Origin of the sequence: Arthrobacter sp. B2a2-09, from assembly GCF_027587375.1 — a bacterium.
In the GTDB taxonomy this organism is placed as follows: domain Bacteria; phylum Actinomycetota; class Actinomycetes; order Actinomycetales; family Micrococcaceae; genus Arthrobacter.
The window spans coordinates 1-57671 of sequence record NZ_JAMXIC010000011.1; the positions used below are offsets into that span (position 1 = coordinate 1).

The 57671-nt window shown below is 63.7% G+C and carries 51 protein-coding genes and 3 tRNA genes (1 of these 54 running past the window's edge); 30 read left to right on the forward strand and 24 right to left on the reverse strand.

Features of this window, described 5'->3' with window-relative positions:
• Positions 1-232 precede the first annotated feature (232 nt).
• Complete coding sequence (locus NFJ07_RS13130; protein ID WP_269994945.1) at positions 233-721, forward strand: hypothetical protein; 489 nt, start codon at positions 233-235, stop codon at positions 719-721.
• Positions 722-735: 14 nt separating this feature from the next.
• Here NFJ07_RS13130 and NFJ07_RS13135 read toward each other — a convergent pair whose 3' ends face one another.
• The 3 genes from NFJ07_RS13135 to NFJ07_RS13145 all read right to left on the reverse strand — a co-directional run bounded on the left by NFJ07_RS13135 (position 736) and on the right by NFJ07_RS13145 (position 2418).
• Positions 736-1053, reverse strand: a complete 318-nt coding sequence (locus NFJ07_RS13135) for a hypothetical protein (protein WP_269994947.1) — start codon at positions 1051-1053, stop codon at positions 736-738.
• Positions 1054-1147: 94 nt separating this feature from the next.
• Complete coding sequence (locus NFJ07_RS13140; protein WP_269994948.1) at positions 1148-1702, reverse strand: hypothetical protein; 555 nt, start codon at positions 1700-1702, stop codon at positions 1148-1150.
• A 32-nt stretch (positions 1703-1734) separates the two neighbouring features.
• Positions 1735-2418 (reverse strand): hypothetical protein, encoded by a 684-nt coding sequence (locus NFJ07_RS13145; protein WP_269994949.1) that lies wholly within the window; start codon positions 2416-2418, stop codon positions 1735-1737.
• A 158-nt stretch (positions 2419-2576) separates the two neighbouring features.
• Between NFJ07_RS13145 and NFJ07_RS13150 the strand changes: the two genes are divergently transcribed.
• Positions 2577-3122 carry a hypothetical protein gene (locus tag NFJ07_RS13150; RefSeq protein WP_269994951.1) on the forward strand — a complete coding sequence of 182 codons (546 nt, stop codon included), beginning with the start codon at positions 2577-2579 and terminating at the stop codon, positions 3120-3122.
• Positions 3123-3355: 233 nt separating this feature from the next.
• On the opposite strand, the gene NFJ07_RS13155 is transcribed toward NFJ07_RS13150, so the two are convergent.
• Both NFJ07_RS13155 and NFJ07_RS13160 read right to left on the reverse strand, forming a co-directional pair.
• Entirely contained in the window at positions 3356-3505 is a 150-nt protein-coding gene (locus NFJ07_RS13155) for a hypothetical protein (protein ID WP_269994953.1), read from the reverse strand.
• A gap of 13 nt (positions 3506-3518) precedes the next feature.
• Positions 3519-3788: a hypothetical protein gene (locus NFJ07_RS13160; protein ID WP_269994955.1), complete on the reverse strand. Its 270-nt coding sequence runs from the start codon at positions 3786-3788 to the stop codon at positions 3519-3521.
• 38 nt (positions 3789-3826) lie between these two features.
• On the opposite strand from NFJ07_RS13160, the gene NFJ07_RS13165 reads away from it, so the two are divergent.
• Positions 3827-4135 carry a hypothetical protein gene (locus NFJ07_RS13165; protein ID WP_269994956.1) on the forward strand — a complete coding sequence of 103 codons (309 nt, stop codon included), beginning with the start codon at positions 3827-3829 and terminating at the stop codon, positions 4133-4135.
• Entirely contained in the window at positions 4132-4536 is a 405-nt protein-coding gene (locus NFJ07_RS13170; protein ID WP_269994957.1) for a hypothetical protein, read from the forward strand. The genes NFJ07_RS13165 and NFJ07_RS13170 overlap by 4 nt, the downstream gene beginning before the upstream one ends.
• On the opposite strand, the gene NFJ07_RS13175 is transcribed toward NFJ07_RS13170, so the two are convergent.
• The gene (locus NFJ07_RS13175) at positions 4509-5132 is read right to left on the reverse strand and encodes a hypothetical protein (protein WP_269994958.1); all 624 of its coding nucleotides are present in this window, start codon (positions 5130-5132) and stop codon (positions 4509-4511) included. The two genes, NFJ07_RS13170 and NFJ07_RS13175, sit on opposite strands and share 28 nt — an antisense overlap.
• Before the next feature lie 498 nt (positions 5133-5630).
• Here NFJ07_RS13175 and NFJ07_RS13180 point away from each other — a divergent pair, with 498 nt between their 5' ends.
• From NFJ07_RS13180 to NFJ07_RS13205, 5 genes are all read left to right on the forward strand, one after another.
• Entirely contained in the window at positions 5631-6293 is a 663-nt protein-coding gene (locus NFJ07_RS13180) for a LysE family translocator (RefSeq protein WP_269994959.1), read from the forward strand.
• A gap of 259 nt (positions 6294-6552) precedes the next feature.
• A complete protein-coding gene (locus NFJ07_RS13190) occupies positions 6553-7326 on the forward strand; it encodes a HipA domain-containing protein (protein ID WP_442865352.1) in 774 nt (257 codons plus the stop codon).
• A gap of 189 nt (positions 7327-7515) precedes the next feature.
• On the forward strand, positions 7516-8181 hold the full coding sequence (locus NFJ07_RS13195; protein ID WP_269994960.1) for a hypothetical protein: 666 nt from the start codon (positions 7516-7518) through the stop codon (positions 8179-8181).
• A gap of 220 nt (positions 8182-8401) precedes the next feature.
• A complete protein-coding gene (srmL, locus tag NFJ07_RS13200; protein ID WP_269994961.1) occupies positions 8402-9520 on the forward strand; it encodes a PheS-related mystery ligase SrmL in 1119 nt (372 codons plus the stop codon).
• Between the two features lie 78 nt (positions 9521-9598).
• Positions 9599-10633: a hypothetical protein gene (locus NFJ07_RS13205; protein WP_269994962.1), complete on the forward strand. Its 1035-nt coding sequence runs from the start codon at positions 9599-9601 to the stop codon at positions 10631-10633.
• A gap of 66 nt (positions 10634-10699) precedes the next feature.
• Here NFJ07_RS13205 and NFJ07_RS13210 read toward each other — a convergent pair whose 3' ends face one another.
• On the reverse strand, positions 10700-10840 hold the full coding sequence (locus NFJ07_RS13210) for a hypothetical protein (RefSeq protein WP_269994963.1): 141 nt from the start codon (positions 10838-10840) through the stop codon (positions 10700-10702).
• Positions 10837-11277, reverse strand: a complete 441-nt coding sequence (locus NFJ07_RS13215; RefSeq protein WP_269994964.1) for a hypothetical protein — start codon at positions 11275-11277, stop codon at positions 10837-10839. Before NFJ07_RS13215 ends, NFJ07_RS13210 begins: the two co-directional genes overlap by 4 nt.
• 427 nt (positions 11278-11704) lie before the next feature.
• Here NFJ07_RS13215 and NFJ07_RS13220 point away from each other — a divergent pair, with 427 nt between their 5' ends.
• Positions 11705-12211 carry a DUF7793 family protein gene (locus NFJ07_RS13220; protein ID WP_269994966.1) on the forward strand — a complete coding sequence of 169 codons (507 nt, stop codon included), beginning with the start codon at positions 11705-11707 and terminating at the stop codon, positions 12209-12211.
• 185 nt (positions 12212-12396) lie between these two features.
• Here NFJ07_RS13220 and NFJ07_RS13225 read toward each other — a convergent pair whose 3' ends face one another.
• The 6 genes from NFJ07_RS13225 to NFJ07_RS13250 form a co-directional block, all read right to left on the reverse strand.
• On the reverse strand, positions 12397-13236 hold the full coding sequence (locus tag NFJ07_RS13225; RefSeq protein WP_269994967.1) for an aldo/keto reductase: 840 nt from the start codon (positions 13234-13236) through the stop codon (positions 12397-12399).
• A 131-nt stretch (positions 13237-13367) separates the two neighbouring features.
• Positions 13368-13808: a hypothetical protein gene (locus tag NFJ07_RS13230; RefSeq protein ID WP_269994969.1), complete on the reverse strand. Its 441-nt coding sequence runs from the start codon at positions 13806-13808 to the stop codon at positions 13368-13370.
• Positions 13809-13816: 8 nt separating this feature from the next.
• Positions 13817-14470, reverse strand: a complete 654-nt coding sequence (locus NFJ07_RS13235; protein ID WP_269994970.1) for a bacterial proteasome activator family protein — start codon at positions 14468-14470, stop codon at positions 13817-13819.
• 26 nt (positions 14471-14496) lie between these two features.
• The gene (locus NFJ07_RS13240) at positions 14497-14952 is read right to left on the reverse strand and encodes a GNAT family N-acetyltransferase (protein WP_269994972.1); all 456 of its coding nucleotides are present in this window, start codon (positions 14950-14952) and stop codon (positions 14497-14499) included.
• Between the two features lie 37 nt (positions 14953-14989).
• Complete coding sequence (locus tag NFJ07_RS13245) at positions 14990-15571, reverse strand: PadR family transcriptional regulator (protein WP_269994974.1); 582 nt, start codon at positions 15569-15571, stop codon at positions 14990-14992.
• 35 nt (positions 15572-15606) lie between these two features.
• Entirely contained in the window at positions 15607-16590 is a 984-nt protein-coding gene (locus tag NFJ07_RS13250) for an NAD(P)H-quinone oxidoreductase (protein WP_269994976.1), read from the reverse strand.
• A 115-nt stretch (positions 16591-16705) separates the two neighbouring features.
• Between NFJ07_RS13250 and NFJ07_RS13255 the strand changes: the two genes are divergently transcribed.
• Positions 16706-16793, forward strand: a tRNA-Ser gene (locus NFJ07_RS13255).
• Between the two features lie 88 nt (positions 16794-16881).
• On the opposite strand, the gene NFJ07_RS13260 is transcribed toward NFJ07_RS13255, so the two are convergent.
• Positions 16882-18144 (reverse strand): plasmid pRiA4b ORF-3 family protein, encoded by a 1263-nt coding sequence (locus NFJ07_RS13260; protein ID WP_269994978.1) that lies wholly within the window; start codon positions 18142-18144, stop codon positions 16882-16884.
• A gap of 52 nt (positions 18145-18196) precedes the next feature.
• A complete protein-coding gene (gene nirD, locus NFJ07_RS13265) occupies positions 18197-18565 on the reverse strand; it encodes a nitrite reductase small subunit NirD (RefSeq protein ID WP_269994979.1) in 369 nt (122 codons plus the stop codon).
• A gap of 279 nt (positions 18566-18844) precedes the next feature.
• Here nirD and nirB point away from each other — a divergent pair, with 279 nt between their 5' ends.
• Positions 18845-21466: a nitrite reductase large subunit NirB gene (gene nirB, locus NFJ07_RS13270; RefSeq protein WP_269994980.1), complete on the forward strand. Its 2622-nt coding sequence runs from the start codon at positions 18845-18847 to the stop codon at positions 21464-21466.
• A 19-nt stretch (positions 21467-21485) separates the two neighbouring features.
• Here nirB and NFJ07_RS13275 read toward each other — a convergent pair whose 3' ends face one another.
• A complete protein-coding gene (locus NFJ07_RS13275; protein ID WP_269994982.1) occupies positions 21486-22259 on the reverse strand; it encodes a potassium channel family protein in 774 nt (257 codons plus the stop codon).
• Positions 22260-22364: 105 nt separating this feature from the next.
• On the opposite strand from NFJ07_RS13275, the gene NFJ07_RS13280 reads away from it, so the two are divergent.
• From NFJ07_RS13280 to NFJ07_RS13290, 3 genes are all read left to right on the forward strand, one after another.
• On the forward strand, positions 22365-23243 hold the full coding sequence (locus NFJ07_RS13280) for an undecaprenyl-diphosphate phosphatase (protein ID WP_269994983.1): 879 nt from the start codon (positions 22365-22367) through the stop codon (positions 23241-23243).
• Positions 23244-23369: 126 nt separating this feature from the next.
• On the forward strand, positions 23370-24149 hold the full coding sequence (locus tag NFJ07_RS13285) for a VOC family protein (RefSeq protein ID WP_269994984.1): 780 nt from the start codon (positions 23370-23372) through the stop codon (positions 24147-24149).
• A 279-nt stretch (positions 24150-24428) separates the two neighbouring features.
• A complete protein-coding gene (locus NFJ07_RS13290) occupies positions 24429-28928 on the forward strand; it encodes an ExeM/NucH family extracellular endonuclease (protein WP_269994985.1) in 4500 nt (1499 codons plus the stop codon).
• A 120-nt stretch (positions 28929-29048) separates the two neighbouring features.
• Here the strand turns inward: NFJ07_RS13290 and NFJ07_RS13295 are convergent, their stop codons facing one another.
• Positions 29049-31040 carry an FAD/NAD(P)-binding protein gene (locus NFJ07_RS13295; protein ID WP_269994986.1) on the reverse strand — a complete coding sequence of 664 codons (1992 nt, stop codon included), beginning with the start codon at positions 31038-31040 and terminating at the stop codon, positions 29049-29051.
• A 59-nt stretch (positions 31041-31099) separates the two neighbouring features.
• Between NFJ07_RS13295 and NFJ07_RS13300 the strand changes: the two genes are divergently transcribed.
• The gene (locus NFJ07_RS13300; RefSeq protein ID WP_269994988.1) at positions 31100-33361 is read left to right on the forward strand and encodes a prolyl oligopeptidase family serine peptidase; all 2262 of its coding nucleotides are present in this window, start codon (positions 31100-31102) and stop codon (positions 33359-33361) included.
• Positions 33362-33481: 120 nt separating this feature from the next.
• Positions 33482-33569 (forward strand) — tRNA-Ser (locus tag NFJ07_RS13305).
• Positions 33570-33756: 187 nt separating this feature from the next.
• Here NFJ07_RS13305 and NFJ07_RS13310 read toward each other — a convergent pair.
• Together NFJ07_RS13310 and NFJ07_RS13315 are read right to left on the reverse strand one after the other, a co-directional pair.
• Positions 33757-35193 carry an MFS transporter gene (locus tag NFJ07_RS13310; RefSeq protein ID WP_269994990.1) on the reverse strand — a complete coding sequence of 479 codons (1437 nt, stop codon included), beginning with the start codon at positions 35191-35193 and terminating at the stop codon, positions 33757-33759.
• Positions 35190-37361, reverse strand: coding sequence for a RecQ family ATP-dependent DNA helicase (locus NFJ07_RS13315; protein WP_269994993.1), 2172 nt, complete (start codon positions 37359-37361; stop codon positions 35190-35192). The genes NFJ07_RS13310 and NFJ07_RS13315 overlap by 4 nt, the downstream gene beginning before the upstream one ends.
• Positions 37362-37484: 123 nt before the next feature.
• Between NFJ07_RS13315 and NFJ07_RS13320 the strand changes: the two genes are divergently transcribed.
• The 4 genes from NFJ07_RS13320 to NFJ07_RS13335 all read left to right on the forward strand — a co-directional run bounded on the left by NFJ07_RS13320 (position 37485) and on the right by NFJ07_RS13335 (position 41146).
• A complete protein-coding gene (locus tag NFJ07_RS13320) occupies positions 37485-38903 on the forward strand; it encodes a phosphomannomutase/phosphoglucomutase (RefSeq protein ID WP_269994995.1) in 1419 nt (472 codons plus the stop codon).
• A 27-nt stretch (positions 38904-38930) separates the two neighbouring features.
• Entirely contained in the window at positions 38931-39383 is a 453-nt protein-coding gene (locus NFJ07_RS13325; protein WP_269994997.1) for a hypothetical protein, read from the forward strand.
• Positions 39384-39407: 24 nt separating this feature from the next.
• Entirely contained in the window at positions 39408-39857 is a 450-nt protein-coding gene (locus NFJ07_RS13330) for an RrF2 family transcriptional regulator (RefSeq protein ID WP_269994999.1), read from the forward strand.
• Positions 39858-39985: 128 nt separating this feature from the next.
• Positions 39986-41146, forward strand: coding sequence for a globin domain-containing protein (locus tag NFJ07_RS13335; protein ID WP_269995000.1), 1161 nt, complete (start codon positions 39986-39988; stop codon positions 41144-41146).
• Between the two features lie 72 nt (positions 41147-41218).
• On the opposite strand, the gene NFJ07_RS13340 is transcribed toward NFJ07_RS13335, so the two are convergent.
• The 3 genes from NFJ07_RS13340 to NFJ07_RS13350 form a co-directional block, all read right to left on the reverse strand.
• Positions 41219-41860: a TetR/AcrR family transcriptional regulator gene (locus NFJ07_RS13340; RefSeq protein ID WP_269995001.1), complete on the reverse strand. Its 642-nt coding sequence runs from the start codon at positions 41858-41860 to the stop codon at positions 41219-41221.
• Between the two features lies 1 nt (position 41861).
• Entirely contained in the window at positions 41862-44420 is a 2559-nt protein-coding gene (locus NFJ07_RS13345) for a PEP/pyruvate-binding domain-containing protein (protein WP_269995002.1), read from the reverse strand.
• 240 nt (positions 44421-44660) lie between these two features.
• Positions 44661-46487, reverse strand: coding sequence for a phosphoenolpyruvate carboxykinase (GTP) (locus NFJ07_RS13350; RefSeq protein ID WP_269995003.1), 1827 nt, complete (start codon positions 46485-46487; stop codon positions 44661-44663).
• Positions 46488-46770: 283 nt separating this feature from the next.
• Here NFJ07_RS13350 and NFJ07_RS13355 point away from each other — a divergent pair.
• Positions 46771-46844 (forward strand) — tRNA-Arg (locus tag NFJ07_RS13355).
• A 219-nt stretch (positions 46845-47063) separates the two neighbouring features.
• On the opposite strand, the gene NFJ07_RS13360 is transcribed toward NFJ07_RS13355, so the two are convergent.
• Complete coding sequence (locus NFJ07_RS13360) at positions 47064-47792, reverse strand: FadR/GntR family transcriptional regulator (RefSeq protein ID WP_269995004.1); 729 nt, start codon at positions 47790-47792, stop codon at positions 47064-47066.
• Positions 47793-48189: 397 nt separating this feature from the next.
• On the opposite strand from NFJ07_RS13360, the gene NFJ07_RS13365 reads away from it, so the two are divergent.
• The 8 genes from NFJ07_RS13365 to NFJ07_RS13400 all read left to right on the forward strand — a co-directional run.
• On the forward strand, positions 48190-49830 hold the full coding sequence (locus tag NFJ07_RS13365) for an ABC transporter substrate-binding protein (RefSeq protein WP_269995005.1): 1641 nt from the start codon (positions 48190-48192) through the stop codon (positions 49828-49830).
• A gap of 161 nt (positions 49831-49991) precedes the next feature.
• Positions 49992-50948 carry an ABC transporter permease gene (locus tag NFJ07_RS13370; protein WP_269995006.1) on the forward strand — a complete coding sequence of 319 codons (957 nt, stop codon included), beginning with the start codon at positions 49992-49994 and terminating at the stop codon, positions 50946-50948.
• Between the two features lie 2 nt (positions 50949-50950).
• Entirely contained in the window at positions 50951-53125 is a 2175-nt protein-coding gene (locus NFJ07_RS13375; RefSeq protein WP_269995008.1) for a dipeptide/oligopeptide/nickel ABC transporter permease/ATP-binding protein, read from the forward strand.
• Positions 53122-53928, forward strand: coding sequence for an ATP-binding cassette domain-containing protein (locus NFJ07_RS13380; protein ID WP_269995009.1), 807 nt, complete (start codon positions 53122-53124; stop codon positions 53926-53928). Before NFJ07_RS13375 ends, NFJ07_RS13380 begins: the two co-directional genes overlap by 4 nt.
• 49 nt (positions 53929-53977) lie before the next feature.
• Positions 53978-54895: a dihydrodipicolinate synthase family protein gene (locus NFJ07_RS13385; protein ID WP_269995011.1), complete on the forward strand. Its 918-nt coding sequence runs from the start codon at positions 53978-53980 to the stop codon at positions 54893-54895.
• A gap of 665 nt (positions 54896-55560) precedes the next feature.
• On the forward strand, positions 55561-56538 hold the full coding sequence (locus NFJ07_RS13390) for an ROK family protein (RefSeq protein WP_269995013.1): 978 nt from the start codon (positions 55561-55563) through the stop codon (positions 56536-56538).
• Between the two features lie 38 nt (positions 56539-56576).
• Positions 56577-57263, forward strand: a complete 687-nt coding sequence (locus NFJ07_RS13395; RefSeq protein ID WP_269995014.1) for an N-acetylmannosamine-6-phosphate 2-epimerase — start codon at positions 56577-56579, stop codon at positions 57261-57263.
• Positions 57264-57429: 166 nt separating this feature from the next.
• On the forward strand, positions 57430-57671 hold the beginning of the coding sequence (locus NFJ07_RS13400; protein WP_269995016.1) for a dihydrolipoyl dehydrogenase family protein. Its footprint extends 1219 nt past the window's final position; only the first 242 of its 1461 coding nucleotides appear in the window; its start codon is at positions 57430-57432; its stop codon lies off the right edge, out of view.

The following is a 57671-nucleotide window of genomic DNA, read 5'->3' on the forward strand; positions in this document are numbered from 1 at the left end:
AACTCCAGCTTCTGCGCCGGCGTGAAAGACCGGCGGGACCGCGGACCACCCGCCCGGGGTCCAGAACTACTACTACTACTACTACTCACAGCACTATCTTCGCGTACTGCACTCAAAACCGGACTGGACATGATGACTGGATTCCTGGTTCTCGCCCCACGCGATTAAACGGACTTGCTATGAGCCCTTGGTACCGTTCCAGCCTGACACGTAGGGCTATCAGGGGGACAGCATGGCAAACGTGACAGTCGATCCGGGCATCTTTGACAGTCAGGGCGAACGGTGTGAGGAAATTTTCGATGGCTGGGAAGGACCTTCACCATTCTTCTTGGTCGTCTCGGACGAAACAGACAAAGCAGCCGAGGCACTCCACGTTGCGATAGGACGGTGCATGCGTGTTGACGGCAATGGCAACGAGCTGACCGCCGCCCAGATGGCAACCACTGGAGAGTACACCGCAAACTACTGCTCCCCTGTCTATCTCACAGATAAGGGCCCGATGGCTTACCTGGACACGAAAGGTGATCTGCCAAGGGCCATGGCTGAGACAATGCTTCGCATCCTCGTGGAGGAAGTCGAGGCACGCGGCATCACGGCCTATCTGACCACTCCGCCGCGGGGATCCGAGTCAACGGCCGGGTTCCCGGAGTGGGAGGAATCTGAGGCGGGAATGGCAAGACTTGCATTCGAAATGGCCAACCTCGACCCGGACTGGCCATAAGGCCTATGTGGCGGCTACGTCATCCGGACTGGATAGCCGAGACGGTCCAGGCACTCCAAGACGTCAAACGGGTGTTCGGTATAGAACGTCCACGGCATATTTCCTTCCGCGAGGATGTTGGCGCTCAGAGGGTTCAAGGCCGTGCGCCGACTCATGTAGACCTCGCGGACACCGGCACGCTCCAGCCTCCATGGCCCGAAGAATCGCTCCATCCAGTTGAACCTCATCCGAAAGTCAAGATGCGATGCGCTCGGAGTCAGGACGATCCAAGGCCCGAGGACCCCCATCATCTTTCCGGGTCTTGCCAGTCCGCCGTTGAAAGTCTCTGTCATTGGAATCCTCTGAAGGATCGAAGGGAGAGTTTGACCTGGTGCGCCTGGCGGATCCTGTGCCAAATCCGACCGAGGACCAGGGGCAGCTCCGGTTTCAGCCCTTGACGATGGACATCGGCAAGAGGCCCCCCGGGGCGGAAGGGGCGATGCTGTCCAGCTGCCATCCGTCCGCGGATGCCCGGAACGTAGCGGTCTCCTCCACCGAGTAGCCCGACGGGACGTTGCTTGGCCCGTTCGCCGCCGAGGACTGGTGTTCTTCGGTCAGTTCCTTGAAATGGACGCTTGCCGCCGACCCGGTCACCTCCACGGATTCCACCGTTATCTTCGTCGAAAAGTCCGTGTACCAGAAGCCCTTTGACCTGAACCCGGCCTTTGACCGGGCCACCACCGGAAGGTCCCGCGCGCGCTTGGCACGGTACGCCGCCGTCGTCTGCCCTTCGGCCAGGCGGGGCGCCGGCGGAACATCGAGGACGGTGCCGTTCCGGTCCTCGACAGCAGTCTGGATGATGGCCGTGAGCTCCGCGGACGACGGGCTGGGCACCGATGAGGTCGATCCCTGGGTGAGCTCCGGCCCGGCTGTCGACTGGCACCCGGAGAGGGCCGACGCGAGCAGCAGAACGGCTGCGGCCACAGTGCGTGGATGCTTCATCCTGATCCCCTTGCTGTGGATGTCTCCACAGCCTACGGGCGTTTCGCGAATTCAATGCGTATGTAGTCGAGCTCATCGCGTGGGAGGACGGCCGTCACAACACCGCCTTGTCCAAGGGACGCGCCAACCCCGTACACGATGGGGTCAGTGTCGATCTCCAAACCCTGCACTTGGACGCCGTCAATCCAAACGGATACCTCACGGTTGGCTGGGCGACCTCCGGTGTCCCCGGCGTACCGGTCCCAGGTAATGCCTCCCATCCATTCGCGCCGGTAGCGATTGATGAGGATGTGGTTCATGTGGTCGGCCAGCACCCGGGCCGGGGACGAACGTTCGGAAGCCTCGCGGTGCCACGTGGTCCGCACGGCCTCCCAGAGCTGGGGGTATCGCATGCGTTGAACCCCTTCAACCAGCCAGGCCGGCCGCGGCCAAGGGGGAATGTCTTCGATCGACCTTCGCATCTGCTCGTCGAGCTCGGCCAGATTTATCGGATCGGATCGATCGGCGGGGTTGCGCCACAGCGTGTAGGTGATGCTCGCCGACATCTCGTTGTATCCGCGGGAATCCTGTCCGTACTGGATGCCGACCATATCCGGATCTTCCAGCGATGGCTGGGGCACCAGCCCCATGATGCCGATCGGCATCAGCTCCAGACGCCTGGCCTGCTCGAGGCGCGGGTCGGGTGCGTCCTCGGGGATCACTCCTTCGAATCTCACTTGCCGATTGTGCGACGGCCCCGGGTGGTTGGCAATACCGCCTTGGCATGGATCCCAGGCTCATGACCGCGCACGTCGCTCGTTCCTTGCCGCTGGAGTTCAAAAGGTTTCGAGGCGGGTGTGCTTGCCTTTCGGCAATCGGACCGTAGACTCGGCCAATGTCAGGTCGTAGGGGAACGAGACCAGTCCGTAATGCTGCTGCGGTGGCGGTGCTGTGCCTGCTGCTGTCCGGTGGCCTGGCAGCGTGCACCTATCAGGGTGCCGGCGATCCGGCACGGACAGCCGCCACCGAGCAAAGCAGTCGCCCCGCGCCTTCTGTCCCGACGAAGGGCCCGGAGATACTGGATGCCGAAAAGCGCAATTACGCCGAATTGCAGAAGCGCCTTGCAACGGCCCGAGGGCCCGCACTCATAGACGACTCCGGCCCTGCCGACGGGCCCGGTGTCGGTTTCAGCAAAACCGCAAAAGTAACGACCGCTGGCCGGTACACCGTCACAGCCGCTTGCGCGGGCATCCCGAACGCACAGATGGTCATCTTCGCCCCAGGGTCGAAGCAGCTGTTGTCGCTCGATCTTGATTGCTCTGGCGTCTCGTCGCAGGTTGTCGAGCTTGAGGATGGATACGTCGGAGCAGCGCTGATGCGGCACGACCCGAACGGTCCTTGGACAGGGGCCGTCGCCGGAGTCAGAATTACCGCCGAATGAAACGATTTTCGCAGCAAAACAGCGGAGAAGCCGAGCTCAAGCGCCGGTGACGATCTTGGTCCCTCCGCCGATCCAGGCCGGGCTCAGTTGCTTTTGGTGATGCGGTTGTCCCCGGCACTTGAACCAGGTGAAACGGCACCGGTGACTACCTCGCGATAGGACTCAATGAGCCATGTTGTTGGCGGCCCGCAGGTCGTGGGTTTGATCCCGTTTCGCCGATCCTGGGTTGGTGTTCAGCGGCGTTCATTGACTTCCCCGGCAACGACCCGATCTGTCCATCCGGTGTGCGGCAGAAGATCACCAGCAGTGTCCTGGTCGCTGCGGTCATCCGTGGGGACCCGCTGCACCCAGTCCGGGGTCAGGAGCTCAAGCTCCAGTGCCACGGCGTTGCCGCGGTCAAGGTGTTCCTGCAGGTCGCTGCCCTGGATGCGTCCGCGCCGAGGCTGTCTCATCACCGGCGGTCAGCAGAACAGCAGTGATCCTGGGTTCATCTCCCATGGCGGCTGCCAGCTCCTCCGTGAACCTGACGCTGACCGTGTTCGTGTAGATCATCCGCCGATAGCCAAGAGCCCGGTAGTTTGACCAGACGGCGGCCAGATTCCTCTCGGCCAGATGGCGCTCCCACGGGTGCGGGAAGGCCAGCTCGAGGGTGTCTCCGTCAATCACGCAGTGTTTGATACAAGACACCCCTCGCATTCCGGACCGTGAAGAAGAACATCGACCGGTGGGCCGTGGGCAGCCCACCGGTCAAAGAAATCGTTGACCGGATCGCCGGGTGGGCAGCTACCAACGCTTCCGGCCCGATCCTCTCCGGCCTCCACTTCACGATGACCCAATGCGAACCGCACCAGATCGCCGGCCTACTGGCCCGCTGTTGCGAAGACATCGGATCGGCAGATCTGCTGTTCCCCACATCCAATGGGGACTGGTACGTCAGGTTCACCGACGAGGGTTGGATCCTCGCCGGCACCGAGATCAAAAAGACGAGGACGACTCCGGGGAGGCCCTCATGAGGCTCCTCGCGGACATGGCACCGCTCTACGACTACGCCCAGATGTCCCGGGTCACCTTCGGATCGGTCACGCCCATGAGTGTGATGATCCAGAGGGCGGCCCCGCGACAGATGGTGCCGGATACGTGGATCCATCGCCCCTACGTTGTTCTGGCCCCCGGACCCGGAGACATCGAACTGAGCGCCGACCACGGATTCGTGAAGAACTCCATCCCCGGCATCTTTGCCGTTCAGGTCCTCGGCCCAGGCCCCACCGAAATAACAAGAAAGATCAGGACCGTAACCACGGCTAGCCTCCGGCGGCGCTTCCTCGTATCAGCCATAGCTGGACACCGCCGATCCTCCTGTCACAAGATGGGCTGCGGGAAAGGCTCTCACCGGTCTGAGCCGCCGTGCTGTTGATTCTCGAGCCTCTTTGCTTTGTTCAGCTTCCGGAGGGACCCGCCACTGTACTGATAGTCGCCATTCATCTCGTAGCCGGGGGGAACACGCTCGACGGTGAGTGTGGAAAGATCGCTCGGGACCTCAATGACCCATCCCTCTTTGCTTCTGATTTGTTCTATCCTGTCCCTGGTCTGATACCCCAGCCGGGACCGGAGGTTCAGATTGTTGACGCGTCCGTCGAGCCTCATCGACCACGGTTTGGTGAACCGCTTCTGCAACATGTCGCGAACGTAGTGCGGAAGGAACAAACGCTCGGCAGCGAGATCGGCCATACGCTTCGCCTTGCCCCTCATCAGGAGCCGGGACGAGATGAGCAACACGAACGCTGGGGCCATGAACTCCGCCACCGTAAGCCTGAAATAGCCACTCGATCCAGAGCTGAGCCGTCCAGCCGCAATGAGTTGGTTTTCTGTGGTGGAGGCGTAGACAGAACCCCAGATCAAGCCGACCAGGGCTAACGCGGCGAACAGCCAGGTGAAGACCGATGGGACAAAAAGGAATGACCGGCGCAGTTCAGGCGGCACTTCCACAGTGCCAAAGTTCTGAGTTTCCACAACTTGTCCCCCACCTTCAGAAAGCCGGAATGACTGTTTGAGCTGCAGGAAGTCTAACGCTAGGATTCCCCTTGAAGCCGGGCATTGCGGGAAAGGGGGAATCCTGGGTGCGGACGCTCGTCCAGGCTTCGTGAACGGGTTATCTGCTGTCTGGCCCCGGTGCGGGGCTTCTCTCCGGCCAGGTGGTGTAGCCATGTTTCCGCTCGGCGTAGTACGGGCGGATCGCGGGCACCGCAAGCACCATTCCCACGACGCACAGGGCGGCGGCCAGCCAGAGGGACACCAAAGGTATCCATATCGGGAAGGCATAGCGGAACCGGGGCTCTTTCGTTGGATGGCTAAAAATTCCCAAAATCGGGTTTGGTGTACCCATGGGTGTACTCACCCTTCTCCCCCGGCATGTTTCGGCACAGGGGCGCATATAGCGTTACCTCGCTCGCCATAGAATGTTCGGGTGGAAGTTACCTGCACCTTCGAATCGCCAGACGGAGTTCTGCGGTGAGCCTGCTCAGCACGGGGGTTTCGTTTGCGGCTGCAGGAGGAATGGCGCTCACTGAGTTTGGAATGGCACTAACCCCTGGCCCGAATATGATCTACCTGGTTTCACGCAGCATCGGTCAGGGTCGCGCCGCCGGAATGATCTCACTCGCAGGCACCGGGCTCGGCTTCGTTGTTTACATGGTCATGGCGAACCTCGGTCTCGCCGTGGTGTTTGTCGTGGTGCCGTGGCTGTACCTTGGCTTCAAGGCCGCAGGCGTGGCATACCTGGCTTGGATGGCTTGGCAAGCACTGCGTCCTGGTGGGCGTGGTGCCTTCGAGAGCGAGGAGCTGAGGCACGATTCTCGGTCTCATCTGTTCCGGATGGGGCTGTTCACGAATCTGCTTAACCCGAAGACCGCGATCATATACCTCGCACTTATCCCTCAATTCATCGACCCCGGCGCAGGAAATACCACCGTGCAAGGATTCACCCTCGGTGCGATTCAAATCCTCGTCGGCCTATTGGTCAATGGAGCGATCATCATCGGCGCTGGTTCGATCGCTGAATTCCTCGCTACCCGTCCTTCCTGGGTAGTTTGGCAGCGCCGCATCACGGGGACCATGCTCGGCTTGGTCGCCATCCTCCTCGCCAGAGAGGTATCGGAACGCGCGAGAATCTGACCTAGGTCCGTGCCGAACCCGCGGAACTATGCTCTCACCGCACGGCTCGATTACCTTCTCGTAATCACCCAGCTGCGATTACGAAAAGGTACTCACTCATTTCCCACTACGAATAGCTCATCAAGGTGGTCGAATGCACGGCATCATGAAGTCCGTTTCGGACCTGGGCCTGGTGGTCTACGGCATCCGGTAGCGCACTGGGCTCTCCCAGCGCGCTCTGGCCGCACGGCTCGGGGTCAGCCAGCGGTACCTCTCCGAATTGGAGACCGGAAAGCCCAAAGTCCTCAATGACCAGTTCTTCGCTGTCATGGAGAAGCTCGGGATCGAACTGACCTTCCGGGAACGCGCCTTGGTCTTCTACGCCGGGCGGGACGTCGCCGGCGCGATCCGGATCGGCGGGGACCCCGGTGAACCGGCAGAATTCTACGAACCCCTGACCGACGAGCAGATCGCCGAACGGCTGACACTGATCAACGACTACGCCCTGGGTCTGCCCTGGGACACGGACAGCAAGTTCGAAGGCGTCAATCCCGTCGCGAACCTGCGGAGCCTGGCCGGCCTGCTGCCACGCCGCCGCGACATCTTCGACGCCGGGCCCGATGACCGCGAAATGCTGCTTGCGCACACTGCATTCAATACCGCGGTCGGCAACACCGACGCGCACGCCAAAAACTTCGCCACCCTCCGGACCGACGACGGGGCCGTCACCATCGCGCCGCTCTACGACGTTTCCACCCATGCACTGGCGCCCAACGGCCAGCTGAACATGTCACTCCGAGTCAACGACCGCGCCTTCCAGCCGTCCCTGACGGTCGAGGACCTTGTCGCCGAAGGAGTGTCCTGGGGTCTTGAGGAGCGGTACGCACGCCAGTCAGTCACCGGCACGCTCGAAAAACTGGCTTACGCAATCGGCCAGGCGGACGGGTCCGCCGTCGGGGAAAACGTGGTCCGATTCATTGCCCACGGGACGAAGAACCTTCTGGACGGCAAAGCTGCCGGAATCGGCGGCGCGCATCATTCCCGGCGCCCTTGACCCCGTGCCCCCGCGACATTGACGGACCGCGGAGACGACCGTCCGGCACCTCTCGACGCGGCCTGCCCGGCGCGCCGGGCGCTGCGAAGACCAGGCAACAGGATAGAAAAGACGGGCGGGAGCTACCGGCTTCCGCCCGTCATCCCCCTTTCCGGGGACAGACTTCCGATCTGCCGAACACAGAGGGTCATGAACTTCCGCAAACATCTCGCCCTGCCCGCCGCATTCTTCTTTGCCGCATTGGCCCTCACCGGATGCCAGCAAGGGACCCACGCCGCCGAAGCGACGGCCAAGGCCGCGTCACCGGCAGTTTCTCCGGCAGTTGCGGCCGTTCCCGCGGGTGCGTCGGCGGCAGCCGTGAAGTCCATCCACTCCCCCGGAATCGTCGCTACCGACGAGCAGCTTGCCGTCGGACAGTGCTCGGCAAAGGTTGTCGACGCCGCCACCGGCGAGTACTTGCCGGACCCGGCCTGCACTCCTGGGGCCGCAGATCCAGCCGTTACCCCGGAGAACATCGACTCAACCATCTGCACGAGCGGCTACACGGCCACGGTCCGCCCGCCCGCTTCGGACACCGACAAAGTGAAGGCCGAGAGCCTGCGCGAATACGGACAGACCGCAATGAAGACCACGGAATATGATCACCTGATCAGCCTGGAGCTCGGCGGCACCAACTCGGTATCGAACCTGTGGCCTGAGCCAAACAAGGCAGGCGCCACGGGCACCACGAACCCGAAAGACGCGGTGGAGAACACTTTGCACAAGGCCGTCTGCACTCACAAGGTCACCCTGTCAGCTGCCCAGCAGGCGATCGCCCACAACTGGGTCACGGCGATCAGAGACCTCGGTTTGTAGCTGCGCGCAGCGGAGGGGCCGGTCACATCAACCTAGCCTGACGATCGGGGTCTGGCAGCAATGCATTGGGGTATAGTCGCCCCATGCTCTCTACGCCTCGATTTACTTGCCCCCGACCGGTTTCCGGTCGCGAGGGCTCACAGGCGCGCGCCTAGGTCCTGGCGCCGGATGTGAGTCGGGGGAGGAACCCGCCACTCAGATCCGAACATAAGGACGAACAATGCCCGCTTATCTCAGTCCCTCCGAACTCAACGATGCTTTGACCATCCGGGATCTCTCAAATCCGGACGCCCAGCCTCATGCAATGCAGGCACTCTTACAGGACGTCATTGACGCGCTCGGCAGCAAATGGGGCGTGGCGAAACGGATCGTTCGCCACAGCCCGCTGGTGAGCGTGGCCGACAACTACGACCGGCTGGGGTTCAACGAGTCGGACGTGACCCGGGATCAAAGATACTCCCGCTATGTCAGCCCCACAGTGATGCTCCGCAGCCACACCTCGGCTTCCATCCCGTCTCTGCTGCGGGCACTGAATCAAGACGAATCCATAGACGAACTCTGGGCCATCCCCGGTCTTGTCTACCGGCGCGATTCCATCGACCGCACCCACGTGGGAACTCCCCACCAGGTCGACTTGTGGCGGGTTAGTTCGCGGGAACACCTTGATTCCGGCGAGCTGCGGGAAATGATTGCTTCCCTCGTGCAAGCGGTCCTTCCCGGGGCGCAATGGCGCGCAGTTCAGGCAGTTCACCCCTACACGAGGGAGGGCTTGCAGGTCGATGTCCTCATGGAAGGGGAATGGCTCGAACTAGCGGAATGCGGGCTCATGGCCCCGCATCTGTTCTCCGCAGCCGGCCTGGACCCCGCAAAGTGGTCGGGATTGGCTCTGGGGATGGGTTTGGACCGGGCCCTGATGCTCCGCAAAGGCATCCCGGACATCAGGTTGCTCAGGTCCACGGATGAGAGAATCGAACAACAGATGCTGGACCTGTCCCGATGGAAACCCGTCTCCCAGATGCCCTCTATCCGCAGGGACATTTCCATCGTCGTTCCCGCGGGTTTGGACGCCGAAGTGCTCGGAGACCGGGTGCGGACAGCCTTAGGCGAGCAAGCCGAAGACCTGGAAAGCGTCGAACTCCTGGCCCTGACTCCGAACGGAGAGCTTCCGGTAGCAGCGCGGGAGCGCCTCTACATCCGCGACGGACAGGCCAACGCCCTGATCCGTCTAGTGCTGCGTCCACTCGGCCGGACCATGACAGATCCACAGGCCAACCAGATCCGGGATGATGTCTACCTAGCCCTGCACGAAGGGCCAGTCAAGGAGCTCATCGCGGGATAGAGCTGCCATTGAAATGCGGGCCAGTAGTTTGCGGAGTAGCTTTTGAACGAATAGTCCTCGACGCGAAGGGACCAGCCATTGCCTCACAACGTTCCGCAGATTTTGCCTGTAGGCGACCCCGCACGGCGTGCCGTTGCCGGGGTGCTTCGACTGGCCGTTGGCAATGCCGCCCTGTTCATGGTGTTTGCCGTGCTGACTACCCAGGTGCATTCGATCCGTGCGGCCAGCCCCTGGCAGGACGACCCGTACGACACAGCGATCTCCTTCACCAAGTTCTTCGTCCCCCTCGTGACCCTTACCGCAGGCCTCCGCCTCCTGGTGTGGCGCCAGGCCTCCCCACAGCCCGCGTACCGCGCCCGCCAGCTACTGCGAGCCGCCTCGGTTGTCACGATCCTAATCGCCCTGACCCTGGTGACCGACTGGCTCGCTCTCACACTCCGCGCCGACCACGAGCTATGGAACCAGGAGACACCGTGGCTGGCAGCCTCGTTGATCCCTCTAACCTGCCTGGCCGTGGCCTCGGCCGGCCAACAACGCCGGGCAGCACGCCTCTTGCCGCTCTACAACCGACGCGATCCGGGCGGCGATTGGCTTGACGACCTCGCCCCCATCGTGGCCGTTGCAGCGGCGCATGCGCCTCACCGGGCGGGGCAGTGGGTGAACCCGGCCGCCGCGGAGCATCTCGTAACTGCCATCCGCCGCCACTTCGTCAGTATCGCAGCCGCCACCAGCGCCGCAGTCGCCCTTATAGTCATCACCGGCGTCGACATCGGCGAGGGAGGCCTGTCCCCCACCCTGTTCATGGTCGAATTATGGATTTTTCTCAGCGGCACCTTCGGATTCGTGCTTGTTGCAAGCGCGGCACTGCACGTCGTCGCCCTCCCCCAACGAGGCCGCGTGCGCTCGGCGGGGCGGGCAGCCGCCGCTGCGGGAGCGCTCTGCGTGCCGGTAAGCATGGCCTTGCGCGATCTGATCTGGACTGGCGTGGGCATGGAGGGCAACCTGAGTACACCGGAGCAGCTGTTCGTCCTTACACTTGTCTGCGCTTCAATAGCCGCGGTGCTCACGTTGGCGGTCTCGCTCCTCACTCCGCGCCCACGGTTCGAATCATAAGTTCAGCACGATGTGGACGGACCCGAGTGAATCCGATGGTGTGCGGCAGAAGCTTGGCGTAGCGATCTAGGCGAGAAGGAAGTAAGCCAGCAGCGGACGCAGTGAGAATCGTTGGACGACGGCAGCCTGCCGGGTGGCAGCGAGCACCACGTTCATCTCTTCAGGATGAACGGGCTCCCGGCCTTTGATCTTTTCGCGCTCCGTCATCGATGCCCTGACCGTTGCCCTTGGGGTCCCGCCCCGGCCCCGGAGATTCCGGATCTTTCCTCTTTTGCACTGGCCAATATCTTCTGGATGCGCTGGTAGGACACCCCGAACACTTCGGCGATTTCCGGAGGGGTCATGCCTTCACCCATCAGTCCAAGGATCGCTTTCACCCGCCGTCGCCCGGCTTCATTCAACAGCTCGTCCGCCCGGACCTTCAAGGACTCGGCCTGCACCCAGGTGAGAATGCCCGGGCGGTCTGCCTCATAGACGACGTCGAAAAGTATCCGGTCTCCGGCAATCCGCAGGACTTTGGCGAGCCGCTCCGCCAAGGACCGCTGCGCCGCCATAAGGCGAGGGCCGGTGACGCTCACAGACCTTTCAACATCGGTCACCGTCCATTGCGCACCGTCCCAGGTGGCCCTGATCTGAAAAGTCACCGGGGATTCCTCTGGTATTTCCCGGCTCCTGAGCCAGTTGCGGAGCCGAACCGGATCGTACCGGGCCGCGCCGCGGTTCCCGGATAGGCGCAGATCAGCCGCCGTATCGTTTAGTGCATCTGCCAAGGCCCTGAACGACAGAACGTCTTGCCCTGCCCGCATAGCTGCCTGCCGCAAAGTCAACGGAGCCTCCCGTGACGGCGCTCCAGCGTCCATCCCATGTCCTCCCCAAAGGCACCAAGGTTCCCAGATAGAGCCAACAGCCCAGGGGCGGGTCTATGCACGAGTGCCAGCTACTTGATTTCCGGAGGGTTACTCAGACACGACACTCAGCATACTTACTATTCATGGACGTTGGGCATCCTCGAAGGTAGTGTGATCTGCACCCGGCTCTAGCTGATCCGGGAGCTGCGTCGATGGGGTCGCAGTGGAATCACTTCTGGGGGAATTGATGACGGCGCTGGTCCAATCCGAGGACGAATTTCACCTTCCCGCAGAGGTCAACATGCTTTCCGATGCTGTCGATGCAGACGGCGGTGGAGCGTGCTTCAGTTCAGAACACGAAAATGTCAAGGTTGAGGACGCGGGTGAAGGGATCCTCCGGATCACTTTGCGCCCGGGAGGGCGGATCACCGAAGAGGACGGAACTCTTGTCCGGGAGCGGTATCTGGCTCTGACAGGCGGAACGGGCGCTGCGGTACTTCTGCAGGTCACCGGCGTTGAGTCTGTCAGCCGCGACGCCGTCCGATTCTTCAGTGAAGCGGTCACCATCACCGCCTTTGCGATCCTGGGCAGCACGCCGGTGGATCGTGTCATTGCCCACGGCAGGCACGGGCTCCCCGCACCGCAGTGCCCGACCCGGTATTTCTCCGACGAACAAGAAGCCCTGGGGTGGCTGCGCGCCCCCAGTGCTGAGCGAGTCCCAAAGGGTTGAGAGTCCCGCATCATCTGGCTACGGCAATCCGCGCATCCACCGGCCCGCCCCTCCGGCCCGCGAGGTGACCCCCCGCTCTCCTCTGAGCAACGCGGGGTCACTTACGGCCCATTTGGTGCTGCTGGATGGGCCGTAAGTGACCCCGCGTTGCGAGATCCCGTCGAGAAACGACGCGCGTTGAGAGACTACGCGAAGTCTGAGACTGCCGGGTCCGGTCCGATGCGGCCTTCGGCGCCTCGGTCCAGTCCGTTGATGGCCTCAACGTCGGCCTCATCCAAGGTGACGCCAAGTGCTGCGAAGTTTTCCTGGATCCGGGACTCGGTCACGGACTTGGGGATCACGACGTTGCCGATCGCCAGGTGCCAGGCGATGACCACCTGCGCCGGGGTGGCGCCGTGCTTGGCGGCGATCTTGGCGATGGTGGCGTTCTCAAGGAGCTCGCCGCCCTGGCCCAAAGGCGACCAGGCCTGCGTCAAAATACCCCGGGCCGCGGCGAACTCACGGAGTTCCGACTGGTTGAAGAACGGGTGCAGCTCGATCTGGTGGATCGCCGGAACAACGCCGGTCTCCTCGATCAGGCGCTGGAGGCCTTCCTTGTTGAAGTTGGAGACGCCGATCGACTTGATGCGGCCGCGCTTCTGGAGCTCAATGAGCGCCTTCCAGGTGTCCACGAACTTGTCCTGCTTGGGCTGCATCCAGTGAATCAGGTACAGGTCAAGGGTTTCCAGGCCGAGGCGGTTCATGGATTCTTCGAAAGCCGCGAGCGTGGACTCGTAGCCCTGGTCCGCGTTCCACAGCTTGGTGGTGATGAAGATTTCCTCGGGCTTGAGGCCGGAGGACGCGATGGCGCGTCCCACGCCTGCCTCGTTGCCGTAGATCTTGGCGGTATCGATGTGGCGGTAGCCGGCGTCGAAGGCCTGACGTACCACCTTTTCGGCTACATCGTCCTCAACCTGCCACACCCCGTAGCCGAGCTGGGGAATGGAGTTGCCGTCGTTAAAAGTAAGGTTCGGTGACGAAGTCATGGCCTCCATCCTGCCAGCCGCGCACACCGGGTGGCTACGGATTCAGGCCCCTCTAAGCTAGGCGCTTAATAGTTGTCATGTGGGAATAGACGCGTCTGCACCTAATACCCACCCAACTCCTACGAGCCGGCTTAGGCCCTCAGCAGCCGTTCGGCTTCCTCCACATGCTCGTAAACGGCTTCGGCGCGTCGTCGCACCGAAACCGCTCCCACAGGAACGGGCCCGACGGCGAGACGCAGCATCGCGGCCGCCTCGGCCGTCGTAGCAAGAGAGTTCCCCGCTTTGGACAGCGCACGATGGACGCCTGCGAGCGATCCGGGAATGTCCAACCCATCACTAGGCACACGGAGCTGCGCCTCCACGCAGATGGCACGTACCCTGGACGACAACTCCGCCAGTTCGTTGGCAATGACTACGAGTTCGCCGTAGAGCTGCTCGTCTTCTACGCCCTCCAGCACCTGGTGGTACCGATCAAGGCCGCGGTGGAAGCGGTCGTGGGCACGCCGCCACAATCCTTTGCCAAGTTCAGCGTCATCCTTCCGCCCCTGCCGGACGGCCCCAAAGAATCCCAATCCAGCGCTCAGAGGTACTGGCCCGGGTGGCGGTCCGGGTCTTCAACGCGAGCCGGCTTGCCGGGTTCCGTTTCCGTGCCGGGAAGGTGGGCACGCTGAGGCTCACCGTTCTCGCCAATAACGACGCCGGGCGCGATCATGGTCCCGGGCGGCAGCTGGCGAAGCTGCAACTGGGCAACAGCGTGCTCCCGGGCCGCCTGCTGGGCGGCAATGGCGGTCTGGATTCCATGGAACAAACCCTCGAGCCAACCGACCAGCTGGGCCTGCGCGATCCGGAGCTCAGCGTCAGAGGGCGTGGCGTTTTCGGGGAACGGGAGGCTGATGCGTTCCAGCTCTGCCACAAGTTCCGGAGCGAGGCCCTCTTCCAGCTCTTTGATGGAGCGTTCGTGGATTTCGGCAAGGCGTCCGCGCGCTGCCTCGTCCAAGGGGGCGCTCTTCACTTCTTCGAGGAGCTGGCGGATCATGGTGCCGATCCGCATGACCTTGGCGGGTTCGTCGACGAGGTCCTGCAGGGTGGTGCCCTTCTTGACGCCCGGCTTCCCGTCGGCCTTGGGACCCGCTTCGGATGTACTCTGTGCCGTGCCAGCGTCCAAGGTTGTGCCCTCCACCGGGATGTCGTCAAAACTCTCGCCACTGGGTTGAGTGTCGTCCTGATCGCTCATGCGTTCATACTCTCACGGGCCGCAACTCAGCCCAGCGCCTTGACGAGTATTTCGCCTTCGTCCTTAGCGAAACCACATTTTTCGTAAAAGCCCGTGGCATAGAGGTTGGCCGGGACCCAGACCTCTTCCATCCCGTGTTCCCGCATCCGCTCCTCCATGACGGCCAAGAGGGACCGGCCGATACCGCGGCGGCGCCACTCCGTATGGGTCCCCATTTCCATGAGAAGCAGTTCGGCCCAAGGTCCGGCATTGCGCCGGCGCTGAATGCAGCAGTGGAGGAATCCCACTATCCCGCCACCGAGCTCAGCCAGCCAAAACAGCACGGTGGGGTCGCCCAAAAAGGAGCGGGCGGCGTCGTACGTCAATGCGCCTGACGGCGCGACTGAAGGATCCTCGTCGAACAAGTTATCCGTCTCGGCGAGGCGGATCAGCGCGTCGGCGTCGTCGGGGCCGAGCAGCCGGATCCGAACGTCAGCATTCATAAAAGTTTCGATGTCAGCACCTCCCCTGCGAAGCAGTCTATGCGGCGGGTGTCCCCGCACCGCGGACGGTTCCCACCATGCCGTTGCTGGCGCCATTGGCTTGCTGGACCAGCCTGGCTTCACAGAGATCCAGCCAGCGAGCCTCCGCCTCGGCATGGAAGATCAGGGAGTCCAGGACGAGCAGCCTGGCCGTATCCGTCACCCGTTGGTTGGCGGCCAGGTCCTTGCGGTCCTGGGTGTACCCCTGCAGTTCGCGCAGGGAAATCTCACGTTGGGCCTGGATGAGCGCCGGGACGTCGGTGCCCGCCGTCGTCACGGCCAGCGCCAGCTTGATGGCCAATTCGTTCCTCGGCGGAGCTCCACGATCCACCGCGGTTGTGAACCATCGGCGGATCTCATCAGTCCCGGCGTCGGTGATGCTGAAAAGCACGTGGCCGCGGCCGTCGTCGCCCTCTTTGCGGACCAAAGCGTCGCGCTCCAGCCGGTTCAGGGTGGTGTACACCTGTCCGATGTTCAGCGGCCAGACGGCTCCCGTGCGTTCCTCGAACGCCGCTCGCAATTGGTAGCCGTAGCGTGGCTGCTCCTGAAGCAATGCCAGGATGCTATACCGGATGGACATACCCCTCCTTCGTGCTGCCGGTTCGGCGGGCGCCGCTAGAGCAGCAGCAGGACTTTGCCCATGTGCTCGCCGGAATCGAAGTACTCGTGGGCTTCGCGGACTTGCTCCAAGGGGAACGACTTGGCCACGAGCGGCTTGATCCGGCCGTCGGCCAGCATTGGCCAAACCGACTCGCGGACGGCGTTCATGATGACACCCTTTTCCGCAATCGGCCGCGGGCGCAGCGCTGTGCCTATGATCGCCGCGCGTTTGCTGACCAACTGGCCGAGGTTGAGTTCGCCTTTGACGCCACCTTGCAGCCCGATCACCACCAGCCGGCCGTAGTCCGCGAGCGCTTCCACGTTTTGCTGGAGGTATTTGGCACCGACGACGTCGAGAATCACGTCCGCGCCTTTGCCGCCGTTTTGTGCCTTGAGGCTTTCGGCGAAATCTTCTTCCGCGTAATTGATGGCAATGTCGGCCCCGAGGAAGGCTTTCGCGGTTCCGACCTTTTCTGCCGTTCCGGCCGTCGCCGCGACCGTGGCACCGTACGCTTTGGCGAGCTGGATGGCCATGGTGCCGATCCCGCCAGTAGCGCCATGGATCAGTACCGTCTCACCCGCTTGCAGCTGTGCAGTCATGATGAGGTTCGAGTACACAGTTGCTGCCACCTCAGGCAAGGATGCCGCGGTGACCAGGTCCACGCCGTCGGGCAATCGCAAAACCTGCTCTGCCGGGACAGCAACCTGCTGCGCGTAGCCGCCACCCGAAAGCAGGGCCACTACCTTGTCGCCCACGGAAAACGGCTTGCTCACGTCGGGCCCGAACGCGGCAATCCTGCCGGAGACCTCAAGACCGGGAATTTCGGATGCTCCCGGTGGTGGCGGGTAGAAACCGCGGCGCTGCTGGACATCTGCCCTGTTGAGACCGGCGGCGACGACGTCGATGAGAACCTCGCCGGGGCCAGGAACCGGAGCAGGGACGTCGCGGATTTCCAGAACCTCGGGCCCGCCCGGTTCGGAGATGTAGACGGCTTTCATAGAGTGCTCCCGATCCCTTTGCTCAGCGCAGTTGGCCTTTCAGACACCTTAACCGCGTTAATCGCGGCGGCAGGTTTTTGGCGCAGCCAACTCCCTATGAAACACTACTAGGCAGGGAAGGTTGTCCGAGCGGCCTAAGGAGCTGGTCTTGAAAACCAGTGTGCGGTGACCCCGCACCAAGGGTTCAAATCCCTTACCTTCCGCGTAGCGCGTCTTGAGGCGCGAACTGGCAGCAGATGCCCACAGAATCGCTTCTTGTGGGCATCTGCTGCTTTTTCGACGGTAGCCTGTTCAGTAACTGCGGTCCCCGAATCGGCGCTGCACGTCGAGCAGGAACTTGAGGCCGCCGTCAGAGAGTTCCGAGTTTCGGAAAGCCCAGCTGGCCGACTCCCGCAACGCCAGGCACCGGAGGGCCCGGCTGTTATCCAGGTCCAGGTGCCATGCGTCATCCAAGGGAATCTCGGTGCCGCCAGGCATCCTGTAACCCTTTGCGTGGAGCGCCGACTGGATTACTTCCCGGCGCAGATTGTACGGGGGCGCCTCACCGCTAACAGCCCAATGGACCAGCAGGCGCATGACCTCTTTGTCGACGCCGTGCTGCGGAAAGGCGAGCCGCTCGGCCAGATAGTCCCACAGCGCTGCAGGATCCTGCACAACGTGACGGCCAGCGGGGGTGAGGACCAGCTTGCCTTTGAACTTGCGTAACAGTTTCCAATCCTGCAGCTGTTCACGAAGGTCCAGGATCGGAATAACGTTTATCTCATTTCGCCCCGGCATCGGCCACTCATCATCCCAGCCGAGCTGGGCCATGGCCCGTTTGACTATTGCGGGTTTGAGGTAGCCGGCGGAAGTCAGTTCCAGCCCGTCCGGGCGTGCTGCATTTAGAAACCAAAAGACCGGGCCAAGGACGGTCTCCCTGTCCTCCGGCGTGGCGTCACCCGGCCAGATCCGTCGTGCCAGTTGGCGCAGCTGCTCATTCACCCCGACGACATCGAAGTCGGTGGGGTCGAAGTCGGCTGCCCGCTGATGGGTTACCAATTCGAACCACTTCACGGACTGGCCATGCTCGGGGTGGCCGGGGTTGCCAAGCACGGCCACCACATTCGCGTAGCCAGCTGCCCCGCCTGAGTCTTCCAGGGGTCCCCGCATCGCGCCATCGAGGCAGGCAACGGTGTTTTCAGGGAGAGTGGCTGGGCCCACGATCTCGATCTCGTGAATCCACGAATCACCAAAATCGTATTCGTACTCCAGCGGAGCTTTACCCGGCCGGGCCGGGTCAATGAGCTCAAGCAGCCCGACGTCGGCAGCAAGCTCGGCGCCGGGTTGCACGCCGTCGTCGTCGGTTCCGAAGATGATCCGGCGGACGCCCTTACGATCGACACCGCTAACGCCGTAAAGGTGGCAATCCTTCCAGCCGAAGGCCGTCTGGATGGTTCCGTGCAGCTCAGCGACCGTGGCCGACTCGGGGAGGACCACCCGCCTCCAAATGGGCGGTTCAGTACCGAGAATTTCTATACGGAGTTCGACGGCGGGAAACTGCTTGGGTGCGTCCATATCGGCAATTCTGCCAGTGTCGGGCTGCTTGCCGGAGCGCCCCGGCTACGACTTACGCGGCTACTTCGACATATCCGTCCACCAGGCGGGTGTTGTACGTTGCGAGCCGCAGTTCGGGGTTGGTGAAGCATTCGCCGGTTTCAAGGTCGTAGACCTCCTTGTGCAGCGGCGAGGCGATGGTGGGACGGCTGCCCCGGGACCCGACGATTCCCCGCGCCATGACGTTGGACAGCGTTGCCGGGTCCTGCTGGGATACCGCCAAGACCTCATCCGGCGTGGTGCGGAAAAGTGCTACTTGCTTGCCTCCGACCAGGGCAGCTTCGCCCCAAGCCGGTTCCAGCTCGTCGATTGCGCAGACGCGGTGCCAGCCGGACGCCGTCGTAGCTTCCGCGAGGTTCTCGCGGTCCAGAATTGCGGTCATTTCAGCCCCTATCGCTTAGCCTGCCAGTCCGGCGGATCCAATTCCGCCATTCGGCACGGGCCGTTTGCGGCCACAACTTCACGGTAGGCCCGCCATGTTTCGCCGGAATGCAATCAATGTGTCCTGCTCGTAAAGGAGACCTCACATCGCCTCAATCCTCACCGTGATGCCGAAGTTAAGCCCCCGAAACAAAAGGGAAACTGACGCGAAACTGCGTGTCTTTAGTCTGAAGTGACAAGTCGCGGATGACGGTTCTGCGGCACATGCGAAAGGCCGCCCGTGACCGGACATACTTCCCCTTCAGAGAACCCGCGCCGCATTGTTGTCGCGGGCGGAGGCCCTGCGGCCCACCGTTTTGCCGATGCGATGCACACCCGCGGTCTCAAGGGCTGGCACGTCACGGTCCTGACCGAGGAAGCGCATCTTCCCTATGACCGGGTCACGCTGAGCAAGGCGCTCATCGAGGTGGACTACGACCTCACCCTCGGGCACGCGTCGATGTGGGACCACGACGCCCTGGACCTGCGCACTGGCGAGCGGGTCGTCAAGATCAACCCCGACGCCAAGTCCGTGGAAACCGCGGCCGGCAACAGCTACGAATACGATGCCCTCGTGGTCGCGACGGGTTCGAATGCCGCCCGCCTGCCGATCCCGGGCGCCGAGCACACACATGTCTACCGCACGCTCGAAGACGTCTGGGCCATCAACAGAGCCATCACCGAGCTCACGGAGAAACTGGGCCGTCAGGTCAACGCTGTCACCATCGGTGGCGGCCTCCTTGGCCTCGAATCGGCCGCCGGCACCGAACGCCTCGGAGCCCGTCCCGTAGTCATCGACGGCGCCGCATGGCTCATGGCCACGCAGCTCGACGAGGGCGCCGGCGAAGCAATGGGCCGGTTGATCAAAGCCAAGGGTTTCGAAGTTCACGGCGGGGTGTTCCCGTCCGAAGTATTGTCCGACGACGACGGCCAGGTCACCGGCGTCCTCATGGCCGACGGCCGCATCATCGACGCCGACATCGTGATCGTTGCGATCGGGGTCAGGCCGCGCGATGAGCTCTTCCGTGCAGCGGAGGGCGAGGAGCAGGTCTTCACGCTTGGCCAGCGCGGCGGCGTTGTCATTTCCGACGGTTGCGAGACCGAGATCCCCGGTATCTTCGCCATCGGCGAGGTGGCCAACTTCGGCGGCATGTGCCTGGGGCTCGTGGCCCCGGCGAACACGATGGCCGAGATCGTGGCCGACCGCCTGCACGGCGGCCAGGCCACCTTCCCGGGCTTCGACACCGCCACCAAGCTCAAGCTCTCCGGCGTGGACGTCGCCAGCTTCGGCGACGGGTTCGCCAGGACCGAACACGCCCTGGAGATCGTCTACGCCGACCCTGCCCGCGGCGTGTACCAGAAGATCGTCACCACCGACGACGCCAAGACCCTCCTGGGCGGGATCTTCGTCGGCGACGCCACCCCCTACATGAGCCTGCGCCCCCTCCTCGGCCGGGAACTCCCCGCCGAACCCGGCGCCTACCTCACCGCTGCCGGCAGCGGCGACGCCCCCGAAACCGAACTGCCCGACGACGCGATCCTGTGCTCCTGCAACAACGTCCCCGCCGGGTCCATCCGCGACGCCATCAACGGCTGCGGCAGCTGCGAGGGCAACGCGCCCGTCCAGGACGTCCCCGGCCTCAAGTCGTGCACGCGTGCCGGCACCCAGTGCGGTTCGTGCGTGCCGATGCTCAAGAAGCTCCTCGAAGGCGAGCTGAAGAAATCCGGCATCGAGGTCTCCAAGGCCCTCTGCGAGCACTTCGAGCTCTCCCGCCAGGAGCTTTTCGACGCCATCCGCGTGCTGGAACTGACATCGTTCGAGGACATCCTGGCCCGCTATGGCGAGGGTGCGGGCTGCGACATCTGTAAACCCACCATCGCCTCCATCCTGGCTTCGCAGCATTCCGCATACGTCCTCGACGCCGGCCGCGGCACCCTGCAGGACACCAACGACCGTGCCCTGGCCAACATGCAAAAGGACGGCACCTACTCGGTGGTCCCCCGCATCCCGGGCGGGGAGATTACGCCCGACAAGCTCGTGGTCATCGGCACGATCGCAAAGAAGTACGGCCTGTACACGAAGATCACCGGCGGGCAGCGCATCGACATGTTCGGTGCCCGCCTCGAACAACTCCCGGAGATCTGGGGCGAGCTCATTGACGCAGGCATGGAGTCCGGCCAGGCGTACGGCAAGAGCCTGCGCACCGTGAAATCCTGCGTGGGTTCGACCTGGTGCCGCTTCGGTGTCCTCGACTCTGTCTCCATGGCCATCAACCTGGAACTGCGCTACCGCGGCCTGCGCAGCCCGCACAAACTCAAAATGGGCGTGTCCGGCTGCGCCCGCGAATGCGCAGAGGCCCGTGGCAAGGACGTCGGCGTGATCGCAACGGCGGAGGGCTGGAACCTGTACGTCGGCGGCAACGGCGGCGCGAACCCCGCGCACGCCCAGCTCCTTGCCGGTGGCTTGGACGACGAGACCCTGGTGAAGTACATCGACCGCTACTTCATGTACTACATCCGCACCGCCGACCGGCTCCAGCGCACTGCTCACTGGCAGGCGGAGCTCGACGGCGGCCTCGAGCACGTGCACCAGGTGGTCGTCGAGGACTCGCTCGGCATCGCCGACGAGCTCGAGGCCGCCATGGCCAAGCACGTCGAGTCCTACGAGGACGAGTGGGCCGCGACCCTGAAGGACCCGGAACGGCTCCGCCGCTTCCGTTCCTTCGTCAACGCCCCCGGGCAGGAAGACGAGGCCATCGTCTTCGTCCCCGAACGCGGCCAAATCCGCCCCGCCACCAACGAGGAGAAGAGCGCGGTCTTGATTTCTTCCGCGCGCATCCCGGTCCGCGGAAGCGAGGACTAAGAACACAGCGTACGGCGAGCTAGGGGGACGGCGAGTGGTCGCCGCGGGCTCCGACCACGCCGCCCCGTGGCTCGCCGTCGGCGTTTTCCAGAAGCGCGGTCAGGCGCTCGACCTGCTCGGCCAGCCGGCGAATCTCCTGCTTCATGGGCTCCTCGGCGACTGTCGCGGCCGCCGCAGCTCCGGAGGAGACCTGTTCAACAAGCCACGAGGCAACCGAGGCGGTCACGACGCCCAGTACAGCGATTCCGCAGACCATCAAACCCCCGGCAACGCAGCGGCCCACAACCGTCACCGGGTAGTGGTCTCCATAGCCAACGGTGGTGATCGTGACCATCGCCCACCAGATGGCATCGCCAAAGTTGGTGATGTTGGCGCCCACGGCGTTCTCCTCCGCATCAAGCACGGCGAGCGCACCGCAGTACGTCAGGAGGGCTGCGGACCCGAGAACAAAAGTAAGGATGCGGCCGCGCATGGCGTTCCCGGCGGTGCGATGAAGCAGCTTCAGTAGTGTTACGAGCCGCAACAACCTCAAGGGCCTGAGGACCGGGAGGGCCAGTATCAGCAATTCGTGCAGGTTCCGCACGAACCACTGGGCGCGACGCCGCGCCAAGAGGAGGCACATGGCGTAGTCCAGGGCAAACACCAGCCATGTGACCCAGATCATGGTGTCAACAACGGTGGATTGGGCCTCGCTGAGATTGGCGATCACCTGGAACGAGTAGGCCACCAGGAACAGCACTGCTGCCGCCACCATCGGCCATTCGGAAACCTGCCGCCATCGCTCTTGGGTCATTCGTCGATATTAGCCACCCTGTTAGCCGCGTTCACCTGCTGGCACACGGGCAGCTCCCAGCAAACGTTCATCTCCCAGTAACCGGTACTGACTAGGATCGAACCCATGATTAATATGATCCAGGCCATCGTTATGGGCCTGCTGCAGGGAATCACCGAGCTCTTCCCGATTTCCAGCCTCGGCCACAGCGTCATCTTGCCCAAGCTTTTCGGTTGGGGCCTGGACCAGAAGGCGCCGGAATTCCTGAACTTCCTCATAGCCACCCACCTGGCTACAGCAGTTGTGCTGTTCTTCTTCTTCCTCCGGGACTGGATTGAAATCGCCAAGGGTCTCGGCCGTTCCATCCGGGACAGGAAGATTGCTCCGTCAGACACATATGCAAAGCTCGGCTGGCTCCTCGTGGTTGGAACCGTGCCTGCCGGAATCATCGGTTTGATCCTGGAAAAGCCCATCCGGAACCTCTTCGGTTCCCCGCTGCTCGCTGCCGCCTTCCTGGTAGTCAACGGTCTCGTCCTTTTTGCGGCCGAGCGTCTGCGGACAAGGGACCGTCGCCGCGCCGCGGCACAGCCCGCCACCGCAACGGCTTCCGACGCCGAAATCGCCACCTTGTCGTGGAAACGCGCCCTGGCAATCGGAACCGCCCAGTCAGCCGCCCTGATCCCGGGAATCTCCCGCTCCGGCTCCTCAATGGCCGGCGGCCTGTTGTCCGGGCTGAACAACGAGAACGCCGCGAGGTTCAGCTTCCTGCTCGCTACACCGATCATCGGCGCGGCCGCCGTGCTCAAGCTGCCTGAACTCTTCACCCCGGCCATGGCCGATGAGCGCGGCGTGTTTCTGGTTGGAGCACTGTGCGCGGGTGTCGCCGCATGGTTCGCAACCAAGTTCCTGCTTCGTTTCTTTGAGACCCGGACTCTTACGCCGTTCGCCATCTACTCGGTAGTCGGCGGAGCGATCTACTTCGTCTTGATGCTGGTCATGGGCTAGGTTCCCGCTGAAGGCATTGAACCGAAGGCATTGAAACTGTCAGAGGCGCCGCATAGGGTTTTGTCTGTCTCCACCACCCACTCATGAAACCGTGGCAACAGCCGCGGTAACTACACAGGAGCAAACATGCCTACGCCTGACATCACCCCCGGCTCACCTTGCTGGATCGACCTGATGACCTCGGACCCGGAGAAGGCAAAGTCCTTCTACAACACGCTCTTCGGCTGGACCTACGAGACCGGTGACCAGGAAAAGTACGGCGGCTACATCACGGCCTCGAAGGACGGCAAGATGGTGGCCGGGATCATGCAGAAGCAGGAAGACATGGGCCAGATGCCCGATGTCTGGTCTACCTACCTGCGCACTGACGACATCAAGGCCACCACCGAAGCGGCCGTCGCCAACGGCGGCCAGGTCTACATGGAACCCATGGAAGTGCCGGACCAGGGAACCATGGCCATGTATGGGGATTCCTCCGGAGCAGCAATCGGCGCCTGGCAGTTCGGCGAGATGAAGGGCTATCAGCTGGCTGCCGAAACAGGCGCACCCGCCTGGCACGAGCTCTTCGCCAAGGAGTACGACTCGGCAGTTTCCTTCTACCAGAACGTCTTCGGCTGGGAAACCACCGTCGTGGGCGATACCCCGGAGTTCCGTTACACCACGCTCGGGGCCGGCGACGACTCCAAGGCTGGCATCATGGATGCCTCCGGTTTCCTCCCGGCGGAAGTCCCGTCCTACTGGGGCGTCTACTTCGCGGTGGACACGGTCGATGACACCATCGGACAGGCCGTCTCCCTGGGCGCCACCGTCGTCCAGGCGGCTGAGGACACTCCCTATGGCCGGATGGCCACCCTGACCGACCCGACGGGTGCGATCTTCAAACTCATCCAAAACCAGGCTGCATAAGCCCAACCGCTAGGCGCAGCCCGCCACCCACCAGAGAGCATGCTCTCCCCACGACGCGGGGAGTGGACATATTGGGATTATGTCCGCTCCCCGCCTCAAAGGGAGGGCATGCTCTCTTTTGTTTGTGTCGTCACCATATGGCAACCCGGTATTCATCCACGCCTGATGTGATGCCGAGCGTGATATCCCCACCGGAGTAAAGCCCGGTTCACCGCCCGCCGACGCACACGACGGGCGTCTTCCACTGCGCCCCACAGGGCCAATTGAAAGTTAGAGCTAATGCATTTTAAAAATGGGAAACTTCTAGTCGGTTTGGTGGTGTCGGCGGGATTGCTTGCGGCCCCGCTCGCCACCGTTCCGGCCATGGCAGCCGATATACCGCCCGCGACAGGGCCGGCGGTGGTGATCAATGAGGCCTACCTCAGCGGAGGCAGCGCCGGAGCTGCGTTCCGGAACAAGTTCGTGGAGCTGTACAACAACTCCGACTCCGCCGTCAGCCTGAGCGGTTGGTCACTCCAATACCGCGCGGCGGGCAACGTCAATCCGCCCACCTTCATCACTCCCCTCAGCGGCAACATCCCGGGCAAGGGATACTTCCTCATCAAGGGCGCCAGCAACAGCGCAACCTCGACGGCGGCAGAATTGCCGGCCGCCGACGTCGACGGTTCCGGCACGCTCAACCCCAGCGGAAGTGCCGGGACAATCGTCCTTGCCAAGCAAGGCACTGCAGTGAACCCCCTCCCCACGGGTTCCATAGTGAGCAACCCCGCCGTAGCCGATCTCCTCGGCTACGGCAGCACGAATACCTTCGAGACCGCGGCTGCCCTGGCACCGGCAAGCAACACCGATGTCCGGAGCCTGAACCGGAGCAACGGAGCGGACACCAACAACAACGCCGCCGATCTGAGCCTCAGCGCCGCTATCACCCCGACGGCGGCGGGGGCCACAACTCCTCCGCCCACCGGGCCTGAGACCAAGACCATTGCGGAGATCCAAGGCACGGGAGCGGCCAGCCCGTTCACCGGTGCCACGGTCACCACCCGAGGCAAAGTCACGGCTATCTACGCCACGGGCGGATTCAACGGCTACTACGTACAGACCCCCGGAACCGGCGGCGACACTGATCCGGCGGCCAGGACGGCGTCGGACGCGATTTTCGTCTACTCTCCGTCCACCGTGGAAAGCACCCAGATCGGCGACTACCTCGAACTCACCGGCACGGTGAGCGAGTTCTCCAACCAGACGCAGCTCACCGCGGATGCAGCCGGAGTGAAGAAGCTCAGCGAAGCCGCGCCTGAAGTCAAGCCCAGCAATTTCGCGCTTCCGGCCGACGAAGCCACCCGCGAGCGCTACGAAGGCATGCTCGTGGCACCCCAGGGCACCTTCACCGTGACGGACAACTATTCACTGAACCAGTACGGCGAAATCGGTTTGGCGGCAGGGACCACCCCCTTGGTCCAGCCCACTGCCGTCGCAAGCTACGGTTCAGCGGAATACAACGCCGTGGTTGCAGACAATGCGTCGCGCGGCATCAAGCTCGACGACGGCGCGTCCACCAACTTCCTCAAGGACGCCTCCACGAAGGCACAGGCGCTCCCCTACCTGACAACGAGCGATCCCGTCCGGGTTGGATCGGCTGCGACCTTCCGTACCAACGTGATCCTCGGCTACGGGAACAACTCCTGGAAATTCCAGCCGCTCTCGCAGCTGACCCCGGCCACCGCGGACTCCGTGCAGCCGGTCAGCTTCACCGGTAGCCGCCCCCAGGCTCCGGCCAACGTGGGCGGCAACCTGAAGATCGCGTCCTTCAACGTGTTGAATTTCTTCCCCACCACCGGTGACCAGCTCAGTGGCTGCACCTACTACACGGACCGGAACGGAAACCCGATCACGGTCAAGGACGGCTGCAATGCCCGCGGTGCGGCGAATGCCGAGAACCTCCAGCGCCAGCAAGCAAAGATCGTCGCTGCAATCACCAAGTCCGGCGCCGACGTCGTCTCCTTGGAGGAGATCGAGAACTCGGCACAATTCGGCAAGAACCGCGACGATGCCCTAGCCAAGCTGGTGGATTCCCTCAACATTGAAACCCCGGGAATCTGGGACTACGTCCGAACGCCTGCCAACGCTCCCCCGCTGAGCGACGAGGACATGATCCGTACGGCCTTCATTTTCAAGAAGGCCAGCGCCGAACCACTGGGTGAGTCGATCATCCACAACGACACCGTCGCTTTCGCCAGCGCACGCAAGCCCCTCGCCCAGGTATTCAAGCCCGTGGGGGCCAGCGATGACAAGAAGTTCATCGCGATCGTGAACCATTTCAAGTCCAAGGGCTCAGCAGTAACACCGGACGACACCGACAAGGGCCAAGGCGCTTCCAACGTCGCCCGCACCAAGCAGTCACAGTCGCTCCTGACCTTCGCCGATCAGTTGAAGTCCTCCAAGGCCACCGACAAGGTGTTCCTCATCGGCGATTTCAACGCCTATTCCAAAGAAGACCCGATCAACGTCCTCACCGGGGCCGGCTACGCGGATCTGGAAACAAGCACGGGCAAGCACTCGTACTTGTTCGGCGGAATGGTCGGTTCCCTCGACCACATCCTGGCTTCCCCTGCCGCCCACGAGGTGGTCACTGGAACCGACATCTGGAACATCAACTCGGTGGAGTCGGTCGCCTTCGAGTACAGCAGGTACAACAACAACGTGGCCAACTACTACGCCCCGGACCAGTTCCGGGCCAGTGACCACGATCCTGTGGTGGTTGGCTTGAACCTGCCGACCACCCCGGCCAGCGTGGACCTGCAGTTCCTGGGCATCAATGATTTCCACGGACGCATCGACAGCAACACGGTCCTGTTCGCCAGCACCATCGAACAGCTCCGAGCCAGTGCCGCGGCCGGTTCAACCGCTTTCATCTCCGCGGGCGACAACATCGGCGCGTCCCTCTTCGCCTCCGCCGTGGCCAAGGACCAGCCGACCATCGATGTGCTGAACGCGCTTGAGCTCAAGGCGTCCGCGGTTGGCAACCACGAGTTCGACGGCGGATGGGCGGACTTGCGGGACCGCGTCATCGCTGGCGGCAACAACGCGAAGTTCCCGATCCTGGGTGCCAACGTCTACCAGAAGGGCACCACCACACCGGTGCTGCCGGAGTACACCGTTCTGGACATGAACGGCGTCAAGGTGGCCGTCATCGGCACAGTGACACAGGAAACCCCGTCCCTAGTCAGCCCGGCCGGTATCGCGGACCTCGAATTCGGTGACCCTGTGGACGCCGTCAACCGCGTTGCCGCCAAGATCAAGGCCGGTAAGCTGGCCGATGTGATCGTCGCGGAAATCCACGACGGCGCCGGAGCCGGTACGCCGGAAGGCGCCACGATCGAGCAGGAAGTTGCTGCGGGCGGGCCGTTCGCCAAGCTCGTGAGGGAAACCACGTCCGATGTAGCGGCCATCTTCACCGGCCACACCCACAAGGAATACGCCTGGGATGCACCGATCCTTGACGCCAATGGCCAGCCGACCGGCAAGACCCGCCCGATCGTGCAGACCGGCAATTACGGCGAAAACATCGGACGCATCACGCTGACGGTGGACACCAAGAGCATGGCCGTGACCGCTTACACCACGGGCAACGTCAAGCGCTCAACTGTTGACCAATCCGGGACCTACCCCCGTGCAGCACAGGTCAAGGCCATCGTCGACAAGGCTCTGGCCGACGCCGCCGTCGTCGGCAATCAGCCGGTTGGTGCGGTCACCGCGGATATCACCACGGCGTTCACGCCGGACCCCGCCGGAGGGACTCCCAAGCGTGATGACCGCGCGAGCGAATCCACCCTGGGCAACCTGGTGGCGGATTCACTGGTGGATACGCTCAAGGCACCCGAACTTGGTGGCGCTGAGATCGGCGTCGTGAACCCCGGCGGTCTGCGCAACGAGCTCTACTACGCACCCGACGGCACCATCACGTTTGCGGAGGCCAACGCAGTACTGCCCTTCGTGAACAATCTCTGGACCACCTCCCTGACGGGCGCCAAGTTCAAGTCGCTTCTTGAGCAGCAGTGGCAGACCAACGCCGATGGTTCCGTGCCGAGCCGTCCGTACTTGCAGCTGGGTGTGTCCAAGAACGTGAACTACACCTTCGACGCCGCCCGTGGGGCGGGCGACCGGATCACCTCTATTTGGGTGAATGGTGCGCTCATCGACCCCGCGAAGTCGTACCGCATCGGAACCTTCAGCTTCCTGGCCGCTGGTGGCGACAACTTCCGGGTCTTCAAGGAAGGCAGCAACACCAAGGACTCGGGACTGGTGGATCGTGACGCGTGGATCAAGTACTTGCGCGCACACAATCCGGTGTCACCCGATTTCGCTCGCCGTTCCGTTGCCGTCGTGAACACCACGGCGGCAGATGTAAGGAGCGGTGGCGCCATGACCCTGGCCGTGTCCAAACTGAACCTGAGCTCGCTCGGCAGCCCGCAGAACACCGCGCTCAAGGCAGTCTTCACGGACGCCAAGGGGGTCGCGACGCAACTGGGAACGGTCAGCGTAGCTTCCGGTGCAGCCACAGTGAATCTCAAGGTACCCGCGGGGGCGGCAGCCGGAACAGGAACCCTGGTGCTGACCGCCGTCGAGTCCGGGACGGTGGTGAAGGCCGCCGTCAAGGTTGCCGCTCCACTGCCTCCGAAGTGCACTGCACCGGTCATGCCAAGCAAGTGGTACGACGTGCTCGGTTGGGTCAAGTACGCCTTCGCGTGGCTTGAGTACCAGAAGTGCCTTAGGGGCTAGCCGCAGCGCCAACCCCGGATGAGCATGCTCTCCCCCGGCCCCGGCGAGTGGACATATCAGGTATATGTCCACTCGTCGGAACGGGCGGGGAGCATGCTCATTTTTCTTGGTGGAGCATGCTCATTTTTGGAGGGGAAGGCCGAGCATGTCCCTAGCGATTTCGTCGGCGTCGCGGAGGGTCCGTTGGCCGCTTCGGTAGGTGGTGCCATCGGAGGGCCGGGCTTCGGCGGCGATGGCCGTCCCCCATTGGGCGGAGGACAGCTGAAGGCCAAGGGCGTACATCCCCGGAGTCACGGAACCGTTGGCGCCCACCAGACGATAGGGGTGCGGCTGGACATCCAACCCGGAGGTCTGCACCGGCATTCCCTCGGCAGTCATCATCACCTTTGGCCGCACCAACCCGTCGGCGAGCAACTGCCGCAGGAACGGAGAAACACTCACGCCCACCCGGTTAGCAGGGGACATGGCCTCAATCAGCGTCCTGGCTTCCGCGGCGTCGTCGTGCACCCAGGCAGATACCGCCCGGAAGACGCGTTTGGAACGGTCAACGCTGAATCTCGGATCCGGACCCACGAAACTCACGACGCCGGCACGCACCAAAGCGGCCAACTGTTCGGCGCGCAGGGCGGGAGGACCGCTCGCGAGTCCCTCAACGAAGGATTCGAACCAACCCCGTAGCTCGCCCACCCACGATTCGTCCGTGATGCCGCCGTCGGCCACGGCACCCTTCAGGATCGCCCGTCCGGTGTGCAAAGCACCGATGGCCATCTTCACGGGATCTGACTCCCCGAGCGCGGAGCGGCGGGCGTCGTCGTCCAGATAGTCGACGACGGCGGCGTCGAGTACCTTCCTGGACGCGAAGGAACGCCCGGCCAAGGGCGCCGCGAGGCCCAGCAGGTCAAGGCGGCGGGACGCTGCAACGTGGGTGGAAACCAACTCGCCGACCTGGTCTTCCCATCGCCCGGTGGCATGCGCGTGTGGCTTCAACAAGTCTTCGAGGGCAGCCAGGAATTCCGTCGCATCGGACACAGCCACGGGTTCCGCCACGACCAACGTTGAGTAGTAGGCCCACAGGGCGTCCCGATGCAGGAGGGGCCAAAGATCGTGGTCGAAGCCAGGTTGGATACCCGCCGCGGCGAAGCGTTCCACCGCGCTCTCGGTCAGATACCGCAAGCGCACGGACTTGGGATAGTAGCCGTCCAACCCGGCCTTGGCCCGGTAGGGAGTGCCGCGCCTGGACGCCGCGATGATCTTCGGTTCCCGGCCCGAAGGCAGGTACTTGAGCTTCCCCTGGAGACCGTCATCAGCCGGCGCGAACTGTCCCCCGAGGCCTTCGGTCAGCTGGCCCATGACGTCGAAGAAATTCAGGCCCATGCCCCGCACCAGGACCGTCTCCCCGTCCGGGACCAGTGCCCAGTCGACGTCGGCAGGTGCGGCAGGCGGCACGTACAGCAGCCCGAGCTCCGCCGCAACCTCTCTGAACGAACGCTGCTCCGGGTTGAGGCGGGACTCAAGGTGGCCCAGCGCGAGGACGAGGGAATCCACGGTGAGCCGTCGGCCGTCGTCGAGTTCGACGTCGAACCCTCCGCCCGCGGGCTCGCCCGCCGCTCCATCCGCCGGGCCGGCCGGCAGCGGACGCGCCGCCACGGCGTTGCTTCGGTGGAAGGCGATCTCGACGCCGGCCGGGACACGGTCCAGCAGTTCCTCCAGCGTAGAGCGCAAATACCGCCCGTAAAGGGCACGACTGGGAAAGTCGTGGGAGGCGAGCGCGGCAAGTTCGGCCCGTTCCTCGGCGCTCAGGCCCGGGCCGCCGCCGGACCGCTGATCCGCCCGCCACACCTCAAAGGAGCCCCCGGCCAGGGGCGGCGCGAGTCGCTCGTCCTCGGGGATCAGTGTGGGGTAGAACGACTGCGTGTTCATGAGGTACAGCCGGGACTGTTCGGGCTGCCAGACGTGCCCGGGACCGGCGGGATAAGGGTCCACGACGTCGATGTGCAGGGAACGCGTTTGAGTTTCCGTCGCAGCCCAATTGGCGAGCAAACGCTCCAGCACACTGGTGCCGCGGGGACCTGCCCCTATCAGCCCCACCCGGATGTTCTGCGATTTACCCACGCCCAAGCCTAACTTCTTGTGACTTGCTTCCTTCTCAGACAGTCACTCTAGGATGGGGGATGACCACCACAGCAGCTGATCAAGCGCCCGCGCCCGACAACGAAACTGCCCAGGGAACCGCAATCGCCCCCGAACCTGTCGACGAGAATATCTGGCTCGAAGACATCCACGGCGAGGAACAGCTGGCCTGGGTGCGGGAGCAAAATGCCCGCACCGAAGACTTGCTCGACGACGCCGAATACGCCGCTTTGGAAGCCGGAATCCTGGAGGTTCTGGACTCCACGGACAGGATCGCCATGGTCAACAAGCGTGGCGAGCACTACTACAACTTCTGGAAGGACCAGCAGAACCCCAAGGGCCTCTGGCGCCGGACCACGTGGGAGAGCTACCTCAGCGACGCCCCGGAATGGGACGTGCTGCTCGACATCGATGCACTTGCCGCTGCTGAAGGCGAAGAATGGGTTTTCCACGGCGCCAACTTCCTGCGCCCGGCCGAGGGCGAACCGTACCGCCTCGCCATCATCGCGCTCTCCCCCGACGGCGGTGACGCCAACCGCCACCGCGAGTTCGACGTCGAGACCCGCACTTTCGTGGACCCTGCCGCAGGCGGCTTCGACCTTCCGACCGCGAAGGGCAACGTGAGCTGGCTCGACGCCGATACCCTGCTGGTTGCCACTACCGCCAACGGCCTGCCGAAAACCAGCTCGTCCTACTCGCGCACCGGCGTGAAACTTCGTCGCGGCCAATCCTTGACTGAGGCAGAACGGATTTTCGAGATCCCCGAAGACCACATGATGGCCCTCGTCGCGCATGACTCGACCCCGGGTTTCGAGCGCACTTTCGCCGTGGACTGGATCGACTTCTTCAACCGGACCACTTCCGTGCTGCGTGACGATGCGTGGCTGGCCATTGATGTCCCCACCGACGTCAACCTCAGTTCCCACCGCGAATGGCTCATGTTCCGTCCGCGGCAGGACTGGAACGTGGACGGAACCACCTATCCCGCCGGGTCTCTGCTGGCCGCCGACTTTGAGGGCTATCTGTCCGGGGCACGCGACTTCACGGTGCTTTTCACCCCGGATGAACACACGTCCCTCCAGTCGTGGAGTTGGACCCGGAACTACCTCCTCCTGAACCTGCTGCACGACGTCTCTTCCGAAATCAGGGTGCTCGACCCCGCTCGCAAGGACTCCGCCGGTGGGTGGGCCTCGACTTTGTTGGACGCGTGCCCGCCGCTGCACGATGTGAACGCCTACGCCGTCGACGACGAGGACGAAGCAGAAGGCGACGACGCCGGCAACGACTACTGGCTCGTGGCCACCGGCTTCACCACACCCACCACGCTTATGCGCGGCACCCTGTCCCCCGGGATCGCCAGCTACACGCTCGACGCCGGCCATGACGGCGGGGTGTCCAGCACGCACGCGGTGGTGAAGTCCTCGCCGTCGTTCTTCAACGAGGCGGACTACGAGGTCCAGCAGCACTTCGCCACCTCGGCGGACGGCACGCGCGTGCCCTATTTCCAGGTGGCGTCCAAAGATTTGGACCTCGACGGCGAGAACCCCACGCAGCTCTCGGGCTACGGCGGGTTCGAGGTCTCAAGGACTCCGGCCTATAGCGGAGCCATCGGGCGCGCCTGGCTGGAGCGCAGGAGCGAAAGCATCACGTCCGAAGACGGCTCGGCGGCGCATTCACGTGGCGGCGTCTACGTCGTGGCCAACATCCGCGGCGGCGGCGAGTACGGTCCCGCTTGGCACAGCGCGGCCTTGCAGGCGAACCGACACCGCGCGTTCGAGGACTTCGCCGCGGTGGCGCAGCACCTCATTTCGCGGGGCGTCACCAGTCCGCGCCGGCTCGGCTGCGTGGGCGGCTCCAACGGCGGACTGCTGGTGGGCAACATGCTGACCCAGTACCCGGAGTTGTTCGGAGCGATCTCCTGCGGCGTCCCGTTGCTGGACATGCGCCGCTACACCAAGCTTTCAGCCGGACACTCCTGGATTGCCGAGTACGGCGATCCCGACGTCCCGGAACAGTGGGAGTACATCCGCACCTTCTCGCCGTACCACCTGCTGCGCGACGGCGTGGACTACCCGGAGACGTTCATCTGGACAGCCACCTCCGATGACCGTGTAGGCCCGGTCCAGGCGCGGAAGATGGCAGCCCGGATGCAGGCAATGGGCATCCCGAACGTGTGGTTCCACGAAGCGCTTGAAGGCGGTCACGCGGGAGCCTCGGACAACCGCCAGGCGGCCTCACTCCAAGCCCGCAGCCAGCACTTCCTGTGGCGGGCGCTTGCGGGCAAGGAGGGCTCAGGGCACTAGCGAGCTGGACGGCGCAGCGCCCGACGGCGGTACGCGCCGAGTCTGACAGGCGGCGGTGCGGCGCCGTTTTGCACTGGGTGCCCAGTTCTGCGTATCCTTGGTTGGCTAGCAATAGCAACTGGAGACGTGCCAGAGCGGCCGAATGGGCTTCACTGCTAATGAAGTGTGGGGCACAACTCCACCGGGGGTTCAAATCCCCCCGTCTCCGCGTTTTGGCCCCGGTCTTTGGACCGGGGCCTTTTTGCGTTCCGGGGCCCTATAACCCCCTATGTAAGGGTTCGTAGTCACTGGACAGAACGTGGGTAAATCCCGGGTTCGGATTCGGGGCCAAGAGGCCAAGAGGCCGCCGGGCCAAGGGGCCGCGGACACGGTCTTTGAGTCTTGCGGAGCCGCCCCTAGCGCCGTTTCTCGGCTTTGCTCACAGCACTGCGGCTGACTTCAGCCCCGGCGTGCCGGTGCAGCGTGAGGCTGTCCACTGTGCTCAAGAGCATCGCGGCAGCCATGGCGAGGAAGGCGCCCCGGTATGCCGAGGAAGGGCCGCCGCCGAAGAGCGACACATGGTCGAAGAGCCGCAGGAAGAGCGCACCCACCGCAATACCCGCACCCGCGGCCAGTTGCACCAGGGTGGCTGACACCGCGTTGGCCGAGGGGAGCTCCCCCGGGCCGATGTCCGCATACTGAACGGAGGCGTACGCCGAGAATCCGATCGAACGGAAGGCCCCGCTGGCCAGCAGCAAGGCAAAAATCAACGGTTCCGGGGTCCCCGCGTTGAGCGCTGCACAAGCGGCAAAGGTGACGGCCGAGGCAAAAGAGGCGAAGACCAACACGGGCTTGAAGCCGAACCGCCGAATGATGGGCGTAGTGGCGGGCTTGATGCCGATGTTGCCGACGAATACCGCGGCCACCATGGCACCCGATTTGAGTGGATCCCAGCCAAAGCCGTCCTGGAACAACAGCGGCAACAGAAAAGGCACCGAGCTGATGGTCAGGCGATAGACGAACCCTCCTGTGGAGGTGGCCCGGAACGTGCGCGTGGCGAAAACCCGGAGATCGAAGAGCGGGGCCTTGGCCTTGAGCATCCACCAGGCTGCTCCAGCCAAAGCCAACGCTCCGGCCAACAGCACGACTGCCGGGACAACGCCCGCGCCATGACCGCCAACCCCTTCAAGACCCACCACAAGCGATCCGACGCCGAAGGTGGTTAGCGTGAGCCCCAGCCAGTCGAGCCGCCGGCCAGCATTGCCTCCTGTGCGCGGAACCAGCCTCAGGGCTGCGATGAACGCAGCAAGCCCCAGCGGTACGTTGATCAGGAAGATCCAGTGCCAGGAAAGATAGGTAGTGAAAGCGCCGCCCACAAGCGGCGCCAAAACGGGGGCCAACAACCCGGGCCAAACAAGGAATGCCGTGGCTCGGAGGAGCTCCGACTTGGGTGTGCCCCGCAGCACCACGAGAGTCCCTACTGGCACCATCATGGCCCCGCCGGCTCCCTGTGCCACCCGGCTCAAGGTCAGCAGCGTGAGGTCCTGGCTCGCCGCGCACAGCAGCGACGCCACGGTGAACACAGCGATCGCCAGGCAGAAGATTCTACGTGCGCCAAAGCGTTCCGCGAGCCAGCTGCTGAGCGGGATTCCCATGGCCACGGTCACCAAGTAGGCAGTCATCGTGATGTTGACATCTGCCGAGACTACTTTGAAGTCGGCCGCGATGCTCGGCATGGCGGTGGTAAGGACTGTTCCGTCCAGGAACTCCATGAAGAAGGTGGCCGCAACCAGCAACGCGAGCCGTGGCTGCCACTTGGATTCGGACCGGACGTCCGGGACTGCGCCCGTCACGCTGCTTGACCGAGGACGAGAGGCAACACAAATCCTGCTCCGGCTTGCCTGAGGGCGCGACCGGCAACAGTCACGGTCCAGCGGCTGTCCGCCAGGTCATCGACCAAGAGGATGCCTTGACCGCCTAGCGACGCAAGGTTCTGCCCAAGTTCGGGACCCACCACGAGGCGCTCCCAGACACCGGCGAGCCGATATGCGCTATTGCCACCGCGCCCGCCCGTAGGTCCGCCGTGTTGGAGTTGAAGGGAACCCAAATACGGCATCTGCCCAATCCCGGCTATGCCGCGGGCCAAGGATTCGACCAGCGCCGGCTTGTTCCTGGACGGGATGCTCACGACGGCTGCTGGACGCCCTTGGCCGCTCCACCCGGCGGATCGGCCATCTCCGGCAGACCATTCGCGCAAGACCTGTACGCAGGCCTGCAACATGGCAGGTTCGACCTCGCGGTCAGCCGCCCCGGCGGCAAAGAGTTCACGCAGGGCACCACCCCAGCCGAGGTCGGTCAGGCGGGCCAGGACGCGCCCTTCGGCCAGTAACTCCTCCGGCTTGATCTTGCCTTTCACCATCACGCCAAGCCGGTCCATGCCACTGGGCCATTGAAGCCGTGGTTCGAGCGCAAGTCCCGCGCGCCGAAGGGTCTGCCCAGCGGCGTCGGCGGCGGCTGCTGCCACGTCCGCCGGGAACCACCTGCCGGCGCAATTGTCGCAGCGGCCGCAGGCACGTGCGGATTCGTCGTCCAAGACCGCGGTGATGTATTCCATGCGGCATCCAGCGGTGTCCTGGTAAATCACCATGGAATCCTGCTCGTCCACCCGGGCCTCGGCGATGCGGGCGTAGCGTTCGGCGTCGTAGATCCACGGACGTCCCGTAGACCTCCAGCCACCGCCCACGCGCTCCACGGCTCCATCCACCGCGAGGACTTTCAGCAGGAGTTCCAAGGGCGTCCGGCGCAGGTCCACCCGCGCTTCGAGGGCCACGGTGGACAAGGCAGAGCCGGATTCGGCCAAAACGTTGAGGACGGCCGCGGCCTTCTCCTCCGAGGGCATTGAAGCAGTCGCAAAGTACTGCCAGATCTCGCGGTCCTCGGATCCAGGAAGGAGGAGCACATCGGCATTCGCGGCGCCACGGCCGGCACGGCCAACTTGCTGGTAGTAAGCCACCGGCGATGACGGGGCACCAAGGTGGATGACGAACCCGAGATCCGGTTTATCGAAGCCCATGCCGAGCGCCGAAGTGGCAACGAGCGCCTTCACTTCATTGTCCTTGAGGAGTTGCTCGGCCCGTTCACGATCCGCGGGGTCAGTGCGCCCGGTGTAGGACAAGACGTTGTGGCCTGCCTCGGAGAGAAGCCGGGCGGTGTCTTCAGCGGCCGAAACGGTCAGGGTATAGATGATTCCACTGCCTGGCATGTCGGCCAGATGGGTCAGCAACCAGCCAAGGCGATCCCGCGAGTCGGCCAGCGTCAAGACACCCAGCCGCAAGGACTCCCGGCCAAGCTCCCCGCGGATAGTCAGGACTCCGGCGCCGAGCTGTTCTTCGATGTCATGGACCACCCGCGAGTTGGCCGTAGCTGTGGTGGCCAGCACGGGAACACTGCCAGGCAGTTGCTCGATGAGATCGGAGATGCGCCGATAGTCGGGACGGAAATCGTGGCCCCAGTCCGAAATGCAGTGTGCCTCGTCAATCACGAGGAGACCGGTACGGCGGATGAGTTCGGGAAGTTGGTTTTCGCGAAACGAAGGATTGGTGAGCCGCTCCGGCGAAACCAGAAGAACATCCACCTCATCCGCGGCCAGCTGCTCGCGGACGTTGTCCCACTCAAGCTGATTGGCGGAATTGATCGCTACGGCGCGCACTCCGGCACGTGCGGCTGCCGCCACTTGGTCCCGCATGAGCGCGAGCAGAGGCGAAACGATGAGGGTGGGACCTGCGCCCCGGCGCCTCAACAACAACGACGAGACGAAGTACACAGCCGACTTGCCCCAGCCCGTCCGCTGCACCACCAAAGCGCGCCGTCCGGCGTCGACGAGGGCCTCAATCGCCTCATACTGGCCGTCGTGGAATCGGGCGTCCGCATTTCCCACAAGCTCCTTCAGTACTTCAAGGGCCTGCAGCCGGGTGGTGGACTGTTCCGCTGCGAGTAGGGCAGCATCCGGGTTGTTGGGCATTGCTTCAGTATTCCAGCACTCGCAGACAGCCAGAACCCGGGACTTCATCTATGTGGACAAACGTTTTTCACATAGTCGGGTCCTAGCGTAGCGACGACCGCGCTCCACAGTAAGATTGAGCGCGTGACTAGCGAGCAGAACAAGACATTTGACCTCTCGGCTTCCTTCAAGGCCTATGACGTCCGGGGAATCGTCGGCGAATCCATTACCTCCCACATCGTGGAATCCGTCGGCGCGGCCTTCGTCGACACCCTCGGCCTCGCGGGCGAGACTGTGTTGGTTGGCGGCGACATGCGCCCGTCATCCCCCGAATTCATCAAGGCATTCGCCGACGGCGCTGCCCGCCGCGGCGCCAATGTCCAGCTCCTGGACCTCATCTCCACCGACGAGCTCTATTACGCTTGCGGTGCCCTCAATGCCGCCGGGGCCACGTTTACCGCAAGCCACAACCCGGCCGAATACAACGGCATCAAGATGTCCAAGGCCGGCGCCCAGCCGATCTCGTCCGAAACGGGCCTCAAGGAAATCCAGGCACTGGCAGAGAAGTACCTCAACAACGGGAGCATCCCGGCTGCGGAAGTACATGGCAAGATCAGCGCCCGCGATGTCCTGAAGGACTACTCGGAGTACTTGCGAAGCTTGGTCGACCTCAAGGGCTCCCGTCCGCTGAAGATCGTCGTCGACGCAGGAAACGGCATGGCCGGGCTGACCACTCCTGCAGTGCTTGGTGACCAGCTGCTTCCTGCCCTGCCGTTCGAAATCGTCCCTCTGTACTTCGAGCTGGATGGCTCTTTCCCGAATCACCCGGCCAATCCGCTCGAGCCCGAAAACTTGCGCGATCTGCAAGCCGCAGTCATCGAGCACGGTGCGGATATCGGCCTGGCGTTCGACGGCGACGCCGACCGTTGCTTCGTGATCGACGAGAAGGGCGAACCGGTATCCCCGTCTGCCATCACCGGCATGGTTGCGCGCCGGGAAATCGCCCGCGCGCAGGCCGCGGGTGAAGAGACCCCCGTGATCATCCACAACCTGCTGACCTCGCGAGCAGTCCCGGAGCTCGTCGCGGCGGATGGCGGCAGGGCCGTGCGCACGCGTGTGGGGCACTCGTTCATCAAGGCTGTCATGGCCGAAGAAGGAGCCGTCTTCGGCGGAGAACACTCGGCGCACTTCTACTTCCGCGATTTTTGGAACGCGGACACCGGCATGCTCGCGGCCATGCACGTCTTGGCGGCATTGGGCGAGCAGGACGGCCCGCTTTCCGACCTTGGCCGCCAGTACGAGCCCTACGTCTCTTCCGGTGAAATCAATTCGGAAATCGAAGACAAGGCAGGAGCCATTGAGCGGGTCCGCGCCGATTTTGATGGCGAAGACGTCGACGTGGACACCATGGATGGCAGCACCTTCACCGCGAAGGACGGCAGCTTTTGGTTCAATCTTCGTCCGTCCAACACGGAGCCGTTCCTCCGCTTGAATGCCGAGGCGACGGACGTTGCCACCATGGAAAAGGTCCGGGACCGCGTCCTCGCACTGGTCCGGTCCTAGCCGGCAGCCCCGAAGGCGAGCAGCAGCATGAACTCCCAGATCAACAGCCTCGAAAGCGCAGAGGAACACGAGCTCCGCGAAGTGCGTGAAACGCTTGGAGCCGCCTTGGCGACGGCGCAAGAACACCTGGAACAAAACGGTGGTTTCCTGCCCTTCGCAGTCACGCTCGCGGTGGATAACGAACTTCGGATCGTCTTCGTTACGCCTGACGAGCCGGACGACGAAGGAAACGTCGACACAGACTCGATGCTGGCAGACATCCTCGAATTGCTGCGCCAAGGCCGTGACGAATACCGCGCGGTGGCGATTGCCAGCGATGTAATCCTTCCGGAACACGGCTCGGACGGGATTCACGCCGCGGCTGAGCATCGCAGCGGCGGGCTGATGGCGGCCGTTGTCCCCTATGTCCGAACCGCCGAAGGCTTCACCTTTGACAACGCCGAAGCCGACACCAATGAACCCCTCGTATGGGTGGACTAGACCTTACTACGTAAGCTTGAGGGCATGAAGATCAATGCCTTCGCGGATGTGAGCCTGCGTGCGCTCCTGGTTCTCTCGTCCGCGCCCGCAGGTGAACTCCTGACGACCCAAAACATCGCAGACGCCGTGGGGACTCCTTACCACCATGTCAGCAAGGCCATTGTTCGGCTGCGGGAGCTGGGCCTCATCGACGTCGAGCGTGGCCGCAACGGCGGATCCCGGCTCAGCGCCGCCGGACAGAAGGCCACCGTTGGCCAACTGCTGCGGCAGCTGGATACCCGGTCCGATCCCGCCGAGTGCCAATCAGCCCATGGCGACTGCCCATTGATTACCGAATGCGGCCTGCGCCGAGCCCTCGCCCGCGCGCGGGAAGCCTTCTACCGGGAGCTGGACGACGTCATCGTCTCCTCGTTGCCGCGCATGCGGCAAATGGCGCCGGCATTTGCCGCGATCGGCTTGCGCCCCGAGCTGTAATCTCCGGTCTATCGATTGGCAAAAACCTTCTACAGCGTGTAGAACTTAGCTATAGATACTTGCATTCAAAATACAAGTATTGATTCCGGTCCGCATGCACCCCACGGGCCACTACGACAGGAGTACCTATGCTCTCGGACAAGTCCTTCCCCGTCATCGAGGCCACGTTGCCGCTCGTCGGCTCCCGAATTGGTGACATCACCCCCAAGTTCTACGCCCGCCTCTTCGCCGCGCACCCCGAACTGCTCGATGGGCTATTCAGCCGTTCGAACCAGCGCTCCGGCAACCAGCAGCAGGCACTGGCTGGAAGCATCGCTGCGTTCGCAAGCCATCTGGTCAGCAACCCCGGCACCCTGCCGGAGACAGTTCTGTCCCGCATCGCACACCGCCACGCTTCCCTGGGGATCACCGAGCCGCAGTACCAAGTGGTCTACGAGCACCTCTTCGCCGCCATCGCGGAGGACCTGGCCGAAGTCATTACCCCTGAAATCGCCGAAGCCTGGACAGAGGTCTATTGGCTCATGGCGGACGCCCTGATCAAGCTCGAAAAGGGACTCTACGCAGCGCAGGCCAACGGCAAGATGTGGAGTCCCTGGAAGGTCACGTCCAAGACTCCCGCTGGCACCGGGTCCATGACCTTCACCCTGGAGCCTGCCGACGACACCCCCATCACCGAAGCACTGCCGGGCCAATACATCAGCGTCAAGGTCACACTCCCGGACGGCTTGCGCCAGGTTCGTCAGTACTCGCTTTCCGGCGACGCCGGTACCAGCCGCAGCTTCACGACTAAGATCGACGACGGCGGCGAGGTCTCGCCCGTGCTGCACAAAACCGTTGAGGTCGGCGATGTCCTGGAGATCTCCAACCCCTACGGCGAGATCACGCTGAAAGATGGCAACGGTCCCGTGGTCCTCGCCTCGGCCGGCATCGGTTGCACGCCCACGGCTTCCATCCTGCGCTCGCTCGCCGATTCCGGCTCCGACCGCCAAGTCCTGGTCCTGCACGCGGAGAGCAATCTGGACAGTTGGGCGTTGCGCGGGCAGATGACGGACGACGTCGAGCGCTTGGGCGCAGCGGAACTCCAGCTCTGGCTGGAGGAACCGCAGGCCGGGTCCAAAGCGGGCTTCATGTCACTGCGCGAAGTGGACCTTCCGGCCGATGCCTCGCTGTACTTGTGCGGACCGCTGCCGTTCATGAAGCACATCCGCAACGAAGCCATCAACGCCGGAATCCCTGCCACGAAGATTCATTACGAAGTCTTCGGACCTGACATCTGGCTGGCCAACTGACTAGCAGCAGGTGACCCCAACCAGCTCGCAGTTGTTGTCGTTTTGGAGCCTCAAAACGACAACAACTGCCAGTCAGTTGGGCCGCCCAACCAGCAGTGGCAGCATCACCTCGTCCACCACGTGCACCAAAAAATCGTCATCGATCGGCAATCCAGAAAAGATGAACCGCTGCCGCAGCAAGGCGGGGCCGGCCTCGATCCTCGTCTCCGTGGCCACGCTGGGATCGCATTCGCCACGGGATGCCGCCTGCTCAATGATGGCACCCATGATCTTTGCTACATTGCCGCGGGCGTACTCCTGGACCTCAGCCGCCACCGCCGGATTCTGGAGAGCCTCCCCCAATAGCCCGCGCATGGCTTGTCCCACTGCTCCTTCCAGTTGTTGGGCCACGAGCCGTAGTATCGCCAGGGCGTCCTCGCGCAGGCTGCCGGTATCGGGCACGAACGCCGGACCGGGCATGGCATCGTAGGCGGCCTCGAGCACCAAGGCCGCGCGTCCGGGCCACCGCCTGTAGAGCGAAGCTTTGCTCGCCCTGGCGCGCTCGGCCACGCTGTCCATGGTCAACGCCGCGTAGCCGGATTCGGCAATCTCGGCCCGGACTGCTTCGAAGATTGCACTGTTCAGGGCAGCCCCGCGGCGCCGCGGCAGCTTCCGGTGGTCCGGCAGCTGCGTCTGGTCCCGCTGCCCCCGCGTCTGGTCTCGCTGCTCCGGCATCTCATGGCCCTTCCGCCAAAGCGGCCGGCAGGACTACTCCCAAGGTTCCGTCCACGAATACCCGCTGCCCGTCGGTCAATGTACTGGTGCCCGAACCGGTGCCCATAACGGCCGGAATTCCATATTCCCTCGCGACGATCGCCGCATGGGAGCCGAGCCCACCGGCGTCGACCACCACCGCGGCGGCCCGCTGGAACAGCGGCGTCCAGGCGGGATTGGTGTAGGGGCAGACGAGGACTTCTCCGCTGCGCAGCCGTCCGAACTCCGCAGGTCCACGGATCACCCGGACGGGCCCGGTCGCTTGGCCGCGGCTGGCTGCAGTGCCGGAGACGAGGATCCCTTCTACCTGGCGGCCTCGACCAAAGAGCAAAGCCGGATCGAGTAGCGGGATGCCTTCGAGCTCGCGCCGCTTCGCTGCCCGAGCCAGCACCAGCGGTCGGAAACGGCCACGGAGGGAAGCTGGCAGCGCGCCGTCGTCGGCGTCAGTGATGGACTCAAGTTCCTCGAACCGCAGGTGATGGATTTCGTCCGGCTCGTCGATCACGCCTGCCTGCACCAGCCGGCGGCCGAGTTCCCGGTAGGCTCGGCGGATCGGCGGGATGGCTTTGGTGGCGTAGAAGTGGCTGTCCTCGCGGAACGCCATTCCGGCTTGGGCGGACTCGACGGCGGCGAGCACCCTCCGCCGCAGCGGTTCGAAGCGGAGAGCTGGATGACGTTTCAATTCCGCAAGCGCGTTCCCGGCCTGGTCATATGTTTGGGGCCGCTCTCCGGACATGGCCTTGACTAGGCCCAGAACCACCTCGGGGGCGTCGGACCACGTGGGCGAACTACTGAGGACAACGCTGGTGGTTTCGCGGTGGCCGTACTCGAGCTGAAACGCCTCGAAGGCCTCACGGAAGGCACGATGTGCGGGTTCTCTTTCCATCAAGTCCAGGAGTTCACGGGGGCCTGAGTCTTGTAAGGCGCGGGACAGCCCGGGATCGTCCGCCGCGATGGAAGCGAGCCGTTCAAGAGCCCTGTTCGCCTGGCTCGTCCGGGTTTGCGCCCCCGCGATCAGCGCGGGCGCAAGCTTCATCTTGCCCAGGAACAAGAGCATGAAACGCATTTTCAGCACCGGCACCAGAATGCCGGGCAGGTAGGAGACCCTCAGATCCGTAATGCCCTGCATGGCAGCGAAGCATTCCTCCGCAAATGCAATGACCGCACGCCACCGCAGTGGGCCGAGGTCCTTGCCGTTCAGTCGTTCAATGTTGTCGAGGAACAGGGAGAAACGAGGATCCTGGGTCCAAGCGCCGGCTTTGAATCGCCCCGCCCGGCGCAACAAAGACACTGGCGCGGCAAGCGTTCGGATGGTCGGGCGCGGCACAGGCGGGATGAGCTGCACCACCACCCCCTCTTCCTCCGGCAGTAACTCCTCAACCGTAGGGAAGGCCACGCCCACGCTCCCGGCCATCCCGTGCAGCATGGCGAGGATTCCCCGGCTCATCCAGCCGGATACATCCAAGGGATAAGGCCGCTCCTGGAACATCTCGATGAAGAACGGCCCCACCCGACGTTGGACCGCGTTGAGGACGGGCGGTTGGGGCGGCAGCGCGGTCATCGGCCTCGACTGCAGCACGTACAGCGTTCCGCCGGCCGCCGCCCACTCGATGTCCTGCGGCCGGCCGAAATGGTGCTGGGCCTTCTCTCCCAGCGTGGCCAATTCCGCCAATTCCTCCGCAGCGAGCCCGGGCTTCGCGCCATGGGTACCGGAGCTTTCTTGCGTGCCGCCGCCCTCAGCCGCGCTGATCACCACCTCGCGGCCACCGGGCGTGAAACTCAGCACTTTTCCCGAGCCGTCCAAGACATAGTGCTCCGGCGTCACCCGCCCGGAGACCACAGCCTCCCCCAGCCCGGGGTTCGCGTCCACCACCATCTCGCCGCGCTCGCCCGTGACCGGGTTCGCAGTGAACATCACGCCCGCCATGGCGGCCGGCACCATTTTTTGCACGACGACGGCGATGGCCACCTCATGCGGATCGATCCGCTGCCGTCGGCGATAGGCCACGGCCCGGTCCGTCCATAGCGATCCCCAGCAGCTGGCGACCGCCCGGACTACATCATCCCCGCCTCGCACGTTGAGATAGGTGTCCTGCTGACCGGCAAACGCGGCCCCCGGAAGATCCTCCGCAGTGGCGCTGGACCGGACCGCGACCGCCCCGGCGCCCAGCCTCGCATAGGCCTCGAGGATCTCCTGCCGCAGCCGGCCGGGCATTTCCGCCGCGGCGAAAAGTGCCCGGAGGGCGGCACCGCCGGTGCCGTCGCCGCCGTCGGGCACGCCGCCGTCGGGCACGCCGCTGTCGGGAGCTTCATCGGGTTCGATCGACAGAAAACGGCCCAGCGCGGCACCCACTTTCGTTTCCGCCAGGAAGGATAGGTACGCGCCCGTGGTGATGATAAAGCCCTGCGGCACCGGGAACCCTTGACGCACCAACTCCCCCAAAGCGGCACCCTTTCCACCGGCAACGGCGACGTCCCCCACACCGAAATCGGCCAAGGGCGCGGTAGCCTGCCCAATCATCTTGGGCTCCGTATGCGGTCCTGACGGCATAGCGGAGTCTTTTGTGTGCTGCTGGGAATCGTCCATGGCCTGGGCCTCTGGAATTAGAGAACTGCTGGTTCCCTAAAAGCTACGCTCGCCCCCATCGCGGCACAATGCTCCGCGATGGATGGGGAAACGACGACGGCGGTCCCGCACCTTGAGCGCAAGGTGCCGAACCGCCGTCGTCGTAAGCCGAGTCTCCACCAGAGAGGCGGTGGGCTAGGCCAGGCGGGCCTTCAGTCCGTCGAGCTCGGAGAGCAGCGCGTCCGGCAGGGAACCGCCGAACTTTGCGTACCATTCCTCGATCGATGCCAGTTCGGTTTCCCACTCGGCGCGGTCGACGCGCACTGCGGCTTCCACCTCGGCAGGGGTCATGTCCAGGCCTTCGAGATCGATGGACTCGCCGGTCGGCACGAAGCCGATGGGTGTCTCGACGGCGTCGGCCTTGCCTTCAAGGCGCTCGATGGCCCACTTGAGGACACGGGCGTTGTCACCGAAACCAGGCCAGGCGAAGCCACCCTCGGCGGTGCGGCGGAACCAGTTGACCAGGAAGATCTTGGGCAGTCGCTCCGGCGTAGCCTTGGCGGACAGATTGACCCAGTGGTTCAGGTAGTCCCCTGCGTCGTAGCCGATGAACGGCAGCATGGCCATGGGGTCGCGACGCACAACGCCGACCGCACCGGCTGCAGCAGCGGTGGTCTCGGAGGACAGTGTGGAACCCATGAAGATGCCGTTGGACCAGTCGCGCGCCTCGGTGACCAACGGGATGGTGGTCTTGCGACGGCCACCGAAGAGGATCGCGGAGAGCTCCACGCCTTCGGGGCTGAAGTACTCCTCGGCAAGCATGTCGATCTGGTCGATCGGCGTGCAGAAGCGGGAGTTCGGGTGTGCCGCAGGCTTATCCGAGCCAGAAGTCCAGGAGTTGCCCTGCCAGTCAGTCAGGTGCGCCGGTGTTTCCTCCGTCATGCCTTCCCACCACACGCCGCCGTCGTCGGTCATCGCGACGTTGGTGAAGATGCTGTTGCCCTTGGCGATGGCGCGCATGGCGTTGGGGTTGGTGCCCCAACCGGTGCCGGGAGCGACGCCGAACAGGCCGGCCTCGGGGTTGACGGCGCGGAGCTCGCCTTCCTTGCCGAAGCGCATCCAGGTGATGTCGTCGCCGAGCGTCTCCACCTTCCAGCCCTTGATAGTGGGATCCAGAAGGGCCAGGTTGGTCTTGCCGCAAGCGGAGGGGAACGCCGCAGAGATGTAGTAGGTCTTCTGCTCAGGCGAAGTCAGCTTCAGGATGAGCATGTGCTCGGCCAGCCAGCCTTCGTCGCGGGCCATGACGGACGCAATGCGCAGGGCGTAGCACTTCTTGCCGAGGAGGGCGTTGCCGCCGTAACCCGAGCCGAAGGACCAAATGGAGCGCTCTTCCGGGAAGTGCACGATCCATTTGTCCGGGTTGCAAGGCCATGCGACGTCTGCCTGGCCGGCTTCCAACGGAGCGCCCAGAGAGTGCAACGCGGGGACAAAGAAAGCGTCGGTCTGCGTAATGCGCTCAAGGACATCGGTGCCGATGCGGGCCATGATGCGCATCGAGGCAACAACGTAGGCGGAGTCCGTGATCTCGACGCCGAACTTCGGATCTTCGGCATCCAGGTGGCCCATCACGAACGGAATGACGTACATGGTGCGGCCGCGCATGGAGCCGGCGAACAGTCCGCGCAGCTTCTGCTTCATCTCGGCCGGGGCCATCCAGTTGTTGGTGAAGCCGGCATCGCGCTCGTTCTCGGAGCAGATGAAGGTCTGCTCTTCCACACGCGCAACATCGGCAGGATCGGAGAATGCGGCGAAGGAGTTCGGGAACGTCTCCGGATTCAGTCTCTTCAAGGTGCCGGCCGCGACGAGTTCGTCGGTCAGCTTCTTGTTTTCAGCTTCGCTGCCGTCAACCCAGTGGATGCGGTCCGGCTGTGTCAGCTCGGCTACTTCCTCCACCCAGGCCAACAGGCGTGCATGCGTAGTAGGTGCCTTCTCAAGCAGCGGCAGTCGCGCCAGATCGCCCATCGTGGTTCCCTTCCTCGGGTTCAGTGGTGTGTCCTAAATGCTAGGGGTCGCGGAGTAGACCAATCTGGGTTCGGACATAGGATCTCTTGACCATTTCGGAGCAAAACCCCTAAAAATCAAGGATCTGCGTCAGGGATTCGCCAAATTTAGTGACTAAGGTCACATAGACCGGTCTAGTTAGGTAGATTACACCGCGCTGATTTGGCACGAACGGGGATCTCGCGTAAAGTTTATTGAGGTTCGAGGGGGGAACGAGTTTGAAACTCCCGAGAATCACCAAGATGCGCCCATAGCTCAGCTGGATAGAGCGTCTGTCTACGGAACAGAAGGCCGGGGGTTCGAATCCCTCTGGGCGCACAAATGAAGACCCGCACCGACTCCGGTGCGGGTCTTCTTCGTTAAGCCGACACTCCCCCAACTGACTGGCAGCAGGTGTCGTTTTGAGCCCTCATAACGACAATAAGTGCGAGCTACTTGGGTCACGCCTTCCTGGCGGAACCGCGCACACAAAAGACAAGGCCGCCGTCGTACTTCATGAAAAAGTACGACGGCGGCCCTTGCGCTCGGGTGCCAGGCTCAGACTGCGACGGCCTCGCTGATCCGGCGGCGGATTCCGTCAAAGTGACGGTTGAGCAGTTCGGCAGCCGCGGTCTTGTCCCCAGTCGCGACGGCGGTATAGATGCTGCGGTGCATGGCCGCGGTAGCTACAAGATCTTCGTTGGCGGAGCCGATCTCCACGTGGATCTTCCGGTAGACCTTCCAGAAAACGCCCATGAGGTTGATGAGGAGCTCGTTGTTCAGCGGCTCGAACAGCCGGCGGTGGAACTCGGCATCGGCGGCCACGAAGTTCTCGCCGGCGTGTGCGAGCTCCTCCATCTGCTTGACGGCCTCTTCGATCATGGCGAGCTGCTCAGTGGTCATCACCTCCATGGAGGAGCCGATCAGCCCCGACTCGAGGGCCTGGCGCACGTCCACGAGTTGCAGCGCCTCGAGCCCCTGGTGGCGCAGCGACAAGCGGCCCCGGAACGTCAGGCCGTCAGCGAGAGCCTCGAAGTTGCTTGGGGCGACGAACATGCCAAAGCCATGGCGAATCTCGATGACACCCAGGGCCTGCAGCACTTTCAAGGATTCGCGCAGGGTGTTGCGCCCTACCCCCAACGCCACAGAGAGTTCATTTTCCGTGGGCAAAGGATCGCCCGCCTCGAGCTCGCGTTCGAGGATCAATTCCATAATGTCCGACTGGAGGGCCCTGAGCCGGGCCTGTGCGCTGAACCGCGCCTGCGGAACGACACCGGAAGTGGTCATGGCTCTCCTTGCAAAAGTACCCATCCTCGGCCCGGACCCTTTCAGGACCGGGGACAAGGAATCAGTGCAGTGTTAATGTTGAGGTGAGCCTAGCGCCCACCGTGAATATAGTGCTTCGCAACATACAATATCGGATGTCCCATCTCCTTGATAGATGTTCGCCCTTATTTTTGACCGAACCTTGGCTGAGCCCCAGGCCGAACCTCGCAAGGTAAACGGCGGCCAAGCGGTCACCGGCTGCACCTCGCCGGCAGTGCCGCGGCCGCTCGCCGGCAGTGCCGCGGCCGCTCGCCGGGTCACCAGTGATCCAGATCTCGCTTGACGACTTCATGTGACCGCCCTTACAGTTTCTTTACGAGCATCGGATGTCCTACATCCGATAACCAGAAAAACTTGAATGGTGAGGCATCTTATGAGCAACACGATTAACAAACTGCCGCTGGTCAGCGACGCCAGCCGACGCAACTTCCTCAAGCTGACCGCAGCGGCGGGCGCTGCTGCGGCCTTCACGGCCACCCTGTCTGCATGTGGCGGTCCTGCCTCCACCACCACGGGCGCAGCGAACAACACTGCGACCGTCAACAAGGACCTCACCATCGAAGCGGGCATCTCCTATGCCTTGTCCACAGGTTTCGATCCCCTGACGTCCTCCGGTGCCACGCCGCAGGCCGCCAACCTGCACATCTTCGAAGGCCTCGTGGAACTCCACCCGGCCACCCGCGAGCCCTATAACGCGTTGGCTGCCAGCGACCCCAAGAAGGTCAACGACACCACGTACCAGGTGACCATCCGCGACCGTGCCAAGTTCCACAACGGCGCCCCTGTCACCACCGACGACGTTGTCTACTCCTTCACCCGCGTGATGGACCCGGCCAACAAGTCCTTGTTCTCCCAGTTCATTCCATTCATCAAGGACGTCAAAGCCCTCGATGCCAAGACGGTCGAGTTCTCGCTGAAGTACCCCTTCCCCGGCTTCGGACCGCGAATCTCCGTGGTGAAGGTGGTCCCGAAGGCGTTGGCCTCGGCCGATCCGAAGGGATTCGATGCCAAGCCCGTCGGCTCCGGCCCCTACAAGCTGATCTCGGCAGTCAAGGACGACAAGATCGTCTTCGAAGCGTTCGCCGACTACAACGGCCCCAAGCCGGCGCTCGCCAAGGGCATGACTTGGCTGTTGCTCTCGGACGCGGCAGCCCGTGTCACGGCAGCCCAGTCGGGCCGCGTCCAGGCGATCGAAGACGTGCCCTACCTGGACATGGACGGACTCAAGTCCAAAACCCGGGTTGAATCCGTACAGTCCTTCGGCATGCTGTTCCTGATGTTCAACTGCGCCAAGGCCCCGTTCGACAACAAGCTGGTCCGCCAGGCACTCCACTATGGACTGGACAAGGACGCCATCATCAAGAAGGCCTTGTTCGGAAATGCCAAGGCTGCGTCGTCGTACTTCCAGGAGGGCCACCCGGACTACGTCAAGGCCAAGAACGTCTACGGCTACGATCCCCAGAAGGCCGCGGACCTCCTGAAGCAGGCCGGCGTGAGCAACCTCGAATTCGAGCTGATCACCACGGATACCGCCTGGGTCAAGGACGTTGCCCCGCTGATGCTAGAGTCCTGGAACAAGATCCCCGGCGTCAAGGTCACCGCCAAGAACTTGCAGTCCGGCGCGTTGTATTCAGACAGGGTTGGCAAGGCCGACTTCTCGGTGGTCGCGGCCCCGGGCGACCCCTCCGTCTTCGGCAACGACGCGGACCTGCTCTTGAGCTGGTTCTACTCCGGCGCCACCTGGATGGCCAAGCGCGCCTACTGGACCACTCCGGAAAGCGCCACCCTCCAGGGCCTGATGGACAAGGGCTCGCAGGCCGCAGCCGGCGACGCGAAGAAGATCACCGGCCAAATCGTGGACCTCGTCTCCGACGAAGTCCCGCTGTACCCGATCTTCCACCGCCAGCTTCCCAGTGCATGGGACGAAAAGAAGCTCTCAGGCTTCAAGCCGCTGCCCACCACGGGACTGTCCTTCATCGGCGTCGGCCGCACCGCCTAACCACACCACACGCTGAGCCGCCCAACTGGCTCGCATTTGTTGTCGTTTAGACGGCTCAAAACGACACTTACTGCGAGCTAGTTGGGCGGGGCGCACCCCTCAGAAGCACTACCCCGCGAGACCGCCACGAAGCGGCCGCACCAAAGCAACCGGAGAACAAATTGGTCATGATATTGCGTCTGCTTGGACGCAGGCTCGCAGCATTGCCCTTGATGATCCTGGGCATCACGCTGCTGGTCTTCCTCGTCCTTCAAGCAGCCCCAGGCGACCAGGCCAGCTCGGCCCTCGGCGAAGGCGCCAGCGAGGCCGCCAAACAGCAGTACCGCCAGGACAACGGCCTGAACGATCCCCTGTTCGTCCAATACTTCCGCTTCCTGGGCAGGCTCCTTCAGCTCGATCTTGGCGTGACTACCCCGCCGTCAAAGTCGGTGGCAAGCATGATCGCTTCGGCCTTCCCGCTGACGCTCCAGCTGACCTTCCTCGGCGTGATCATCGCCGTCGTACTGTCCTTGGTTTTCGGCATCATCGGCGCCCTGTACCGCGACAAGTGGCAGGACCAGCTGGTCCGGATCTTCTCCATCGCGGCCATCGCCACCCCGTCCTTCTGGCTTGGCATCCTGCTCATCCAGTGGTTCGCGCTTGGTGACAACCCGCTGTTTCCCTCGGGTGGAATCGCGACGCCGGAGTCCGGCTTTGGCGGCTGGCTCAACTCGATGGCGCTCCCGGCCCTCGCGCTCGGCATTCCGGTCTCCGCTTCCCTGATCCGCGTGGTCCGCACGTCCATGGTGGAGGAACTGGACCGTGACTACGTCCGCACTGCCATCGGCAACGGGGTCCCCTACCGCGAGGTGGTTTCCCGGAACGTCCTGCGTAACGCGCTAGTGACTCCGGTGACCGTGCTGGGACTCAGGATCGGCTACCTCCTGGGCGGCGCCGTCGTAATTGAAATGATCTTCGCCCTTCCCGGCATGGGCCAGCTGATCCTCAACGGCATCACCAACCTGGACGTCAACCTGGTCCAGGGCGTGGTCCTCACCATCTCGGTCACCTTCGTTCTGGTGAACATCGTGGTGGACCTCCTGTACCTGCTCATCAACCCCCGAATCAGGACGGTATAGCCATGCGCAGCAAACTTGCTGAACGGCTCAGCGCCGCGGGCGTCCGCTTCAAGTCCCTCCCCTGGGGATCACGTTTTGCCCTCTTGTTCCTCGTGGTCATCGCCCTGGCTGCGATCTTCGCGCCGATCATCGCGCCACACGATCCCCTGGAAACGTTCATTCCGGCGCAAGCTCCGGACGGCGACCACTTCTTCGGCACCGACCGCCTCGGCCGCGACGTCTTCTCCCGGCTCATTTACGGCTCACAGTCTTCGCTCATGATCGGCCTCGGCGCAGTGGCCCTTGCGATCGTCGTCGGCGCCGTGCTTGGCTCGCTCGCCGCGACGTCCAGCAAGGCCGTCAGCGAGATCATCATGCGCCTCATGGACATCCTCATGGCGTTCCCGGGCATCGCCCTGGCAGCCGTACTCCTGGCCGCGTTCGGCAACTCGGTGCCCACCATCATCGTCGCGATCGCCATCATCTACACCCCCCAGCTTGCCCGCGTGGTCCGCGCCAATGTGCTCTCCCAATACGGTGAAGACTACGTCCGCGCCGAACGCGTGATGGGTGCCGGCCGCGCCTACATCCTGCTCAAGCACATCGTCCGCAACACCGCGGCCCCGGTGCTGGTTTTCGCCACGGTCATGGTGGCCGACGCCATCATCCTCGAAGCCTCCCTGTCCTTCCTCGGCGCCGGTGTCCAGGATCCTGCGCCGTCGTGGGGCAACGTGATCTCCTACGGCCGCAACCTGGTCCTCTCCGGCGGCTGGTGGGCAACCACCTTCGCCGGCCTCACCATCCTGCTCACCGTCCTTGCGCTGAACATCCTCGCCGAGGGCCTCACCGACGCCATGGTGAACCCGAAACTGCGGAAGGCACCGGTCGTGAAGGACGACGACGGTGCTGCCGCTGCCTTTGCGGGCGCGGCGGTGGCCGGTGCCGCCGTCGATACCGAGATCGCGACGTCGGTAGCCCAGTCTTCCGTGGTGGAACAGCACGAGCTCGACGGCGTTCGCCCCGCCAACGGCGATCCGCTCTCGGAAGAGGACTACGCGGCGTCGGTCCTGAACGATACTCGTGTCCTGAACAATCCGAGGCTCGCAGTAGAGAATCCGCATGCACTGCTGGACCCCATGTCGGCGCTGAATCGGGAACTCGAGCTCCTCGCATCCATTGAGGCGAAGCGCACGGACCGGCTTCCCCAGGTCCCCGCCGGCTCCCGGAACGTGCTGGAGGTCAAGAACCTTTCCATCCGCTTCCCCGGCCGCTTCGGCGAAACCGCCATCGTGGACAACGTCTCGTTCACCGTCCGCGAAGGGGAAACCATGGGCCTGGTGGGCGAATCCGGTTGCGGTAAGTCCATCACGTCCCTCGCGATCATGGGCCTCCTGCCGAAGACCGCCGAGATCACCGGGTCCATCACCTTCGATGGCAAGGAACTCCTGGATTCCGGCTCGAAGCACAGCAACGCCAAGGCCTACCAAGGCCTGCGCGGCGAACAGATCGCCATGGTCTACCAGGATGCGCTGAGTTCGCTCAACCCGTCCATGAAGATCAAGGAGCAAATGACCCAGCTGACCAGGCGCGGCGGCCGCAAGACCCCCGCCGAGCTGCTGGAAATGGTGAAGCTAGATCCCGTCCGCACGCTCGCCAGCTACCCGCACGAGCTCTCCGGCGGCCAGCGCCAACGCGTACTGATCGCCATGGCGCTCTCCCGCTCGCCGAAGATCGTGGTGGCAGACGAACCCACCACAGCCCTGGACGTCACGGTCCAAAAGCAGGTAGTGGATCTGCTCAACGAACTGCGTGAACAGCTCGGCTTCGCGATGGTCTTCGTCAGCCACGATCTCGCCCTGGTTGCCTCCCTGGCCCACCGCATCACCGTCATGTATGCCGGCCAGGTGGTGGAATCCGCACAGGCTTCGGAGCTACTGCAGAACCCGCGGCACGAATACACACGCGGTTTGTTGGGCGCAGTCCTTTCGATTGAGGCCGACGCCGTCCGCCTCCACCAGATCCCCGGCACCGTCCCGTCGCCGCGCGATTTCGCCCCGGGCGACCGCTTTGCGGCCCGCTCGTTGCGGCCCGACGCAGACCCGGACCAGCAACTGGTCCTCGCAGTTGTTGAACCCGCCGGCGGCGGAGCGGACAGGGACCACTACTGGGCAAGCCACCTGAAGGAGGACGCGAAGTGAGTGTTTCAACCGGCAAGCCGGTCATCGAGCTCAAAGACGTCAAGGTCCACCACCCGGCCCGCACGGGCGGCCTCTTCCGGCCCAACATCGTCAAAGCCGTCAACGGGGTGGACTTCAGCATCAGCCGCGGCGAAACGGTCGGCATTGTCGGCGAGTCCGGCTGCGGCAAGTCCACGCTCGCTTCAGTGCTCGTGGGACTCCAGGCCCCGACGTCGGGCCAGGTGCTCTTCCACGGCAAGCCGGCCATCAAACGCAGCGCCCGGATGCGCAAGGAATTCGGGCGTGCCGTATCCGTGGTCTTCCAGGACCCGGCCACGGCACTCAATCCGCGCATGACCATCCAGGACATCCTCACCGATCCCCTGCAGGTTCACGGCATCGGCAACGCCGCGTCGCGCTCGGACAAGGTCAAGGAACTGCTGGCCCTCGTGGGCTTGCCGCAATCGGCGGCCGAGGTCACGCCGTCGCAAGTTTCCGGCGGCCAGCGCCAGCGCGTGGCGATCGCCCGTGCCCTCGCCTTGGACCCGGACATCATCGTGGCGGACGAGCCGACGTCGGCCCTCGACGTTTCCGTCCGCGCCCAAGTCCTGAACCTGCTGTCCGACCTGAAAACCCAGCTGAACCTCGGCATGGTGTTCATTTCGCACGACATCCAGACCGTCCGCTACGTCTCCGACCGCATCTGCGTCATGTACTTCGGACAGATCGTCGAGGAAGGCCCGGCCGCCCAGGTCTTCGACAACCCGAGCAACGACTACACCAAGAAGCTGCTCGGCGCCGCGCCCAGCCTGCTCCACACCTAGTTTTCCCATCCAGATCCAAACAAATCAGTTCCAAACAATGGAGATTTCTGTGTCTACTCAGTTCCAGGGCGTCATTCCCCCGGTCATCACCCCCCGCCACGCAGACGGCCGCGTTGACACCGCGTCCCTGAAGAACGTCACCAAGCACCTGCTCGACGGCGGCGTGTCCGGCCTCTTCGTGTTGGGCTCCTCGGGCGAGGTCCCCTACATGACCAACGAAGAGCGCGAACTCGTCGTCTCCACGATCGCCGACGCAAACGCCGGCGCGGTGCCACTGATCGTGGGCGCCAACGAACAAACCACCAACCGCGTCATCGAAGAAGCACGCAAGGTTGTGGACCTCGGCGCCGACGCAATCGTGGTCACCTCCATGTACTACGCCATCGGCAACGCCCAGGAGACCGAAACCCACTTCCGCAGCATCCACGCTGCAGTGGACAAGCCGATCTTCGCCTACGACGTCCCCGTCCGCACCCACTTCAAACTGCCCACCGAGCTCCTGGTCCGTCTCGGCCGCGACGGTGTGATTGCAGGCGTCAAGGACTCATCCGGCGACGACGTCTCCTTCCGCCAACTCATCCTCGCAGCCAAGGACATCCCCAACTTCGACATCTTCACGGGCCACGAAATAGTTGTGGACGGCGCCCTCCTCGCCGGAGCCCAAGGCGTGGTCCCCGGCCTCGGCAACGTCGACCCTGCCGGTTACCGCCGCCTGTTCGACGCCACCCAGGACGGAGACTGGACCGCAGCCGCCGCCGAGCAAGACCGCCTGGCCGACCTCTTCGACATCGTCTACACCCCCAACGGCCGAGTCTCCGGCGGCGCAGCAGGACTCGGCGCCTTCAAGACCGCCCTCCAAATCATGGGCATCATCGAATCCAACACCATGAGCGCCCCAATGCTCTCCCTCAACGCCGAAGAAACCTCAGCAATCCGCACGATCCTCGAGCGCAACGGCCTGGTTTAGTCCGCTATTGTCCGGCTCGCTTACCTCAGCTTGTTGCCGTGACTTGAGCTGTTGCCGTCACTCACCTCAGATTGTTGACGTGGTCGGGTCGTGCCGCAGGACCAGTTTTGCCGTCCCTTAGACACCTCCCGACGCTGCATTCCCGTCGCTGAGCGACGTCCATGCAGCTTTGGTCGGCGATACGGGACTACACAAAACCGTCCCTCCGACACTCGGGCGAATGCGGAACCTTCGTGGTGGGGCCGGGATCCGTACGGTGCCGCCGTCACTCGTTTTACGCCGGAACCGTCCCTCCGGCACTCGGGCGATCGGGTCACCTATCGCTTCGGGGACGTCGGCATCAGTCGGCGCGGCGGTCGGTCGGTGGGCCGACGGTGGGCCGACGGTTCGCAGCGTCAGGTGAGCCGACAGCGCAAAGCGTGGGCGCATTGTTTCGTGTAGGCGCGCATCGCCGACCAGAGTTCTGCGGAGGTCGCCCAGCGACCTTAGCGGAACGTCGGGAGGTGTCTAAGCGCCGGCGAAATGATGGGTCCGCGCTGACCCAGCCACAACTAACCTGAGCAGAGACGAATCGAAGCTCAGGCACCGCCGAAACCAGAACTCACCTGACCGAGACCAACCGCAGCAACAATGAACCCAGCAATCGAACGATCCGGAGGACAAACATGATGTACGTGGTCGGGGTTGATCTTGGTGGGACGAAGACTGCCGCGGGGGTTGTGGGGGCCGATGGGGAGGTGTTGTTTTCGGAGCAGATTCCTACGCTGAATCGGGGCGGGGGCGACGCTATTTTGAGGGCGACTGCGGCGCTCGTGGGGCGGCTCATGCGGCGTGCGGCGGGTGAGGGAATCGACGTCGGGCGTGTTGGCGTGGGTTCGGCCGGAGTCATCGATGCCGTGAATGGTGAGGTCGTTTCGGCGACTGACGCGATTCTGGGGTGGGCCGGGACCAGGTTGACGGGGGGTTTGGCGCAACTCCTTGGCTTGCCTCGGGGTTCGGTCCGTGCGGTCAACGATGTGCATGCCCATGCTCTTGGTGAGGCGTGGCGTGGTGCGGCTGCGGGGTCTTCGAGTTCGCTCATGGTGGCTTTCGGAACGGGTGTGGGCGGCAGCTTTGTGCTGGACGGCTCTCCTGTTTTGGGGCATCACTTTGTGGGTGGGCATGTGGGACATTTTGCTTCGCCGTACGCCTATCACGAGGGCAAAGCGCTCCCGTGCGTGTGCCGCGGCTCGGGCCACGTCGAGGCGATCGCTTCCGGCCCGGCCATCCACGAATCATTCCTCCGTTTCGGCGGCTCCCCCGAGGTCCCTGATACGCGTGCCGTGTTTGCGCTGGCCCAGCTTTCGCTGGCGCGTGCCGCCTCGATTGAGAATGCTGCCGCCAACCATGCTGCCGCCATCAAAGCCATCGGTGCGGGCGCGGGCGCCGCCGGGCAGGCGATCGGCGGACTCGTCAACATCCTCGATCCGGAGACAGTAGTGGTTTCCGGGGGCTTGGCAGATGCGGGAGGTTTCTGGTGGAAACCCATGGAACGCGCCCTGCGCAAAGAGCTGATGGGCCCGCTTGCTGACATTCCCGTGCTTCGCGCGGCGCTAGGCAATACCGCAGCCATTGTGGGCGCTGCCAAGCTCGTCTTGACCTGACACTCAAACACCCGAACACCCTCGCAAGGAGACACCCCATGATCCTGACCCCCGATGGCCTCGAAGCCCTCCGCTCGCAGTTGATTGTCTCCTGCCAGGCCTACCCGGGCGAGCCCATGCGCGATCCCCGGACTACCGGCCAGGTGGCGGCGTCGGCGGTTATCGGCGGTGCCGCGGCAGTCCGGGTCCAGGGCATCTCGGACGTCCAGTTCACCCGCGCGGCTGTGGAGGTTCCGGTGATCGGGCTCTGGAAGGACGGGCACGACGGCGTTTTCATCACCCCGACACTCCGGCATGCCCTCGCCGTCGCGAATGCCGGCGCCCACGTCGTGGCGATTGACGGCACGCGACGCGCCCGTCCCGACGGTTTGACCCTCAAGCAAACCGTTGATGGAATCCACGCCGAATCGCATGCCTTGGTCATGGCTGACTGCGGTTCCTACGCTGATGCGGTGGCCGCCGTCGAAGCGGGCGCTGACCTGATCGGTACTACTCTGGCCGGGTACACCGGGGAGCGTCCCAAGACGGACGGTCCCGATCTTGGGCTTCTCGCGGAGATCGCCGGCGCCGGGCTAGGCAGGCCGCTCATCGCCGAGGGCCGCATCCATACCCCCGCGCAAGCCCTCCAGGCCCTCGACGCCGGTGCGTTCGCCGTCGTCGTCGGTACCGCCATCACGCATCCGGCCAGCATCACAGGCTGGTTCAAGGGCGCAATGGACGCCTAGAAGCCTCCGGCCGTCCCGACCCTGCATGATTTTGCTGGATCATTCGGATCCCACCAAAAAAGATCCGCGCAAATACAGGCCCCGCGGTTCCGCGCCGAGGAATGATCCAGCAGAATGCATCGTCGGGTCCCTGATCCCAGCCTGTGTCCGGGCGTAGGCTTCTCCCATGGCTGAGGAGAATATCCGGGAATTCGATGTCATCGTGATCGGCGCTGGTGCCGTGGGTGAAAACGTTGCAGACCGAGTGGTCCGGGGCGGCCTTACCGCGGCCATTGTTGAAGCCGAGCTCGTCGGAGGGGAATGCTCCTACTGGGCCTGCATACCGTCCAAAGCGCTCCTTCGCCCAGGAACTGCCTTGCACACAGCACAATCAGTGCCCGGAGCATCGGACTCCGTCACGAAGGTCCT

Coding starts and splice junctions, on each gene's coding strand:
- NFJ07_RS13285 (WP_269994984.1), top strand. CDS start 23,370: ATGCCTACGCCTGACATCACCCCCGGCTCACCTTGCTGGATCGACCTG.
- NFJ07_RS13375 (WP_269995008.1), top strand. CDS start 50,951: ATGCGCAGCAAACTTGCTGAACGGCTCAGCGCCGCGGGCGTCCGCTTC.
- NFJ07_RS13280 (WP_269994983.1), top strand. CDS start 22,365: ATGATTAATATGATCCAGGCCATCGTTATGGGCCTGCTGCAGGGAATC.
- NFJ07_RS13350 (WP_269995003.1), bottom strand. CDS start 46,487: ATGGGCGATCTGGCGCGACTGCCGCTGCTTGAGAAGGCACCTACTACG.
- NFJ07_RS13250 (WP_269994976.1), bottom strand. CDS start 16,590: ATGAAAGCCGTCTACATCTCCGAACCGGGCGGGCCCGAGGTTCTGGAA.
- NFJ07_RS13140 (WP_269994948.1), bottom strand. CDS start 1,702: ATGAAGCATCCACGCACTGTGGCCGCAGCCGTTCTGCTGCTCGCGTCG.
- srmL (WP_269994961.1), top strand. CDS start 8,402: ATGCCCGCTTATCTCAGTCCCTCCGAACTCAACGATGCTTTGACCATC.
- NFJ07_RS13195 (WP_269994960.1), top strand. CDS start 7,516: ATGAACTTCCGCAAACATCTCGCCCTGCCCGCCGCATTCTTCTTTGCC.
- NFJ07_RS13345 (WP_269995002.1), bottom strand. CDS start 44,420: ATGATTGGGCAGGCTACCGCGCCCTTGGCCGATTTCGGTGTGGGGGAC.
- NFJ07_RS13300 (WP_269994988.1), top strand. CDS start 31,100: ATGACCACCACAGCAGCTGATCAAGCGCCCGCGCCCGACAACGAAACT.
- NFJ07_RS13245 (WP_269994974.1), bottom strand. CDS start 15,571: ATGTCCATCCGGTATAGCATCCTGGCATTGCTTCAGGAGCAGCCACGC.
- NFJ07_RS13315 (WP_269994993.1), bottom strand. CDS start 37,361: ATGCCCAACAACCCGGATGCTGCCCTACTCGCAGCGGAACAGTCCACC.
- NFJ07_RS13240 (WP_269994972.1), bottom strand. CDS start 14,952: ATGAATGCTGACGTTCGGATCCGGCTGCTCGGCCCCGACGACGCCGAC.
- NFJ07_RS13210 (WP_269994963.1), bottom strand. CDS start 10,840: ATGACGGAGCGCGAAAAGATCAAAGGCCGGGAGCCCGTTCATCCTGAA.
- NFJ07_RS13325 (WP_269994997.1), top strand. CDS start 38,931: ATGAACTCCCAGATCAACAGCCTCGAAAGCGCAGAGGAACACGAGCTC.
- NFJ07_RS13365 (WP_269995005.1), top strand. CDS start 48,190: ATGGTGAGGCATCTTATGAGCAACACGATTAACAAACTGCCGCTGGTC.
- NFJ07_RS13275 (WP_269994982.1), bottom strand. CDS start 22,259: ATGACCCAAGAGCGATGGCGGCAGGTTTCCGAATGGCCGATGGTGGCG.
- NFJ07_RS13340 (WP_269995001.1), bottom strand. CDS start 41,860: ATGCCGGAGCAGCGAGACCAGACGCGGGGGCAGCGGGACCAGACGCAG.
- NFJ07_RS13395 (WP_269995014.1), top strand. CDS start 56,577: ATGATCCTGACCCCCGATGGCCTCGAAGCCCTCCGCTCGCAGTTGATT.
- NFJ07_RS13260 (WP_269994978.1), bottom strand. CDS start 18,144: ATGGACGCACCCAAGCAGTTTCCCGCCGTCGAACTCCGTATAGAAATT.
- NFJ07_RS13235 (WP_269994970.1), bottom strand. CDS start 14,470: ATGAGCGATCAGGACGACACTCAACCCAGTGGCGAGAGTTTTGACGAC.
- NFJ07_RS13130 (WP_269994945.1), top strand. CDS start 233: ATGGCAAACGTGACAGTCGATCCGGGCATCTTTGACAGTCAGGGCGAA.
- NFJ07_RS13225 (WP_269994967.1), bottom strand. CDS start 13,236: ATGACTTCGTCACCGAACCTTACTTTTAACGACGGCAACTCCATTCCC.
- NFJ07_RS13170 (WP_269994957.1), top strand. CDS start 4,132: ATGAGGCTCCTCGCGGACATGGCACCGCTCTACGACTACGCCCAGATG.
- nirD (WP_269994979.1), bottom strand. CDS start 18,565: ATGACCGCAATTCTGGACCGCGAGAACCTCGCGGAAGCTACGACGGCG.
- NFJ07_RS13335 (WP_269995000.1), top strand. CDS start 39,986: ATGCTCTCGGACAAGTCCTTCCCCGTCATCGAGGCCACGTTGCCGCTC.
- NFJ07_RS13390 (WP_269995013.1), top strand. CDS start 55,561: ATGATGTACGTGGTCGGGGTTGATCTTGGTGGGACGAAGACTGCCGCG.
- NFJ07_RS13360 (WP_269995004.1), bottom strand. CDS start 47,792: ATGACCACTTCCGGTGTCGTTCCGCAGGCGCGGTTCAGCGCACAGGCC.
- NFJ07_RS13290 (WP_269994985.1), top strand. CDS start 24,429: ATGCATTTTAAAAATGGGAAACTTCTAGTCGGTTTGGTGGTGTCGGCG.
- NFJ07_RS13150 (WP_269994951.1), top strand. CDS start 2,577: ATGTCAGGTCGTAGGGGAACGAGACCAGTCCGTAATGCTGCTGCGGTG.
- NFJ07_RS13135 (WP_269994947.1), bottom strand. CDS start 1,053: ATGACAGAGACTTTCAACGGCGGACTGGCAAGACCCGGAAAGATGATG.
- NFJ07_RS13330 (WP_269994999.1), top strand. CDS start 39,408: ATGAAGATCAATGCCTTCGCGGATGTGAGCCTGCGTGCGCTCCTGGTT.